This window comes from Sphaerospermopsis aphanizomenoides BCCUSP55 (assembly GCF_001586785.1).
In the GTDB taxonomy this organism is placed as follows: Bacteria; Cyanobacteriota; Cyanobacteriia; order Cyanobacteriales; family Nostocaceae; genus Sphaerospermopsis_A; species Sphaerospermopsis_A aphanizomenoides_A.
Genome location: NZ_LUFH02000033.1, coordinates 1 through 52,184, shown reverse-complemented (window position 1 = coordinate 52,184; position 52,184 = coordinate 1). Strand labels below are relative to the sequence as shown.

General features: G+C 38.8%; 44 protein-coding genes, 1 pseudogene and 1 CRISPR repeat array. Of the genes and pseudogenes, 25 read left to right on the top strand and 20 right to left on the bottom strand.

Annotated elements, in window-relative coordinates; translation table 11 throughout:
• Positions 1-125 precede the first annotated feature (125 nt).
• A pseudogene (locus tag A0J48_RS10600) lies at positions 126-344 on the top strand (Uma2 family endonuclease); the annotation flags it as partial.
• Positions 345-529: 185 nt separating this feature from the next.
• A CRISPR array of direct repeats spans positions 530-2,001; the repeat unit is 37 nt; unit sequence GTTTCAATCCCTAATAGGGATTATTTAGAATTGCAAT.
• 301 nt (positions 2,002-2,302) lie between these two features.
• Here the strand turns inward: A0J48_RS10600 and A0J48_RS10595 are convergent.
• The 3 genes from A0J48_RS10595 to clpP all read right to left on the bottom strand — a co-directional run bounded on the left by A0J48_RS10595 (position 2,303) and on the right by clpP (position 5,325).
• Positions 2,303-3,154 carry an alpha/beta fold hydrolase gene (locus tag A0J48_RS10595; RefSeq protein ID WP_200322895.1) on the bottom strand — a complete coding sequence of 284 codons (852 nt, stop codon included), beginning with the start codon at positions 3,152-3,154 and terminating at the stop codon, positions 2,303-2,305.
• 121 nt (positions 3,155-3,275) lie between these two features.
• A complete protein-coding gene (gene clpX / locus A0J48_RS10590; RefSeq protein ID WP_200322893.1) occupies positions 3,276-4,616 on the bottom strand; it encodes an ATP-dependent protease ATP-binding subunit ClpX in 1,341 nt (446 codons plus the stop codon).
• Positions 4,617-4,626: 10 nt separating this feature from the next.
• Entirely contained in the window at positions 4,627-5,325 is a 699-nt protein-coding gene (clpP, locus tag A0J48_RS10585) for an ATP-dependent Clp endopeptidase proteolytic subunit ClpP (RefSeq protein ID WP_200322891.1), read from the bottom strand.
• Between the two features lie 96 nt (positions 5,326-5,421).
• On the opposite strand from clpP, the gene A0J48_RS10580 reads away from it, so the two are divergent.
• On the top strand, positions 5,422-5,577 hold the full coding sequence (locus A0J48_RS10580; RefSeq protein WP_200322889.1) for a hypothetical protein: 156 nt from the start codon (positions 5,422-5,424) through the stop codon (positions 5,575-5,577).
• An 88-nt stretch (positions 5,578-5,665) separates the two neighbouring features.
• Here the strand turns inward: A0J48_RS10580 and tig are convergent, their stop codons facing one another.
• A complete protein-coding gene (gene tig, locus A0J48_RS10575) occupies positions 5,666-7,033 on the bottom strand; it encodes a trigger factor (protein ID WP_200322887.1) in 1,368 nt (455 codons plus the stop codon).
• A 913-nt stretch (positions 7,034-7,946) separates the two neighbouring features.
• Here tig and A0J48_RS10570 point away from each other — a divergent pair.
• The 4 genes from A0J48_RS10570 to A0J48_RS10555 all read left to right on the top strand — a co-directional run bounded on the left by A0J48_RS10570 (position 7,947) and on the right by A0J48_RS10555 (position 13,315).
• Positions 7,947-8,969, top strand: a complete 1,023-nt coding sequence (locus A0J48_RS10570) for an aspartate-semialdehyde dehydrogenase (RefSeq protein ID WP_200322885.1) — start codon at positions 7,947-7,949, stop codon at positions 8,967-8,969.
• A gap of 70 nt (positions 8,970-9,039) precedes the next feature.
• Entirely contained in the window at positions 9,040-9,924 is an 885-nt protein-coding gene (gene dapA, locus A0J48_RS10565) for a 4-hydroxy-tetrahydrodipicolinate synthase (RefSeq protein ID WP_200322883.1), read from the top strand.
• Between the two features lie 563 nt (positions 9,925-10,487).
• Positions 10,488-12,260, top strand: a complete 1,773-nt coding sequence (locus A0J48_RS10560) for a ribonuclease J (protein ID WP_200322882.1) — start codon at positions 10,488-10,490, stop codon at positions 12,258-12,260.
• A gap of 668 nt (positions 12,261-12,928) precedes the next feature.
• Positions 12,929-13,315, top strand: coding sequence for a Mo-dependent nitrogenase C-terminal domain-containing protein (locus A0J48_RS10555; RefSeq protein WP_200322881.1), 387 nt, complete (start codon positions 12,929-12,931; stop codon positions 13,313-13,315).
• Between the two features lie 112 nt (positions 13,316-13,427).
• Here the strand turns inward: A0J48_RS10555 and A0J48_RS10550 are convergent, their stop codons facing one another.
• Positions 13,428-15,281 (bottom strand): caspase family protein, encoded by a 1,854-nt coding sequence (locus A0J48_RS10550; RefSeq protein WP_200322880.1) that lies wholly within the window; start codon positions 15,279-15,281, stop codon positions 13,428-13,430.
• Between the two features lie 118 nt (positions 15,282-15,399).
• Here A0J48_RS10550 and A0J48_RS10545 point away from each other — a divergent pair, with 118 nt between their 5' ends.
• From A0J48_RS10545 to A0J48_RS10535, 3 genes are all read left to right on the top strand, one after another.
• Complete coding sequence (locus A0J48_RS10545) at positions 15,400-15,960, top strand: hypothetical protein (RefSeq protein WP_200322879.1); 561 nt, start codon at positions 15,400-15,402, stop codon at positions 15,958-15,960.
• A gap of 183 nt (positions 15,961-16,143) precedes the next feature.
• Positions 16,144-16,317, top strand: a complete 174-nt coding sequence (rpmF, locus tag A0J48_RS10540) for a 50S ribosomal protein L32 (protein ID WP_200322897.1) — start codon at positions 16,144-16,146, stop codon at positions 16,315-16,317.
• A 348-nt stretch (positions 16,318-16,665) separates the two neighbouring features.
• Positions 16,666-17,253 carry a sulfite oxidase-like oxidoreductase gene (locus A0J48_RS10535; protein ID WP_200322878.1) on the top strand — a complete coding sequence of 196 codons (588 nt, stop codon included), beginning with the start codon at positions 16,666-16,668 and terminating at the stop codon, positions 17,251-17,253.
• Positions 17,254-17,340: 87 nt separating this feature from the next.
• Here the strand turns inward: A0J48_RS10535 and A0J48_RS10530 are convergent, their stop codons facing one another.
• Positions 17,341-18,762: an aldehyde dehydrogenase family protein gene (locus A0J48_RS10530; RefSeq protein ID WP_325078602.1), complete on the bottom strand. Its 1,422-nt coding sequence runs from the start codon at positions 18,760-18,762 to the stop codon at positions 17,341-17,343.
• 23 nt (positions 18,763-18,785) lie between these two features.
• Positions 18,786-19,901 (bottom strand): sensor histidine kinase, encoded by a 1,116-nt coding sequence (locus A0J48_RS10525; protein WP_200322875.1) that lies wholly within the window; start codon positions 19,899-19,901, stop codon positions 18,786-18,788.
• 498 nt (positions 19,902-20,399) lie between these two features.
• Here A0J48_RS10525 and A0J48_RS10520 point away from each other — a divergent pair, with 498 nt between their 5' ends.
• Together A0J48_RS10520 and A0J48_RS10515 are read left to right on the top strand one after the other, a co-directional pair.
• Positions 20,400-22,301, top strand: a complete 1,902-nt coding sequence (locus A0J48_RS10520; protein WP_200322873.1) for an NACHT domain-containing protein — start codon at positions 20,400-20,402, stop codon at positions 22,299-22,301.
• Between the two features lie 39 nt (positions 22,302-22,340).
• Positions 22,341-22,775, top strand: a complete 435-nt coding sequence (locus A0J48_RS10515) for an NACHT C-terminal helical domain 2-containing protein (RefSeq protein WP_200322871.1) — start codon at positions 22,341-22,343, stop codon at positions 22,773-22,775.
• 291 nt (positions 22,776-23,066) lie between these two features.
• Here the strand turns inward: A0J48_RS10515 and A0J48_RS10510 are convergent, their stop codons facing one another.
• The 5 genes from A0J48_RS10510 to A0J48_RS10490 all read right to left on the bottom strand — a co-directional run bounded on the left by A0J48_RS10510 (position 23,067) and on the right by A0J48_RS10490 (position 27,461).
• Positions 23,067-24,050: an RpnC/YadD family protein gene (locus A0J48_RS10510; protein WP_200322869.1), complete on the bottom strand. Its 984-nt coding sequence runs from the start codon at positions 24,048-24,050 to the stop codon at positions 23,067-23,069.
• A 3-nt stretch (positions 24,051-24,053) separates the two neighbouring features.
• Entirely contained in the window at positions 24,054-25,760 is a 1,707-nt protein-coding gene (gene ureC, locus A0J48_RS10505) for an urease subunit alpha (protein WP_200322867.1), read from the bottom strand.
• A gap of 40 nt (positions 25,761-25,800) precedes the next feature.
• Positions 25,801-26,106, bottom strand: a complete 306-nt coding sequence (locus A0J48_RS10500; protein WP_200322865.1) for an urease subunit beta — start codon at positions 26,104-26,106, stop codon at positions 25,801-25,803.
• Between the two features lie 32 nt (positions 26,107-26,138).
• Complete coding sequence (gene ureA, locus A0J48_RS10495) at positions 26,139-26,441, bottom strand: urease subunit gamma (protein ID WP_137667603.1); 303 nt, start codon at positions 26,439-26,441, stop codon at positions 26,139-26,141.
• A 180-nt stretch (positions 26,442-26,621) separates the two neighbouring features.
• Positions 26,622-27,461: an urease accessory protein UreD gene (locus tag A0J48_RS10490; protein ID WP_200322863.1), complete on the bottom strand. Its 840-nt coding sequence runs from the start codon at positions 27,459-27,461 to the stop codon at positions 26,622-26,624.
• A gap of 217 nt (positions 27,462-27,678) precedes the next feature.
• Here A0J48_RS10490 and A0J48_RS10485 point away from each other — a divergent pair, with 217 nt between their 5' ends.
• The 3 genes from A0J48_RS10485 (at position 27,679) to tumE (ending at position 29,579) form a co-directional block, all read left to right on the top strand.
• Positions 27,679-28,518: a ParA family protein gene (locus A0J48_RS10485; RefSeq protein WP_234300834.1), complete on the top strand. Its 840-nt coding sequence runs from the start codon at positions 27,679-27,681 to the stop codon at positions 28,516-28,518.
• A 451-nt stretch (positions 28,519-28,969) separates the two neighbouring features.
• Positions 28,970-29,200, top strand: a complete 231-nt coding sequence (gene tumA / locus A0J48_RS10480) for an antitoxin TumA (protein ID WP_200322861.1) — start codon at positions 28,970-28,972, stop codon at positions 29,198-29,200.
• The gene (gene tumE / locus A0J48_RS10475; RefSeq protein ID WP_200322859.1) at positions 29,190-29,579 is read left to right on the top strand and encodes a toxin TumE; all 390 of its coding nucleotides are present in this window, start codon (positions 29,190-29,192) and stop codon (positions 29,577-29,579) included. The genes tumA and tumE overlap by 11 nt, the downstream gene beginning before the upstream one ends.
• A gap of 133 nt (positions 29,580-29,712) precedes the next feature.
• On the opposite strand, the gene purF is transcribed toward tumE, so the two are convergent.
• From purF to apcD, 5 genes are all read right to left on the bottom strand, one after another.
• Positions 29,713-31,191, bottom strand: coding sequence for an amidophosphoribosyltransferase (gene purF / locus A0J48_RS10470; protein ID WP_200322857.1), 1,479 nt, complete (start codon positions 31,189-31,191; stop codon positions 29,713-29,715).
• 412 nt (positions 31,192-31,603) lie between these two features.
• Entirely contained in the window at positions 31,604-35,458 is a 3,855-nt protein-coding gene (purL, locus tag A0J48_RS27415; protein ID WP_200322855.1) for a phosphoribosylformylglycinamidine synthase subunit PurL, read from the bottom strand.
• A gap of 342 nt (positions 35,459-35,800) precedes the next feature.
• On the bottom strand, positions 35,801-36,628 hold the full coding sequence (locus A0J48_RS10460; protein WP_200322853.1) for an Rpn family recombination-promoting nuclease/putative transposase: 828 nt from the start codon (positions 36,626-36,628) through the stop codon (positions 35,801-35,803).
• A gap of 53 nt (positions 36,629-36,681) precedes the next feature.
• Entirely contained in the window at positions 36,682-37,335 is a 654-nt protein-coding gene (locus A0J48_RS10455) for a hypothetical protein (protein ID WP_200322851.1), read from the bottom strand.
• A 556-nt stretch (positions 37,336-37,891) separates the two neighbouring features.
• Complete coding sequence (gene apcD / locus A0J48_RS10450; protein ID WP_200322849.1) at positions 37,892-38,377, bottom strand: allophycocyanin subunit alpha-B; 486 nt, start codon at positions 38,375-38,377, stop codon at positions 37,892-37,894.
• Positions 38,378-38,573: 196 nt separating this feature from the next.
• Between apcD and rlmD the strand changes: the two genes are divergently transcribed.
• Together rlmD and A0J48_RS10440 are read left to right on the top strand one after the other, a co-directional pair.
• On the top strand, positions 38,574-39,944 hold the full coding sequence (gene rlmD, locus A0J48_RS10445; protein ID WP_200322847.1) for a 23S rRNA (uracil(1939)-C(5))-methyltransferase RlmD: 1,371 nt from the start codon (positions 38,574-38,576) through the stop codon (positions 39,942-39,944).
• A gap of 453 nt (positions 39,945-40,397) precedes the next feature.
• Positions 40,398-40,847 (top strand): ATP-binding protein, encoded by a 450-nt coding sequence (locus tag A0J48_RS10440; RefSeq protein WP_200322845.1) that lies wholly within the window; start codon positions 40,398-40,400, stop codon positions 40,845-40,847.
• 68 nt (positions 40,848-40,915) lie between these two features.
• Here A0J48_RS10440 and A0J48_RS10435 read toward each other — a convergent pair whose 3' ends face one another.
• A complete protein-coding gene (locus tag A0J48_RS10435) occupies positions 40,916-41,176 on the bottom strand; it encodes a DUF6439 family protein (protein ID WP_200322844.1) in 261 nt (86 codons plus the stop codon).
• A gap of 227 nt (positions 41,177-41,403) precedes the next feature.
• On the opposite strand from A0J48_RS10435, the gene A0J48_RS10430 reads away from it, so the two are divergent.
• Both A0J48_RS10430 and asnS read left to right on the top strand, forming a co-directional pair.
• The gene (locus tag A0J48_RS10430) at positions 41,404-41,748 is read left to right on the top strand and encodes a sll0565 family protein (RefSeq protein ID WP_200322843.1); all 345 of its coding nucleotides are present in this window, start codon (positions 41,404-41,406) and stop codon (positions 41,746-41,748) included.
• Between the two features lie 166 nt (positions 41,749-41,914).
• Entirely contained in the window at positions 41,915-43,306 is a 1,392-nt protein-coding gene (gene asnS / locus A0J48_RS10425) for an asparagine--tRNA ligase (protein ID WP_200322842.1), read from the top strand.
• 27 nt (positions 43,307-43,333) lie between these two features.
• Here the strand turns inward: asnS and A0J48_RS10420 are convergent, their stop codons facing one another.
• Both A0J48_RS10420 and A0J48_RS10415 read right to left on the bottom strand, forming a co-directional pair.
• Entirely contained in the window at positions 43,334-43,525 is a 192-nt protein-coding gene (locus tag A0J48_RS10420; RefSeq protein ID WP_234300833.1) for a type II toxin-antitoxin system VapC family toxin, read from the bottom strand.
• Positions 43,522-43,749, bottom strand: coding sequence for a DUF2281 domain-containing protein (locus A0J48_RS10415; protein ID WP_200322841.1), 228 nt, complete (start codon positions 43,747-43,749; stop codon positions 43,522-43,524). The genes A0J48_RS10420 and A0J48_RS10415 overlap by 4 nt, the downstream gene beginning before the upstream one ends.
• Positions 43,750-44,148: 399 nt before the next feature.
• Here A0J48_RS10415 and A0J48_RS10410 point away from each other — a divergent pair, with 399 nt between their 5' ends.
• The 7 genes from A0J48_RS10410 (at position 44,149) to A0J48_RS10380 (ending at position 51,974) form a co-directional block, all read left to right on the top strand.
• A complete protein-coding gene (locus A0J48_RS10410; protein WP_200322840.1) occupies positions 44,149-44,622 on the top strand; it encodes a chemotaxis protein CheW in 474 nt (157 codons plus the stop codon).
• A 116-nt stretch (positions 44,623-44,738) separates the two neighbouring features.
• Complete coding sequence (locus A0J48_RS10405) at positions 44,739-45,971, top strand: CheR family methyltransferase (protein ID WP_200322838.1); 1,233 nt, start codon at positions 44,739-44,741, stop codon at positions 45,969-45,971.
• A gap of 317 nt (positions 45,972-46,288) precedes the next feature.
• On the top strand, positions 46,289-47,989 hold the full coding sequence (locus tag A0J48_RS10400; protein WP_200322836.1) for a methyl-accepting chemotaxis protein: 1,701 nt from the start codon (positions 46,289-46,291) through the stop codon (positions 47,987-47,989).
• Positions 47,986-48,705: a chemotaxis protein CheW gene (locus A0J48_RS10395; RefSeq protein ID WP_200322834.1), complete on the top strand. Its 720-nt coding sequence runs from the start codon at positions 47,986-47,988 to the stop codon at positions 48,703-48,705. The genes A0J48_RS10400 and A0J48_RS10395 overlap by 4 nt, the downstream gene beginning before the upstream one ends.
• Positions 48,702-51,044 (top strand): hybrid sensor histidine kinase/response regulator, encoded by a 2,343-nt coding sequence (locus A0J48_RS10390; RefSeq protein WP_200322832.1) that lies wholly within the window; start codon positions 48,702-48,704, stop codon positions 51,042-51,044. Before A0J48_RS10395 ends, A0J48_RS10390 begins: the two co-directional genes overlap by 4 nt.
• Positions 51,045-51,381: 337 nt before the next feature.
• Positions 51,382-51,621, top strand: coding sequence for a DUF433 domain-containing protein (locus tag A0J48_RS10385; RefSeq protein WP_200322830.1), 240 nt, complete (start codon positions 51,382-51,384; stop codon positions 51,619-51,621).
• Positions 51,618-51,974, top strand: a complete 357-nt coding sequence (locus A0J48_RS10380; protein WP_200322827.1) for a DUF5615 family PIN-like protein — start codon at positions 51,618-51,620, stop codon at positions 51,972-51,974. The genes A0J48_RS10385 and A0J48_RS10380 overlap by 4 nt, the downstream gene beginning before the upstream one ends.
• Positions 51,975-52,184: the final 210 nt, after the last annotated feature.

The following is a 52,184-nucleotide window of genomic DNA, read 5'->3' as shown; positions in this document are numbered from 1 at the left end:
AGTAGTCGTGAAAAATAAATTTTATAGTTAGGAGAGGTAATAGGGAAGAGGGAATAGGGAATAGGTAAGGAATACAGACATTTTTGTTTTCAATCAATATGTACAATTAATTTTGCTTGGGTACTTATGTAGAAACTACAAATCATTGGTTAGAAGAAATTGGTTTAGGTTTAACTTTATGGGAGGGAGAGTTTGAAGGAATAAATGATACTTGGTTACGTTGGTGTGATCAAGATGGTAATGTTTTGATGACTGGTGATGAAAGAGCGAAAAAAGCTGAACAACGCGCTCAATTATTAGCAGAAAGATTGAGGGCTTTGGGTGTAGATCCTGATAGTATTTAAAAGTTATTTTTTACTGATATTATCTCGTTCCCAGTCTCCAGACTGGAAATGCTATCAGGAGTCTTTGACTCCAGTTTAAAACAAAAGGCAGAACTTTTTAACATTCATTTCCATACAGAGTATGGGAACGAGAAATTAACGATAGTTTAAAACATTAACACTATTTTATTAGCTGTATTAGCAATGTTTCAATCCCTAATAGGGATTAATTGAAATTGCAATAAGCACTAATTTAAGAAGTTTTTTGAGTTCAGCACGTTTCAATCCCTAATAGGGATTAATTGAAATTGCAATGCGCTAGAAGTCGATGCCAAAAAAATGGCAGTGAAAGTTTCAATCCCTAATAGGGATTAATTGAAATTGCAATATTCTGCTGATTCTTGGGCTATTTTTTCATGCAGCGTTTTAATCCCTAATAGGGATTATTTGGAATTGCAATTTAATTGGTAAAGAGCCTTCAGCGAAGCTAACACTCGTTTCAATCCCTAATAGGGATTATTTAGAATTGCAATCTATTCAGGGATTTTATACTGATTTGTTGGAAATATTTGGTTTCAATCCCTAATAGGGATTATTTAGAATTGCAATTGGGGATGTTCTGAAAATTATTGGTGTTCCTGGTGCGACGGCGTTTCAATCCCTAATAGGGATTATTTAGAATTGCAATTTGTAATTGCCCAGATGCCAGTAATGAAGCCAAGAAAGTTTCAATCCCTAATAGGGATTATTTAGAATTGCAATAGGTTTAATGTAGTATGCTCAAATTCAGGGTATCCGTTTCAATCCCTAATAGGGATTATTTAGAATTGCAATAGAAGCTTTCCAAGAAGAATCCGCCAAAAGATTCCACGTTTCAATCCCTAATAGGGATTATTTAGAATTGCAATTTTGATAATTCACCAAGTGCTATCTTATCTGAAGTAGCCAATGTTTCAATCCCTAATAGGGATTATTTAGAATTGCAATATGCTACACGCTGCTAAATTAGCAGGTCACTTTACAAATGAGTTTCAATCCCTAATAGGGATTATTTAGAATTGCAATCTCCTATAAACAACGCATTTGAAAGACAACTCAAAAAAATAGCTGTTTCAATCCCTAATAGGGATTATTTAGAATTGCAATATTATCAAAATCCCAATGCCACATCAACCACATATCTTTGTTTCAATCCCTAATAGGGATTATTTAGAATTGCAATATTTGAATTTATTGTTTCTTCTTCTTGAGCTAAGTTTCAATCCCTAATAGGGATTATTTAGAATTGCAATTTACAATCTTTCCGCCTTGTTGTTAATAGGGAATAAAAAATGTTTCAATCCCTAATAGGGATTATTTAGAATTGCAATCAATGAATTAGCCCCCGCTTGGTGTGCCTCCGGAATCGTTTCAATCCCTAATAGGGATTATTTAGAATTGCAATAAGGGGCGCTACAGCATTAAATTCGGTGATATCAAGGCAATTGTTTCAATCCCTAATAGGGATTATTTAGAATTGCAATTTCTACTGTTTGCATAAATAATTCTCCAAAGTGTTTTCATCGTTTCAATCCCTAATAGGGATTATTTAGAATTGCAATTTTATCGGAAATTATTTAGGCGCAATACCTACAATTTTTGGTTTCAATCCCTAATAGGGATTATTTAGAATTGCAATAGCGGTAGGCTGAAACCCTTTATATATGTAGTTTTCAAGGTACAGTTGCGCGGATGAGATCATGATAGTCCATTTCAGGAATCGTGTCAAGAAGAAAAACGGCTGAAACCCTTACTGGGTAAAGTGCGCGGGTGGTTCAAGAGCAGAAAATCAACCAAAGCCTGATGTAGATTTGATTTCAGCCATTTTTTAATCAACCAAAATTTTTACACCCACCCATCCGCGCATCAACCAATGGAGTGCTTCAGAATCTCTGTGTCTTTAGACCGGGCAGTGTCAAAAAATACCGCTATATCAATTGTCAATCATTTAAAAACTCTCGTATCCTTGCCAAATAAGTTTCTGGGTCTTCCAACATGGGAAAATGGGCAGTATTAGGAATCACTGCAAATTCAACTTTTTCATTTAGTGCTGCTGCTTGTCGTCCCATTTCTGCGGGAATAATAATGTCATATTCCCCCGCCACCAGCAATGTTGGTACTGTTAATTTCGTGAATTCCTGGGGCATTAATTCCGCTTGTTCTTTACTTACAGAAGCGAAAATAGTGCCTAAAGCTGCATCATAATCAGCATCAATAAAATCTTGTAAAAAAGCTTGTCTCTCCGATTTAGGAATAGGACTATGGAGAAATCTCGCCATAAACATCTTGTCAGCTAAGGGTATTTTCCCTAACCATTTAGGACGGAATTTAACTACTAGTCCACCAAATTTATAAAAAGCAGCAAAGGCTTTCTCGTCATATTCAAAAATGCCACTACAGGTTAAAATTCCCTTACACACTCGTTCAGAATAACGATTAAAAAATAAAGTAGCAATAGAAGCGCCCATTGAATGAGCATTAATATAAACTCGCCGAAGTTGCAACCCATCTAACAAAGCCGCCAAATCTTCAGCATATTCATCTAATTCATAACTTAACTCTTTAATATCCTCAGCATTTTTCTGGCTGGGTTGAGCATGAGAACGCCCAAATCCTCGCATATCATAGAGTAAACAATCAAATTCTGGTAATAAAGCCTCAGCTGTACTTCGCCAATATCTAGAAGAACCAGCCCAACCATGAATAAAAACCATCACAGGCTTAACTGCACTTGATGGTTGTTTCATCCACTCGTAATAATGCTCAACGCCACAAACATTGATATAAGCCATAGTTTTAAGGGAACAGGGAACAGGGAACAGGGAACAGGAAACAGGTAAATTCTTAATTCTGAACTCCTGAACTCCTGTTAGCGTACGCTCCTCGCGGAGCGAGGCACTCCTGAACTCCTTCCTATGCTGATTCTGGTTTGGGTAGTGAAGATGGATGTACTAGTAGTTCCGCAGTAGAACGTTTTTCCACCATTTCCCTTGTTACTGTGCAGCGAGTGACATCTTTACGAGAAGGCAACTCATACATCACATCTAACATTAATTCTTCCACAATACCCCGTAGCGCCCGCGCCCCAGTTTTGCGTCGATAAGCTTCTTGAGCGATCGCTTTTAAAGCATCTGGTTTAAAATCTAACTGGACGTTATCCATCTTCAGCAGTTTTTGGTACTGCTTCACCAAAGCACTACGTGGTTGGGTAAGAATCGCCATTAGCGCCTCTTCATCCAGAGGATCTACTACAGCTACCATTGGCAACCGCCCGATAAATTCGGGAATCATGCCAAATTTCACCAAATCATCCGGTTCTAGATGACGCAGTGTATCTGCTGCCCGTTTTTCTTTCGATTGACCTTCTCCCGATTGGACAAAACCAATTGACTTTTTACCCACTCTCTGATCTACAACTTTTTCCAACCCAACAAAAGCCCCACCACAAATAAACAAGATGTTACTCGTATCAATTTGGATACAGTCTTGATAGGGGTGCTTGCGTCCGCCTTGGGGGGGAACATTGGCAGTTGTTCCTTCCAACATTTTCAGCAAAGCTTGTTGTACACCTTCACCGGAAACATCTCTGGTAATTGAGGTATTTTCACTCTTGCGGGCAATTTTATCAATTTCATCAATGTAGATGATTCCCCGCTGTGCTTCCTCCACATCCAAATCTGCCACTTGTAAAAGTCGCAGCAAGATATTTTCCACATCTTCTCCCACATACCCTGCTTCTGTTAAAGTTGTGGCATCAGCAACAGCAAAGGGTACATCAAGAATTTTGGCTAGGGTTTGTGCTAACAGGGTTTTACCGCAACCAGTCGGGCCCATCAATAAAATATTGGACTTTTGAAGCTCTACCGCATCGTCTGCCCCACCTTTACCATTACCTTTAGACTGGACAATAGCCAACCGCTTGTAGTGATTATAAACAGCGACTGACAACACTTTTTTGGCTTCATCTTGACCAATAACGTGTTCGTCTAAATATTTTTTAATTTCTCTAGGTTTGGGTATTTGATTAAATGAGAGATTGGCAGAACGAGTACGGCGTTTTTGAGGTGGTTCTGACCGTGGCGCTGGTTGGGAAGCAGCACCATTCGTATCCAGCAACTCCTCATCTAAGATTTCATTACACAAGTCAACGCATTCATCGCAGATGTAGACTCCCGGACCCGCGATTAATTTACGCACCTGCTCCTGAGACTTGCCGCAAAACGAACATTTTAAATGGGAGTCGTACTTAGTCATACCAAGCCTCTTATTTCAGAATGGTGACGTTTTCCCCTGCTGTGGGGAGATTTTGTCGAGAAATAACCTGATCGATTAAACCGTAGTTTTTTGCCTCTTCCGCCGACATGAAAAAGTCACGTTCTGTATCTGCTTCGATTCTTTCTAGAGGCTGACCAGTATGTTTGGCCATCAGCTGATTCAACTTACCTTTAATGTAAAGAATCTCTCGTGCTTGAATTTCAATGTCAATTGCCTGTCCTTGAGCGCCACCAAGGGGTTGGTGAATCATAATTCGGGAATCAGGTAGAGACATACGTTTTCCTGGAGTTCCAGATGTTAAGAGAAATGCTCCCATACTGGCAGCTAATCCAAAACAGATGGTAACAACATCAGGGCGTATTTGTTGAATTGTATCATAGATTGCCATTCCTGCGTAGACAGAGCCACCAGGGGAATTGATGTACAATTGAATATCTTTTTCTGAGTCTTCCGCATCCAGGAATAGCAATTGAGCCACAATTGAGTTGGCTACAGTATCATCTATTGGTGTTCCCAAAAAAATAATCCGTTCTCGGAGCAGGCGGGAGTAGATGTCAAAAGCCCTTTCTCCCATACCCGATTGTTCTACCACCATCGGTACGATGTTGTTGGGGCTGCCGTAGCTACAGCTAATGCCGATGGGACTTAAGCTACTGATGGGGTAATTTCCCGACTGCGATACAAGCATACAAGAATATTTAACAATAAGTTGGACAGAGTTTGTCGCCTTTATGGCTGATATTGCGAGAATTTGAATTTGTATTTGAGCTATGTGTTAACCATTATGCCTTATTTGAATTCTTATCGCAGAAGAGAGGAGTTCAGGAGTTCAGGAGTATGGCTTACGCCACGCTTCGCTATCAGGAGTATGGCTTACGCCACGCTTCGCTATCAGGAGTATGGCTTACGCCACGCTTCGCTATCAGGAGTTCAGGAGTAAGAGGAAAGAACGAAAATTTCCCCTGCCTCCCCTGCCTCCCCTGCTCCCCTGCTTTCCTCACTGTCACCTGTCACCTGTCACCTGTCACCTATTCCTCCGATGAATCAGTTTCTTCTTTTGTGCTTAAAGAACCTGCGGGGACTAGTTCTACGGTGGAGTTATTTAACAGCCAATCTAGGATTTTGTCGTTGGCTAGTTCCTTTTCCACTACTGATTGCAGTCTAATGGGATCTATTTCCTCATCAGTGTATTGTTCTAAAATTTCTTTGACTCTAGCTGCAACTTCTTCTGGTGTAACTTGGATGGATTCGCGTTTGCCGATTTCTTCGATGGCTAGGGAACGTTTCAGGCGTTCAATCGCTTCTGGCTGCGATCGCTCTCTTAATTGGGGAATAATATCTTGGGTAAACAGTTTTCTCACGTCTAACCCTTGCTCTGACAGTTTCATTGCTGTTTGTGTGAGCATGGCATCGACTTCTTGGTCAATTAAGGTTGCCGGCAAGTCAATTTCTACTTGCTTGAGCAGTTCTGCTAACAAAGCTTCTTGCTTGTTGGCTTTGGTTTGGTCTTCGGCTTCTTTTTGATATCTTTCTTCTAAAGATGCCCGCAGTTCTGCTAAAGTCTCAAATTCACTCACTTCTTGAGCAAATTCATCGTTCAATTCGGGTAGTTCTTTTTCTTTGATTTCTTTGAGTGTGACTGTGAACAGTGCAGGTTTACCAGCTAACTCTTGGTTAGCATAGGGGTCTGGAAATTGAGCCGAAATTTCTCTGGTTTCTCCAGGGTTCATGCCCACCATACCGGAGACAAAACCAGGGATAAACTTATCTTCTTGTAACTCAACTTGAAAATCAGTTGCTTCTCCACCGGGAATAGGTGTAGGTTCTGTAGATTCGTCTTCACCTTCCGCTTTGGTGATCACACCTTTAAAATCAACTACAGCTACATCACCAATTTGGGCTGCACGTCCTTCTACGGGAATCAGAGTTGCCATCTGTTGACGTTCTCTGTCTATGACGGTATCAACCCTTGTGGAATCGTACTTGATTTCTTCTGCTTGAACTTGAAAACCTGTGTACTGCTTAAGAACGACTTCTGGTTCAACATCAACAGCAGCTGAAAAAGTCAGGGCTTTTCCTGGCTCATAATTATTGATCAATTCATCGAAGGAGGAGCGTAATCGCGGTTGACCAATAGCGTTAATGGCTTCTTGTTTAACTGCTTGCTCAACTACTTCGGGAATTAGTTCTTCTAGTGCAGATGCTTTGATCCGACTGACACCAAGGCGCTGTAATAATATTGGCCGGGGTACTTTGCCTTTGCGAAACCCAGGAATACTTACAGTACCACTTAAATTTTTAACGACCTGTTCGTATTTTTGTTTGGTAATTTCTGGTGTAATCTCTATTTCTAGTCCAATTTGGCTTTTTTCAAGTTTTTCCTGGGTAACTTTCATGCTTTGTCTCTGTTGTTTCTTGTTTTCATTTTGAGAGTACACACAAGCAGGGTAGCGATCGCCTTCTGCACTTGATGTCTCACGGTGCGGATTCAGTTATGTCTTTTTAGCATAATCAAATCCAAGGGAGGGGTCTAGTGCGCCCTTGGGCAGATATCCAGTTTACTGCCAATAGCACAGGACTTAACACTTTGATTGTAATATCTTTACTGACCAGCCCCTCCGGTGCGGGGTGTGGGGTGTGGGGAAGAAAAAGCCTCTACTTTTAAGTATGGAAACAGAAAAAAGATGTATTTTGAGGCGCGTAGTGCGAAAAATACAGCGTCCTTGCTTGAAACCCCTGATTGTAATTATGGGACTCCCTACACCCCACACCCTACACCCTTTTCACTTTGCTCTGGAAATGGTACTCATATTGCTCACTATGTGATATCCTGTCAACATAAGTAGCTCTTGGATTCAAGCTATAATATATAGGATATAGGTGTGTAAACCATAATGGAACAATATTGCTTATCTCTCCTGTCAATATAGCTTAGTTTGTGCTGATGATTTTGATCTATTATTTTGGATCATAGTATATTGTTGTTACCAGGGACTTAGCCTTGTAGGTATGATCAGAAGAAAATATCCAGATTTAATACTCTAGCATTTTTCTGTAAATCCACAGTTTGTTGTATGTTAATGTATGATGCAAAAAATAAACATTAAATCTTAATTATTGTAAACTGAAATAAATTTATTATTTGAAGTAGAAAAACAATACTAGCTGCTTGCTTGATATATCTATAACAAAATCAGCCAAATGTTATTGAGTATTGAAATGCAATTGATTTTATAGATATTCGCATTATTAAATACTCTAAATTGTATAAAAAAAGTTGCTAATTACCTCTTAAAGGAGGACGTGAATTTGTCTAAATCCTATCGTGTAGCTATTTTGGGTGCGACTGGTGCTGTTGGCACAGAGTTGATGGAATTACTGGAAAACCGGAATTTTCCCATTGCTGAGTTAAAATTGCTGGCATCAGAACGAAGTGCGGGCAAAAAACTCAAATTTAAAGGAGATGAGATCCCCATTGAGGCAGTTAGCGATCGCTCTTTTGATCATGTTGACATAGTGTTGGCTAGTGCTGGTGGTGGGACATCCAAAACCTGGGCTGGAGTAGCTGTGGAAAAAGGCGCAGTCGTAATTGATAACTCCAGTGCCTTTAGGATGAACCAAGAAGTTCCCTTGGTAGTACCAGAAGTGAATCCCCAAGCGGCGGCTAATCATAGAGGCATTATTGCTAATCCTAACTGCACAACAATTTTAATGACATTGGCAGTATGGCCATTGCACAAAAGTAAACCAGTAAAAAGGATTGTGGCAGCTACCTATCAATCAGCTAGTGGTGCTGGTGCCAAAGCAATGGAGGAAGTAAAAATCCAAACCAGTGCTATATTACAAGGACAACAACCAGTAGCTGAGGTCTTACCCTACCCGTTGGCGTTTAATTTATTTCCCCACAATTCCCCTATGACTGATTTGGGATACTGTGAGGAAGAACTAAAAATGGTTAACGAAACCCGCAAAATATTTGGTAGTCAAGAAATCAGAATTACTGCCACTTGTGTACGGGTTCCCGTACTTCGCGCCCATTCAGAAGCAATTAACCTAGAATTCGAGACACCTTTTAGTCCAGATGAGGCTAGAGAAATATTAAGTCAAGCCCCTGGTGTAAAATTGGTAGAAGATTGGCAAGCAAATTATTTCCCGATGCCAATAGAAGCCAGTGGTCAAGATGAGGTTTTAGTAGGGAGAATTCGGCAAGATATTTCTCACCCTTGTGGCTTAGAATTATGGCTTTGTGGCGATCAAATCCGTAAAGGTGCAGCCTTAAATGCAGTGCAAATTGCAGAATTATTAATAGAAAAAAATTGGTTGAGTCATTAGTCATTGGTCATGAGTTTGTGACAACTGACAACTGACAACTGACAACTGACAAATCAGGAGTGAAAAGAGGGTGGTAGATTTTGGCACAATTGTAACTGCTATGATTACGCCGTTTAATACAGACGGCAGCGTTAACTATGATGTAGCAGGAAAATTAGCAGCACATTTAGTAAACAATGGTACAGACACCATAGTTGTGTGTGGGACAACAGGTGAATCTCCGACATTGACTTGGGATGAAGAATACCAGTTGTTTGTAGAAGTTTTGCAAGCTGTAGGCAGTAAAGCAAAGGTAATTGCTGGATGTGGTTCTAATTCCACAAAAGAAGCGATCGCGGCCACCGAAAAAGCAGCTAAAATAGGCGTACACGGGTGTTTACAAGTTGTCCCTTATTACAACAAACCGCCTCAAGCTGGTTTATATCAGCACTTTGGGGCGATCGCCAAAGCTTGCCCTGATCTACCGATTTTGTTATACAATATCCCTGGTCGTACTGGTCAAAACTTAAATCCAGAAACAGTTGTGCAGTTAGCGCAAATCGACAACATTGTAGGGATAAAAGAAGCCAGTGGGAATTTAGACCAAGCTAGTGAAATCCGCCGCTTGACACCAGAAGAATTTCAGATTTACGCTGGAGATGATTCTTTAACCTTGCCTCTGTTAGCCGTTGGGGCTAAGGGTGTGGTAAGTGTGGCTTCTCATCTGGTAGGCAATCAACTAAAACAGATGATAGAGTCCTTTAATATGGGGAAAATTCATCTAGCCACGGAGATTCACCTACAACTATTCCCGTTGTTTAAAGCTTTATTTTTAACAACAAATCCTATCCCCATTAAGCAAGCATTAAAACTTCAAGGTTGGGAAGTAGGTTCAGTCCGTCCACCTCTTTTTGAAGCTGACGCAGAAATCTGTCAAAAGTTAGAGGCGGTGATGAACAAACTCAGCTTAATCTAAGCGCCAAAATTTGGGAAGTTGGCTGGATGCTTAGAAATACGAAGTACATGAATTGTTAATTACATTTTGTACTTCATTTACTGGCAATATGCTGTAGTTTACAACTTAAATAGGGCTGCTATATATAGTAGGTAACAAGTAACAGAGTTAAAAGTCTTGAAATGTAGGAGTTTTATGATAGCTATACGTTTTGATACGACTGATAAATCCCTATAAATAATTGGTAATACTTGTGATACCAATTCTCCAAAATTCAGGACAGATGCAAACTCATCAACCCTTGTTAAATCTGTATTTATGAATTTTGAATTTTGAATTTTGAATTTTGAATTTTGAATTTTGAATTTTGAATTGGTATAACTAGGTTGCAATTTAAACATCTGTGCTAGAACTGAGCGATATAAGAATCATTCAGTGTAAATTCCTTTTTATTTATTCAAGCTTGGATATTGTGATTCAACTTTGACTGTTTCTACCTGGCTTAAATAAACATTTGAAGTTTTCTTTCATACAAGAACGCTAACTATCAATTTATCAACAACACACACAATCTCAAGGAGAAAATGGCTAAAAACGAACTTGACTCCGCCCTCAAAATTATTCCTTTGGGTGGCTTGCACGAAATTGGTAAAAATACCTGTGTTTTCGAGTACGAAGATGAAATAGTTCTATTAGATGCAGGTTTGGCCTTTCCCACAGAGGCAATGCACGGCGTGAATATTGTTTTACCTGACACAACATATCTCAGGGAAAATCGCCACAAAATTAAAGGGATGATTGTCACACATGGTCATGAAGACCATATTGGTGGGATCGCTTTTCACCTTAAACAATTTGACATCCCGGTAATTTATGGGCCAAGACTAGCAATGGCAATGCTAGAGGGGAAATTAGAAGAAGCAGGAGTGCGCGATCGCACTGAATTAAGAAGCGTTCTTCCCCGTGATGTAGTCCGCATTGGCAAAGCCTTTTTTGTCGAATACATCCGCAACACCCACTCCATCGCTGATAGTTTTACTGTGGCCATTCACACGCCATTAGGTGTAGTTATCCACACAGGGGATTTTAAAATTGACCACACCCCAGTTGATGGCGAGATGTTTGACCTGCAACGTCTAGCAGAACATGGAGAAAAAGGCGTACTGTGCTTGTTGAGTGATTCCACCAACTCAGAAGTACCAGGATTTACACCATCTGAACGTTCTGTTTATCCCAACCTTGATCGGGTATTCTCTCAAGCCACAGGGCGCTTATTCGTCACTACCTTTGCTTCCAGCGTGCATCGAATCAATATGATTTTGCAACTGGCCAAAAAACACAACCGAGTAGTGACAGTTGTGGGGCGTTCGATGTTAAATTTGATCGCCCATGCCCGGAACTTAGGTTATATCAAATGCGAAGATAATCTTTTCCAACCTTTGCATACTGTCCGTGGTATGCCAGATGAAAATGTGCTGATTCTGACAACTGGCTCTCAGGGTGAAACAATGGCAGCCATGACCAGAATTGCCAACAAGGAACACCCCCACATTAAAATTCGGGAGGGAGATACAGTTGTCTTCTCTGCTAACCCCATTCCTGGTAATACCATTGCGGTGGTTAACACCATTGACAAATTGATGATGCAAGGGGCAAAAGTGGTCTATGGACGAGATAAAGGTGTTCACGTTTCTGGACACGGTTGTCAAGAAGAACAAAAGCTGATGATTGCTTTAACTCGTCCTAAGTTCTTTGTGCCTTTCCATGGTGAACATCGGATGTTAGTTAAGCACGCGGAAACTGCTCAAAGTATGGGTATTCCCGCTGAAAATATGATTATTATTCAGAATGGGGATGTGATAGAACTAACGGAAAACTCCATCCGTGTGGCTGCTAAAGTTCCATCGGGGATTGAACTGGTGGATACTACGAGTTCGGGGATGGTGAGTGCTAAAGTGTTGCAGGAACGTCAACGCATAGCTTCTGAAGGACTTGTGACTATTGCTGCTGCTATTGATTGGAATGGTAAGCTGTTGGCAAAACCAGAAATTCATATGCAGGGTGTAGTGACAAGTATTGAGCGATCGCTTTTACTCAAGTGGGTACAGCAACGCATTGAGGAAATTCTTAGTGTCCGTTGGTCAGAGTTTGTGACGGGTAGCGGACAAAATGATATAGACTGGGGCGGTTTGCAAGAAATGTTAGAGCGAGAGTTGCAGCGTTCTCTACGTCGGGAGTTGCAGTGTCAACCATCTTTGACTTTGTTGATGCAAGTCCCTGATGAACCACCTGCTTCGGTAAAAGCTGCTGCTGATGGTAGAAGACGACGGACTCGTTCTACTGCTGTGGCTTCTTAAAATTTAGCTTACGCAAAAAAGCAGAGGCGCAAAGGTTTTTAGCGTCTTTGCTTTTTTATTGGAAAGCATAATTAGGGGATGCTGATAGCGGAGCGTGGCGTAAGCCATATAAATGCAAAACACTGATAAATTAAGGGATTCAGACTGATAAAAAAGAAAGCAGGTGCAAGGTTTTTAAAACTAGGAGTGGAAATATCGAGCATTTTGAGGGTGAAATCTCAAAAATTTTTGGCTAACAGATAGCCCTTTCCTCTTGCCTCTTGCCTGCCCCCACGAGAAAACTTTTATGCCTAACGGCACGCTATGCGAACAGCAAACCCTAATTACTGCCTTAACCAATAGATAAACAGCATTTATATTGATTTATTATACAGATAATCCTAAGATATATTAAGTTTTGTTAAGGTTACAGCCAAACCCGTCTAAAGGTAGAGGTCTTCATTAAAATTTAAAGTGTGTCAAGTTATCAAAAAGATTCGATTACCAGAGTATCCATTTTTAGGAATTTGGGTTTAACTTGACGTAGTAATACACAGATGATGACTTTAAGAGGCTACTCATACTTTTTAAAGAATTTCCGTCAAAATACGATTTTCCCGGGCAAAGAAATTGTCATATTGTATATTCATCAGTAAGGTGAATACCCTCATAACAAGAGAGGAGTAACCATGAAGGTATTTGAAAGTACCACAAAAAAGATTTTTTTCGCAAGCTGGGTATCACTCCATCAACCAGAAACTAAAAAGGCTGATGTCACTGAGTTACAAGCTTCTCATTTTCAATCAATTGAATCTAAATGGAATTTTCTGGGTCCTTTGCGAAAGTGGTTAGATAACTTAAAAGTAGGCGATCGCCAATTTGCTCATAGGGTGTGTCGATTAATTCCGGCTCAATGTCCTTTTGAGAGAGATGTCAAATTGTTTGGTAGAACACTTTTTCACATTCCGCCAATGTGTAAGCTAAACCCTTTGTATGAAGAAGTAGTAGGTCTAAGATTTCGCGCTCTGTGTTATCTAGCAGATGAGTGCGGCGAAGATATTTCCAGATATTGTTAGTGATGAGTAACGAGTGCTGAGTAACGAGTGATGAGTTAAAAGTACAGAGTCCAGAGTTAAGGGAAAATTTAATTAACTCTGGATTTTTGATTAAGGACAAGCAAGTTGAACATTAATCTTTTACCTTGCTTTGCCATTTTTGAATTGCATCTTGAGCATCTTGGTAAGCGGGTGTGATTTGTGGAACTAATGCAGCGGTGGCAATGGCGGCGCTGAATTCTCCTTGTGCAGCGCGATTTTTAGCTAACTCTAAAATTTGTTCACTCCATTTATTAATAGATGTTTGAGCAATTTCAAAGCCTGGTTGTCCTGGTGGAACTTTTTTCGCAACTTCAATCGCCCGGTTGTAAGTAGAGGCTTGTCCTGGTTGAATCAAGGCATTTGCCGCATCTAACAAAGTTTTATTACTTAGATATAGTTTGGCTTCTAATTGCCATTTTTCAATTGCTGTTTGGGCTTGGGGATAAAGTAATTCGTCTTTGGTAATTAACTCAGCGGTTGCTATAGCATCACTGTATTGTTTTTGTTGAGCGTGGCCTGTAGCTAAATCTAAAATCATCTGATTCCAAACCTGAATATTCTCCTGTGTTTGTTGATAAAGTGGCTCACTGGAGTTAATTTTTTTAGCAGTAGCGATCGCTAATTTCAAATCACTAGGTTCAGTTTCCTTCAGAGACATTTTTTTTAACTCCAAAAGTGCTTGACTACGCTTTTGGGTGTCAGAAGTGGCAGTTATGGCAGCACCAACAGGTTTGATTGTTTCCACAGCAGCAGGAATAGCAGGTAAACTGTTGGAAAAATCCGAGTTAGTAGTATTGTTGATTGGTGGTGATAACTTTTTAAAACGAAAACTAGCCTGATTACGGAGCAGAAAGGTAACAATTAAAGCTACTATCACCATGCTGCCTCCTCCCCATAAAATAAATTGCTTCCAAATGGGTGTGTGTTCCTGAGTTGCAGGTGTGGCGTAGTCTTTAGCTGAGGCGGGAATAAACCTGCGGCCTTGTAATTCTGGGGAAGTAGCGAGGATTTGATTGCTATCTACAGGTAACTTGGCAACTGATGTTTCTGAAGTTTGGTTGAGAGTAGTTTCTGGGGTTTGATTTTTTGCCCACCAAGCTTTATCCGTAGTGGAATTGCGAGAGTCTTTATCTCCCAAGGATGGGGCAGTTAGAGGTACAGCAAAGTTTTCTTCTGGAAAAATTAGTTGTTGTGTTTCCTCATCGTCATCTAATATCAAGATTGGCAAAATATCTGGTGGACTGTTGGGAATGACAGTTACAGGATTTTGGATAGGTCGCCAATGGTGTTGACAAAGTTCTGGAGTCAGGGAACTGACATAGCTTTCTAAATCTTTTAAACTGCTACCTTTGCCAGAACGTAAAGCTTCTAATAAGGCTGCTGTAAAGAATCCGTAACCTAATTCGCTGCTTTCGTGGGAAAATTCCTCTGGTTGACAAGAAAGCATGACAGGCATTTGTAGTTCTTTGGCCATGTCGAGAATTTCTTGACCAACGGGAGCATCTGCTTGTGTGCCAAAAGCACGGTTAATATCAAATATCAATAATGTCTTGAGTTCGGCAACTTGAAGACTTTGCATAACTTGGCGGACTGCGATGCCAGTCTCTACAACCAAATCGGGATCACCGTCTACTGGCATGAGGTAGTCTTTGTCGTTATGGTTGACTCCATAACCACTGAAGAAAAACCAGAGATGGTCTTCAGGTTGCCAAGATGTTGCTGCTAGTTCCTCCAACACAGACAGAATGTTGTCTTTAGTTGGGTAAGAGGTTTTTTCTGCTATTGGTGGCGAGGTATTTGTCATGAGTAGGCAGTTTTGGGGCAAAAAACCTACTTCTGTCACCAAAAATTCCTTTATTGCCTCGGCATCAGTTTGAGCGCAACTTAAAGGTTGAAATAATTCATATTGATTGATGCCAATAGCGATCGCCCAGTAATTTACCATCCCACTCTTTGTCGGTTTTTGTTGGTTTATCTAAAGTAGTGGTTATAACGTTAAGATATCGGAAAATACTTGCATTAGATTAAAATGATGAGTCATATTTTAGGAGGGTTATAAGTTTATGAACAAAATTTACAGTTCATCACCATCATCAATGATCCCCTTTTTATTTATTGGCCGATTTGGCAGGAAAATCCGGATAATTCAGGCTGGAGTTTGGCTTTTATTGGCGTTTCCTCTCTGGGTGGCTACGGAAGCGATATCACCTCAAATTGTGCAAGCTTACACCTCTAGAGTTGATTTAGCTATTGACGCACTACCACAAGAAAATTATGAAACTGTTCTCAGAAGAGCAGAAGCAGTGGCGAGGACTGCGGCGCAACGCAGTTTTGACCAAGATATTTTAGTCACAGAAGTTTCTATAATTGTCACCGTACAAAATCACGGTAGGATCGCCCCAGTTTTAGAGTTAAAAGTAAGTCGTGTGCAATGGAAACAACGTCCTGATGCCCAACGTTGGGCAACTTATTTTAAAACAGCACGATCACTCTTATTATTTGAACCACCAACCATACTCCCTGATCCTGCTCCCATTACAGCAACACCTCCAGCAGCAGCCACACCTCCCAGCAATAATCCTGCTGCACTACCGCCAAATCAACCACCAGGGGAAAAGCGATAAAAGTAGGGTGTAGGGTGTAGGGGAGAATAATCTATTACCTCTTGCCTCTTGCCTCTTGCCTCTTGCCTCTTGCCTTCTGTCACCTGTGTTGAAAAATTTTCAGTTCGTCAGTCAAATTCTATTCCTGATGTCAATTGATGGCTTAGAATAAAAAGGTTGTCAAGAATCACGATATCCGCTATCATGGCTGTTCCTAAGAAGAAAACGTCCAAATCAAAACGAGATAAACGCCGCGCTACTTGGAGACACAAGGCTGCTGTTGAAGCTCAAAAGGCTCTTTCTCTGGGCAAATCAATTTTGTCTGGACGTTCTAGATTTGTATATCCAACTGCTGAAGAAGAAGAAGAAGAGTCATAATCGCTCGTCTAGGAAAAGCACAAACCGCGCAGCAATGGGAGTGCTTTTTCTTTGCTTTTTTCATGGCATAAACTACCAACCGCTAGATGCTGCGTGTTATAGCGGATGTTTTCAGCAGGTAATACCATTTTAGATTTTAGATTTTAGATTTTGGATTTTGGATTTTAGATTGTCCAGAATTTTTTTAATTGGTATTAGGTTTGATGATGTTATAGCCATAGACAGGATGATTAGGACATCAATTGATAATCAAACTCCTGACTCCTGACTCCTGACTCCTGACTCCTGACTCCTGACTCCTGACTCCTGACTCCTGACTCCTGACTCCTGACTCCTGACTCCTGATATATGAAATTTTTTCAGAAACCAAATCCAGCAGAAAGTGAACGGGTTCCTCCTGGCCAACATTTAGCGAAAGGTTTCCCGGTTTTAACTTATGGTGCAGATCCCGAAGTCAGTATTGAAGAATGGGAGTTTCGCGTTTGGGGTTTAGCAAAACCTGTTGTGTTTAAATGGTCAGATTTTTTAGCCCTACCTCAACATGAATTTACAGCGGATTTCCATTGTGTTACCCGTTGGTCAAAACTGGATGTTAAATGGACTGGAATTAGGGTGACAGATTTTATGAGTTTGCTGGAAGTAGATTCAAAAGCGGCTCATATTATGGAACATTGTTATGGTGGGTATACAACAAATATTTCCCTCACTGACTTTGTAAGAGAAGAAAATTTCTTTGCTATTAAATTATTTGGTGAACCATTACAAATAGAACATGGTGGTCCGATGCGGCTAGTTGTTCCCCACCTTTATGCTTGGAAAAGTGCTAAGTGGATTAATGGTTTAGAGTTTTTAGAACAGGAAGAATTAGGTTTTTGGGAACGAAATGGTTATCATCGACGCGGTGAACCTTGGGCGGAGGAAAGGTATAGTAATTGATAATTGATAATTGACAATTGATAATTGATAATTGAATGCTCATATTTATTCCCGACTCCTTCAAGAAGTCGGAAAAGTATTGTAGTGCTAACAACCAATAAGTTTTTTTAACAGCGGTAGTTTACCTTTGTAGGGTGCGAAACGCCAGTTGATATCGAAACGGAAAGTATTTTTCAAGACGCTTTTGTAATGGGAAAAGGTGTCAAAACTGGCTTTACCATGATAGCTACCTATTCCGCTATCACCAACTCCACCAAATGGTAAGGAAGAAACTGCAATTTGCATGACTGTATCATTAATACACACCCCCCCTGATGAGGTTGCTTGTAATATTCGCTGTTGTAAGTTTTTATTGTCGGAGAATAAATATAAAGCTAAAGGTTTGGGTTTGGAGTTAATCAAACTAATAGCTTCCTCAATGTCTGTATATTCAATTATTGGCAGAATTGGTCCGAAAATTTCCTCTTCCATGATTGGATCTGCTAAGGAAACATTATCAATTAATGTGGGAGCAATATAAAGTTCTTCTGGTTTGCTTTCTCCACCAGCAATAACTTCACCACTGTGGAGGAATTTTGCTAATCTATCAAAGTGTTTTTTGCTAATAATTCTGGCAAAATCAGGACTGGTGGCTGGGTTATTTCCATAAAATTCTTGCAGACATTTTTTTAAACCATTGACTAATTCTGGTTTAATTTTTTTATTCACTAATAAATAATCAGGTGCAATACAAGTTTGTCCAGCGTTGATAAATTTGCCCCAAGTAATGCGTTTGATGGTATGTTCAAGATTAATTTCTGTGTCAACTATACAAGGGCTTTTTCCACCTAATTCTAATGTTACTGGTGTGAGATGTTTGGCGGCTGCTTCCATGACGATTTTACCGATGGCTGTACCACCTGTAAAAAAGATGTGATCAAATTTTTCTGCAAGTAGTTTTTGGCTGGTTTCCACACCACCTTCTATAACTGTAATATATTCTGGTGGGTAATATTTACTGATGAGTTCAGATACTAAATTTGAAGTGTGGGGTGCAAGTTCTGAGGGTTTGATAATTGTACAATTTCCTGATGCGATCGCACCGATGAGAGGTGTGATAATTAACTGAAAGGGATAGTTCCAAGGACTAATAATTAAAACTACTCCCAGAGGTTCAGGGTGAATTTTGGCTGAGTAAGGAAATAAATCCCAAGGAATTGCTGCTTTTTTTGGTTTAGTCCAATTTTTTAGATTTTTGATAGCATAATTTATTTCTTTAATAACACCGATTTCTGATGCATAAGTTTCAAATTCTGGTTTGTGTAAATCTGCGGCTAATGCTTTGATGATAGCTGGTTTATTGTCAATGACTAGTTGTTTGAGTTTTTGCAGTTGTGTGAGGCGAAAATCTATATTTTTAGTTTGGCCAGTTTTGAATAAATCACGTTGTTGGTTGATAATTTCACTTGGATTAGTTGTGGTAAATGTAATCATATTTTTATCCTTAGAAGCTGGATTTTTTGATTTTATATAATAACATAATTAATTTTGAATTAGAAATTTGATTTTGTTAATAACGGTAAATTAACTATAAAAATACTACCTTTACCTAACTCAGAATTAATGCTAATTTTACCTTGATGTGCTTCAACGATGCGACGTGATAGATAAAGTCCTAAGCCGCTACCAGAGTGATTATGATTTCCTTGTCGAAATCTTTCAAATAAAGTGGATTGTTCTTCAGGAGAAATCCCCCGACCTGTATCTGCTACTTCAATGGTGATGATATCATTAAGGTTAGGTTCATCATGGATACGAATAGTAATTGAACCGGAGTTTGTAAATTTAATAGCGTTACCAATCAGGTTGGTGAATAGACGATGTAATTCTAGGCGATCGCCTTGGATGGTTGTGGTTTTTAGATTAGCAGAGAAATCTAAATTAATAGGTAGTGATTTTGCTTGCGCTAATGGTGTTAATTCTCCAGCTATTTCTGTGAGTAACTGGCTGAGATTCACTGGTTGAAATACCAGATTTTTCCGCCCTGCGTCAAAGCGATAAACTTCTAGTAAGGTATTAACCATTGATAGCAGGTTGGTGTTACTACGCGCCATGACAGCGATAGCTTCCATCATTTGTGGTGATAAATTTCCCAAAGCACCTTCCTGAAATAGCATTAACATTCTTTCTGCTGCTACTAGGGGAGTGCGTAAGTCGTGGGTGAGACGAGAGACAAAATCTTGACGCTGAAGGGCAATTTCATCACGTTCATCTATACTTTGTTTGAGTCGGAGAAGCGATCGCACTCTGGCCAACAATTCATCCATACTTACAGGTTTGCGAATAAAGTCATCTGCACCTAAGTCTAGTCCTTTGGCAACGTTGGGTGTATCATGGGCAGTAATCAATAAAATGGGTATGTATTGCTGTAAATTCAATTCGTTACGAATGCGTCTGGTGACTTCATAGCCATCCATTTCTGGCATCATTAAATCCAGTAATACCAAGTCATAGGCAGAAGTTTGCAGTTTTGTTAATGCTGAAGCACCATCTTCGACACTGCTAATTTTGTATCCTTCCCCTTCCAAGATTGTCTTAACGAGAAAAATATTATCGGGGGAGTCGTCTACAACTAGGATATTACCGACACGGGGAGTTTTTGAGGTCATAAACTTTGAGAGGTAGAGAAAAAAAGTCAACTTTTCTTAGGTTAGCTGAATTTGTAACCATCCATGAGTGATATGCATCAGCGGTAAAGGTTTTGGGAGAGTATAGAGTTCCTTCAGTATCGTACACATAGATTTTTGATACTACTCATTTGTTTTTGATTTGTTTATTTTTTGTGTCTGTTTTCAGTAAAACCCAGTCCAGATAAAGCACAAGGATCTGCATTTTCAGCCAGTGGTTGAGGTGTTTGTAGTTTTTATCCTTCACTAGCCATGTCAATAATTTTTCCAGCAGTAGCGTGAGGATAACTTCAAGAGATTTGTGGATGAGAATTTCTAGCATGGGTTTGCGATCGCCTCCGTAAGAATTTTGGATTTACGCCTTACCAAAATCTCTCTAATCCCGTATTTACAAGGCTTGTTGGATGTGTGAGTTATGTAATTGCTATGTGTGACTTTTGCTAATGGCGCTACAATGGTGTCAAAATTGCTCAGTAAAATATGGTTAAGCGATCGCTTCAGGCTTCTCAACAAGGGATTGAAAAGGCAAAATTAGCTTTAATTGACAAGTTTCAGACACAGCAAAAGCTGGCTGATGCACTAGGGGTAACTCGTCAACCAATCAGCAAGTTTTTCAATGGGAAGTCAGTTGATAATGAGTTGTTCGTGCGGATATGCGAAAAATTGGGATTAAAGTGGCAAGATATTGCTGGAAATATACAAGCTGAACCAAATCCAAAAAACTCAGAACTAGATTTTGAAATAGATGCTTTAGTTGAAGAAATTCGCGCACTTGTTAGACCCCATATCAAAGAAAAATGTGGAACAATGCGTGTTTTAGATATGGAACAACCGATAGAGTTAAGCGGTGAAAGGGGTATTTATACAAATGTCAACATTTTGGAGAAACTAAACCGAAACCGACGCATAGAAATTTCTGAACTTTTGCAAAACTGTAATCATGAAGAATTTGAGCGTTTTGGACTTAGCGGAATAAAAGAGGAAAGAGTACCAGGACTAGAAGCAGTACAACGTCATAGTAAACTGATGGTTTTAGGAAAACCGGGAGCAGGTAAAACCACATTTTTAAAATATCTGGCAATGCACTGTATTGAAGAGGAATTTTTAACAAATCGAGTTCCCTTTTTCATCACCCTAAAAGAATTTGCAGAAAAACCCAAACAGCCAGATTTACTAGAATATATTACTCAACAGTTATCAGCGTGTCGTGTCAATGATGCTGAAGGTAAAATAGATAAAATCTTGAGTAAAGATAGAGGATTAATTTTGCTCGATGGTTTAGATGAAGTTAGAGAAGAAGATACAAAGCGTGTTTTAAGTCAAATTCTTGAAATTTCTAATCAATATCACACCAATCAATTTATAATTACCTGTCGCATAGCTGCCAAAGAATATACTTTTGAACGCTTCACAGAAGTGGAAATGGCAGATTTTGACAAACAGCAAATAGAAACATTTACCCAAAATTGGTTTAGGTTAACAGACCCAGTAAAAGCAGACCGTTTTATTCAAAGGTTAGCAGAAAACACACCTATTTATGAATTAGCAACAAATCCATTATTATTAACTTTGCTTTGTTTGGTATTTGGTGAAAATAATGATTTTCCAGCAAATCGTTCTGAACTTTACAAAGAAGGCGTAGATATTTTATTGAAAAAATGGGATGCTAAACGTAATATTGAACGTGATCAAGTTTATAAAAATCTATCGTTACACCGTAAGGAAGATTTATTGAGTCAAATTGCACTCACTACTTTTGAACAAGGGGATTATTTCTTTAAGCAAAAAACAGTTGAGGGATATATTGCTGATTTTATCTATAATTTACGTGATGCGCGAACTGAACCACAGGAATTAGAACTTGATAGTGAAGCTGTTTTAAAGTCTATTGAATCACAACATGGATTATTAGTGGAACGCGCAAGGGGAATCTATTCTTTTTCGCATTTGACGTTTCATGAGTATTTTACAGCTAGAGAAATTGTAGGTACAAATGGTTTAGTATCTCTAAAAAAATTAGTTAAGCATATTAATGATAAACGATGGCGGGACGTTTTTTTATTAACGGTTGGTATGATGCGTCAAGCTGACTCATTGTTTCTATTAATGAAGGATAAAATAGACAACATTGTGGCTAATGATGTTTCTATCCAAGATTTTTTGGAATGGGTTCATGAAAAATCATCAGAGGTTAAACTACCTTATAAACCAGGATCTATTAGAGCTTTTTATTTTGCATTGAATTATAATTTTGACAACTTATCTAATCATCTTGCCTTATCGGTTTTTCCTATTCCAAAACTAACTCATAAACTTGATAGTAGATTCGCATTTTCTCATGAACTAAGAACTGATGTAAGCTTATGTAACACACTCCTCTAAGCTGCAGAGCCAACTCGGATTTGGGATGAGATTTGTAAAATGTGGATTCCAAATTTTGATGATGATGGTGAGTTGTATGGTGAACTTGAAAGTGTTATGCAGAGTGAACTTGATCACACACTAGACGAACCCCTTTTATCCTTAAAATATGAACTACCTGAAATATTTCTAGAATCAGATATAAAATATAATAAATACATAAAGTACAATAAAAATGTTAATAGTGATGTATTCTTTGATAGAAGTTCTTGGGCTGTAATTTTACAGGAAATAATGATTAAACATCGTAATATTGGTTATGATTGGGAATTTAATCATTCTCAACAAGAACTATTGCAGCACTATTATAATGCCAATATTTTGCTAATGGATTGTCTAAATAGCGATTGTTATGTTAGCCGCGAAGTTAGACAATACATTGAAGATACTTTACTTTTACCGATGAGTGAAATCGAAAAGATAAAGAAACAATGATATTATGCGTAATTAGAAGCAAATTATGAAAATTAGTTAACGTGAGTTCGGGATAAGCTGAAACCCTTATTATTTCGTAGGCTGAAAAGCCTATTCTCTCGTTGAGTAACTTCAAAAATACCCTTAACCCAAACTGAGGTTAGTTAGGACGTTTTCTCTATTTAACTTTCAACAGGAATCTTATGTGAGAAATGTGTAAATTCCTTTATAGAAAGAATCTCTTGTTTATGAAGTGTTATTAATGCAGATGAATTATTGATTTTTTACTGCATTAATAACAATATTTAAAGTTTATGGTAATAATTGCTCAAATTCAGCCAGTGAAGGAATAGAAATCGCTCTTTTTAAGAGTGTTTTCAAAACAGATGAATCATTGATATTATTCACCGCATCAATTATAGATGTTGGTATTTCACCAAATCTTGTTTCTAAAACTTCAATGAGATTATCTCGTCCCATTTGTAAAATACCTAATTCAAGTCCTAACTGACGACCTTCTTGCAGTCCTTCTTCTATTCCTTCCTGTTTTGCCAATCTTTCAATACTGGTGACATAGCGCATTTTTTTGGCCTCTTCGTAACTTCTGATTTCGGTTTTAAAACTTCTAGCTAAGTCTTCCGGTAAAACCATTATCCAGTCAATAAACCGGAATAATTGTTTAATATCTTGCCGACTCAAACCACTTTCTAAGAGCATTTTTACTAAACTTAATTTCCACTGTAATCTATTATCAGCGTCCCGTTTAGTAGCTTTACTCTTTAAATGTGCCATCACTACGATAGCAAAAGGGTTTTTACTTGTTTCTAGAGTTGACCAGGATGGTTCATAGTCTAATATTTTAGCAATGGGAAAATCTAAACTGACTCTACAGCCTCCTAATTGATAATTATAACTGGAAGGTCGCCAATTTGGGTCTTCATCAGCTAAAACTGCTAAACTCATTACTCGCTTTTGATGACGATCAAATAAGCGGTAATTATAGATATACATTCTTTCGGGAAATTTACTATCATATTGTCCTTGTACTTCTACATGAACTAATACCCAAGCTTCTTCCCCATTTAATAACCAAACTTTAGCAACTTTATCAACTAATCTTTTACCAACTTCTGCATCTGGTTCTAGTTGAAGTAGTTCTTTATCTAAAAATTGGTAGGGGCGATTCCAGTCTATTTCTGCATAAGCTAATGGGAAGAAAAACTCGACAAATTTATCAAAATAGAGTTCAATAATTTCTTTCCAAGGACTATCATAATCGGTAGATTGTTCAGTCATAATCTAAAACAGAAAGTATCTTTGTGCCATTGGTAAAACCGTCGCTGGTTCACAGGTTAATAATTCCCCATCTGCGCGAACTTCGTAGGTTTCAGGGTCAACTTCAATGTGAGGTAAAGCATCATTTAACTTCAAATCCCGTTTAGTAATTTGCCGAGTTCCCGAAACAGCAACAATTGATTTTTTCAACCCTAACATTTGGGGAATTTCTTTTTCTAAACCCGCTTGCGAAATAAAAGTGAATGATGTTGCATGACGCGCACCTGCAAAACTGCCAAACATGGGACGGGTATGGACAGGTTGAGGTGTGGGAATACTAGCATTAGCATCACCCATCTGTGACCAAGCAATCATTCCTCCTTTAATAACTATTTCTGGTTTGACACCAAAAAACGCAGGGTTCCATAAACACAAATCAGCGATTTTTCCTTCTTCCACAGAACCAACATATTCAGCTATACCATGAGTAATCGCCGGGTTAATTGTGTATTTCGCTACATATCTTTTAGCCCGCAGATTATCTGCTAAGGTTTCACCAGCAATACTTCCACGCTGCACCTTCATTTTATGGGCAGTTTGCCAGGTTCTAATTATTACTTCTCCTACCCTACCCATCGCTTGGGAGTCCGAAGAAATCATACTAAACGCACCTAAATCATGCAAAATATCTTCAGCAGCGATAGTTTCTCGACGAATGCGCGATTCAGCAAAAGCCACGTCTTCGGGAATGCTGGGATCTAAATGATGACACACCATCAACATATCTAAATGTTCATCTAAGGTGTTGAGGGTGTAGGGACGAGTGGGGTTAGTTGACGATGGTAAAACGTTGGGTTGTCCACAGACTTTAATGATATCTGGTGCGTGTCCTCCCCCAGCGCCTTCGGTGTGGTAGGTGTGAATAGCGCGATGTTTAAAAGCCGCGATGGTATCTTCCACAAAGCCGGCTTCGTTCAAAGTATCTGTGTGAATCGCTACTTGCACGTCATATTCATCAGCCACTGTTAAACAAGTATCAATTGTGGCGGGAGTTGTTCCCCAGTCTTCATGGAGTTTTAACCCAATTGCACCAGCTTCAATTTGTTCTCTGAGTGCTTGGGGTTGACTGGTGTTACCTTTACCCAAAAATCCCAAGTTGACGGGGAAAGCATCAGCCGCTTGCAGCATTCGGTACATATTCCAGGGACCAGGGGTGCAAGTGGTGGCGTTTGTACCTGTAGCTGGCCCTGTACCACCACCAATCATAGTAGTGATACCGGAAGCAATGGCTACTTCAATTTGTTGGGGACAGATAAAATGAATATGGGTATCTATTCCCCCCGCAGTCAAAATCATTCCTTCCCCAGCTAATGCTTCGGTTCCAGGGCCAATAATGATATCTATATTGTCTTGAATATAGGGATTTCCGGCTTTACCAATTTTGTGAATTTTGCCGTTTTTGATGCCGATATCTGCTTTTACAATTCCCCACCAATCGAGAATCAAAGCATTAGTAATTACTAAGTCTACTGCACCATCGGCGTTAGAAATTGGAGATTGTCCCATCCCATCTCTTATTACTTTTCCGCCACCGAATTTTACTTCGTCTCCGTAGGTGGTGAAGTCTTGTTCTACTTCTATAAATAGTTCGGTGTCTGCTAGTCTAATTCTATCGCCTACTGTTGGCCCGTAGGTTTGGGCGTAGGCTTGGCGGTTCATTTTGTAGGGCATTTTTTATCCTTTTTTTAACGCAGAGGTTCGCGGAGGTTTTTTAGAGTTTTCCGTTTATTTTGTTGTTGAATCCGTAGATTTGGCGTGTGCCAACTAGGGAAATAAGGGTGATTTCTTTTTCGTCCCCTGGTTCAAATCTCACGGCTGTTCCGGCGGGAATATCTAATCTCATTCCTCTTGCTTTTTCTCTGTCGAATTTTAGGAAATTATTGACTTCGTAAAAGTGAAAGTGTGAACCAATTTGTATGGGTCTATCTCCGGTATTGGCTACTATTAATTTTGTAGTTGAACGACCTGGGTTTAATTCGATTTCTCCTTCTGGAGTGATGATTTCGCCTGGTATCATAGACTTATTTCCTTTGCGTCTTGGCGTGATAATTATCTAATCGGATTATGTACTGTTACTAATTTTGTCCCGTCAGGAAATGTGGCTTCTACCTGCACTTCATGAATCATTTCCGGTACACCTTCCATCACATCATCTCGCGTTAATAATGTTGTGCCATAACTCATTAATTCTGCTACAGTTTGTCCATCCCTTGCACCTTCTAAAATTGCAGCAGAAATAAAAGCAACTGCTTCGGGATAATTTAATTTCAATCCTCTATTTTTTCTTCTTTCAGCTACTAAAGCAGCGGTAAATATTAATAATTTGTCCTTTTCTTGCGGTGTGAGTTGCATTCTTCTTTCCTCTGTGGTTAGTTTACAAAGACTTACGCAGAAAAACGAAAAAGTAAGGGTTTTTGCAAAGGAGTAAAGTGGTAAAAAAATCAAGTTTGAGGAGAGGAAAACCCTTACACCCCTACACCCTTACACCCTTACACCCAGCCCTAACAGATAACTTCTGTACGTAAGTCCTGTTTACATCTGCCAGACTCTGGGTATACAATTACCACGATTTAAACAAGATACTCGTAACATTTGCCAAATATTTGTAAACCACTTTCTGACTTCAGATGTAGAATTACCACGATATCTACACAAAAGTCCATATTCTAAACGAGTTACTCCCGCAAACATGGATTGAGTAATTAAGGAACGTGCTTGTTCTATAATTTCTTGAGATATGGGAACACCAATAAATACTAAAGTACCAATTACAGGGTTTCCTCCTAAACCATGAGGGCTATGAAATATTTGTTCGTTACCTGGTATGATTTGTCTATCAATCCATAACGGTTGATTATTTCGCCAAATTTCCGTGTGCGATCGCATTTCCCCTTGTACAAATTTCTCTCCTCTAGCTGTTCTTCCCAATCTCGTAATTTCCCAGCCTAAAAAACTTGCTTTTTCATCTAATTCTATCCGCACATCTTGGCGATAAACTGCTCCATTAAATATAATTGTCTCTTGAGGTAAATATTCTAAGTAAGCACCAGCATTAATTTGAATATTAATGTTTTGTCTGGCTTGTAAGCCATTGCTGCGATAGATTTTATTTGCAGCAGCAGTGGTGATTAAAACTTGAGAATGGGGTTGCAGATGAATTTGTGAAGTTAGTTTATCTCCCCCCACAACTCCCCCAGCAGTATGTAAAATTATACTATGACAAATCTCTTTGCCTTCTGGGTAAAAGGGACGTTGAATCTTTAAAGGTGCTTGATTATGGTTGTAGATTAATTGGGTAGAATCTTGGCGTTTAGCATAGACTAAATTCAGTGTTCCATGCCAAGTTTTTTCTATTTTAGAGTTGACGATCATTGCTAAGTTAGAAAAAATAAAATTTCCGATTGCATAATTTTAACATTACCTCACAAATACTCATTTTTTATAAAAAAAATACAGCATATTGCAGATTAATAAGGTACAAATTTTTATCACAAAGCCTTGCAGAAAAAGGGTTTTACTGCTGACTGCTGACCGCTGACTGCTGAAAGCTGCTGTATAATTATCACAATAACAGCATCTACCCAAAAATATGACAGCCAAAATAATTAGTATTTGTAATCTCAAAGGTGGGGTTGGTAAAACTACCCTCGTTATGGCTTTAGCAGAATATTTGGCGGGGGATACTATGTATAATAAACGAGTTTTAGTGATTGATTTAGATGCTCAAAGTAACTTAACTAATGCGATGATGTCAGAGGAAGTTTGGCAATGGCAATATAATAACCGTGGTTTAACATTACCTTTTTTGTTTCAAAAGGCTGAATTCTTCTTTGACAAAATACATATTGAAGATTATATAGTTAAAGAGGCTGTTTCTAATGTCAGAAAAAATAACTCTTTTTATTGTTTACATTTAATTCCGAGTAGTCCCAAATTATTTACAATAGAAGATAATTTAACGGCTGGTTCAATAGTTACGTTATTTCAAGTCATTCAACCATTATTAACAAATTACGACTATATATTAATAGATTGTCCTCCCAATATCAACAATTTTATTAAAAGTGCATTTTACGCCAGTGATTATTGCTTAATTCCTTGTGTCCCCAGCCGGATGGCAATTTATGGATTAGAATTATTATTAGAGCAAATTGATATTTTTAATCAAACTTATCAACACAATTTACAACCAATTGGTACAGTCATTTCTCGTTATAGTAATACTGTTTACCAAGTAGAAAATTTAGATTTAATGATGATTAATCCCTTTATTCCTCCCATTTTTTACACTAAAATTCCAGAAAGAGCGAAAATTGCTGAAAGTTTAAATTTTCACAATAATTTGACTTATAAACAAAAATATGGTGATGGTCATGATGCACTTATAAAATTGACCAAGGAATTTATTCAACGAGTTGATTCTGAATAACTTAAAATTCCAGAGCCTGATGTTTTAATAGTAATATATTTATGAGAATTACTCACCTGCATTATTTAATTTTCAGTGAAAACCTGAGAATGGATGAAACAGAAAATATCTTCCTTTTCTTATTTGCGTCTTTGCGTCTAAGAAAGCGGTATCTCCTGACGGAGATGGCGTGAGATAAAAAATTAATTGTCAGAATCAGGATGTCCAGGATTGAAGGATGTACAGGATGTGATTGGAAGTTTGATTTTTGGAATGTGAGGATTTTTTGGATGTTATATAATAAATAGTGATGTAGATAATTCGCAAAAGATTTAATTTTAATTTTTCAATGCTTTTAAATGTAATCCTGTAAATCCTCTAATCCTGGTTATCCTGCTTCAGACAATGTATTTTATTTTAAAATTATGTTATAATTAACAATAATTCAAATTATTAAATATTAAAAAAAGCCATGCGTAAACAAACTATTGAATATACATCACCATTAGATGCTTTAGTTGCAGTTACTAAAAGGCTAAGTATTTATGAAAATCAACATGACATGGATTCTGAAGAGTTTTTTTACCAATACAATCAAGGTAGATTATCAGATGATATCTTATTTATAGAATGGGCAAATGATTACCGTCACTATCTTGCTTTACGTCAGGAAATAGAGCGACAATTTAATAATGCTGCCTAACATTCTCTCAGATTATCTCAATCAAGTTGAAAAAGCTATTCTTCTGTACAGCAATGTTTATGTTGAACGCTATGAAGAAGAAATTTTAACTCCCAACCGCGCTAACCTAAGAATTAGATTACGTTTTAATCAAACACATTTACTAGAAATAAATGAAGCTATCGTAATCGCAAACAATCAATTACAATTTCTTGATTACCGTTACCATTTTCAAGACGCAAATAATCATTTAGTTTTTCGTTATGATAGCACGCCTCACTTTCCCAATCTAGCTAACTTTCCATATCATAAACATTTACCAGAGGATGTGATTGCTGCTGAAAAACCGGAAATATCTGAAGTTTTAGAGGAGGTAAATAAATTATTAGTTGTAGGATAAATGAGAAATATCTTCCTTTTCTTCTTTGCTTCTTAGCGACTTTGTGTGAGATAAAAATCCTAGTTATCCTGATTCTGACAAAATAAAAAATTTAGGCGGGCAAGATGCCCACCCCACAAAATGATAAAATGACCTAAACTGTGGCTTTTTCTAACATCAATTTAGAACGCTTCACCTGTTCAGGAATAGCTACAGGATAATCACCTGTAAAACAAGCAGAACAGAAACTATTTGTATCTTCTCTTGTTGTTTCTAACATTCCTTCCCAACTCAGATATGCGAGAGTATCAACTTCTAATTGTTTAGCTATTTCCTCAACTGATTTTGTTGCAGCAATGAGTTGATCTTGGGTATCCGTATCAATACCATAAAAGCAAGGATGGGTGACAGGAGGGGAAGAAATTCTCATGTGTACTTCCGCCGCACCAGCATCACGCAAGGCTTTGACGAGTTTGCGGCTAGTAGTTCCCCGGACGATGGAATCATCAATTATTACCACCCGCTTCCCAAATAAAACATCTTTTAAAGGGTTTAATTTCATTTTAATCCCTGTTTCGCGCATACTTTGGGTAGGTTGAATAAATGTTCTACCGACGTAGCGATTTTTAATCAACCCTTCACCATAAGCTATACCCGATGTTTGGGAAAAACCAATGGCCGCAGGTATGCCAGAATCAGGTACACCAAAAACTATATCTGCTTCTATAGGTGATTCTTCTGCTAATCTTCTTCCTAACCGCATCCGATAGCTATACAAAGTTTCATTGTGCATCAAACTATCAGGACGGGCAAAGTAGATCATTTCAAAGATACACAATTTGCGCTGAGGTTGTTGATTCCAAGGAAAAGAAGTTAAACCCTCTTCTGTAATCCAAACTAACTCACCTGGTTCTACATCCCGCAAATATTCCGCGCCGATAATATCTAAACCGCAGGTTTCTGAGGAAAGAACGTAACGAACTGGATCACTATCCAATGTACCAATGACCAAGGGACGAATACCGTTCGGGTCCCGCACTCCCATGATGCCATCCGGTGTTCCAATTACCAGACTAAATGCACCTTGACAACGGTGAAAAGCCCGAATAGAACCTTCTAACCAATCTGCACCGGCATTCACTTCTTCAGCGATCGCATAGGCAATCATTTCTGAATCTGTGCTTGTCACGAGGTTAAAATTACTTTTGAGCAGTTCTGCTTGCAATTGAACTGTATTGACTAAATTACCATTATGTGCTAATGCTAATTTGCCTAAGCTGGTTTCCACTACAGCGGGTTGGGCGTTAACTTTGCGACTAGAACCAGTAGTAGAATAACGGGTGTGACCAACGGCAAGATTACCGGGTAACTCTTCTAAGATGCTTTCATTGAAGACTTGAGACACCAAACCCATATCTTTGTGCTGGTGTACGTACTGCCCCTCAAAAGTAGCAATACCGGCTGATTCTTGACCCCGATGTTGCAGGGCGTATAGTCCGAAGTATGTTAATTTCGCAACATCTTGTTCTGGTGCGTAAATACCGAAAACACCGCAAGCTTCTTCTGGCTTATCGTGGTGGTTTTCATGGTTATTGATAGATTGATCCAGAGTGACGGGATGGTAAGGAATCATGCTGGTTTTGCTCCTGGTGGGGTATCTGTCTAAGAAGAATGTTAGGAGTTCAGAATCTTCCTGTTTTCTAAAGATAGGAATAAACACAATAGTATATTAATATACTTGCTTTCTGAACTACTTTGTTTGTCACTGGAATTATGCCAATGGATAGTTGCAAAATTCTTAACAAATCTTTAACCATCCATTAAAAGATTAACGTAATTTCTGGAATTTAGGCCAAAAAGCACAAAATTACTGTCAGCAGGTAAGAGGTATAAGAATTTTGGATTTTGGATTTTGGATTTTGGATTGAAGAATCTCAACCGGAAAATACTCGCTGTACTGTTTCCACAGTTGTCGGGTTTTGTGGGGAAAGGGAAAAGAAATTTTCCTCTCATTTCCTTTCTCTTCCCGATCACCGATTATTTATTTAACCATTAGCATAGACAGCGAGACGATTAGATATTGCTTGATCATAGCGATCGCTCATGTCTGGAATGCTAACCTTGATTAAATCATGGTTGTCATTGGTGGAAATCTGTAAACCTATTTCTGCATTACTCACCACACCTAATTTTTGCCAACTTTCTGGCAAATGTTCCTGTAAATAGGATTCCCAAACTTCCTGATTTTCCTCACTCACAGAAACTACAATTCTCGCACCACCTTCACCAAATAGCACTTGATCAAATCTGGAATCATCAGTTGCAGAAATATCTAAATTAATCTTGGCACCAAGATTCCCAGACAGACAAGACTCCGCTAAAGCTACTGTTAAACCACCTTCAGCAGTATCATGGGCAGAACGCACCCAACCAGCGCGAATACCCTCACGACAAGCTTTTTGTACACGACGTTCCAAATCAAAATCTACTCTGGGCGGTTTACCAGCAATTGTATTGTGAATGGTTGCCAGATATTCCGAAGCACCCAATTCAATTTTAGATGTTTCTGCCCCCCTTTCTAAGGGGGGTTGGGGGGATCGAGATTGCACTGGTACACCAAGCAAGTAAATTGCATCACCTGGATTTTGCCAACCTTGTCCACAGATTTTATCTAAATCTTCAATCAAACCAACCATTCCCACTACTGGAGTCGGATAAATAGGTTGAGGATTTCCCTGAGAATCAAGAGTTTCATTATACAAAGAAACATTTCCACCAGTTACAGGTGTAGAAAACTCCTGACAACCCTCACTCAAACCTCGACAAGCAGACGCTAATTGCCAATAACCAATTGGTTTTTCCGGACTACCAAAATTGAGATTATCCGTCACAGCCAAGGGTTCAGCACCCACACAACTAAGATTCCGCGCTGCTTCCGCTACCACAGCCTTACCACCCTCATAAGGATCAAGATAGACATAGCGGGAATTACAATCTACCGTTGCAGCAACACCGGATTTTAGATTTTGGATTTTGGATGTGAGATGAGGTGTTTCTTCCAAAGGACGCAAGCGCACAACAGCCGCATCCGCACCACCAGGTAACAACACCGTGTTATTCTGTACTTGATGGTCATATTGGCGATAAACCCAGCTTTTAGAAGCAATAGTTGGTGTATTCAACAAAGTTAATAAAATATCATTCCAACTTTGCCAAATTCTGCCAATTTCAATCCCTGTCGCATCACAGGTGGGTAAACTATCAACCGTCCAAGCCCAAGCTTCAAGTGCATATTCTGGCGATTTTGTCAATATTTCTCGTTCATACAACGGCGTATTTTCTGCCAAAGCATCAGCAGGAATTTCGGCAGCTATTTTCCCCTGAAACAATATCCTGACAATAGGTTCTGCAATTACCGTACCCGCCACCACCGCTTGCAGTCCCCAACGGTGAAAAATATCAATTAACTCCTGTTCTCGTCCTTTTTGGGCAACAAACAGCATTCTTTCTTGAGATTCCGACAGCAGATATTCATAAGGTATCATTCCTAACTCACGAGACGGAACTTTATCTAAGTCAAATTCAATACCCACACCTCCTTTAGCTGCCATCTCCGAAGTAGAACAAGTGATACCCGCAGCACCCATATCTTGTGCCGCCACTACAGCCCCGGTTTTAAATGCCTCTAAACAAGCTTCAATCAAGGATTTTTCTAAAAATGGATCTCCTACTTGCACCGCAGGACGGTTATCCATTGACTCATCAGTTAATTCTGCACTGGCAAAACTTGCTCCTCCCATGCCATCCCGACCAGTGGTAGAACCGACATATAACACAGGATTACCAAAACCAGAAGCACCGGATTTTACTATTTCTGGTGTTTCCATTAATCCCAGTGCCATGACGTTAACTAAGGGATTACCGGAATAAGCCGGGTCAAAATAAACTTCACCGCCTACCGTGGGAACACCGACACAGTTATGAGTAACTATCCCAGATGAAGTTACAAACAGATGGGTGTTATCTACTTCCACATCATAAACATTACATTCTTCAACAGCGTGATATTCAATGCTTTGGATTTTAACAACAGCTATATCTTCATCACATTGAGTAAAACGGGGGAATGAGTATTTGCTTCCATTGTAGCGATTCAGGGCAACTGCCAATTCTGCATTTCGCTGTTGACTAAAGACAGTTGCTAATTTCTTTAATCCCGCTAAATTACTAACTTCTAATTGCCATAATGGTTTGCGGATGTGTTTACGTCCTTCTATTTCACCTTCTCCTGCTGGTTTGTAATAAATATAGGGCATAACTCCTTGACTTTGCAGCAGAAAAACCGTTTGTTCAAACAATTTATGGCTAGTAGTCCCAAAACTGATTTTGGCATGATTACCATTGGTTTTCGTGGTCATCGAACCATCACCACGCATTAAACCTTTGAGGGCTTCACGCTGTAAGTTTTCTGACCATTGGAAAATAAAAGCCGGAAAAGCTTTATTACTGGCCTCAGTTCCACACTGCCAAACATTTTTGAAGAAATGCCCTAATAACCAAGAAGTTGCATAAACAGCAATAGTAGAAGCGCGTTTTTCTACACAGGGGCGTAGTCCTAATTGTTTGAGTCCAGCAATTACATCTTCAACATACTCTGTTTCATGGTGGGCAAAGGTGAAAATAATTTTGTATGTCTTGCCATTTTGGGAAACGCAACCTTCAGACAAGAAATAACCAATTAAGCGAGCAAATAATTCATTTGGCTGAATAGCTGCCTGCATATAGTTAGCCTTGCCACGTCTAAATAGACTGACATCGCTACGGGAAACATTCAGCAGCAGTTCTAGGGCTAAAAAGTGGGAAAGTGGAAATCTACCAGTGCTTAAATATTGATGACGGTTATTAGCAGAAGGTTCGAGTAACCGCAAAGCAGTGCGTACAACTTCCGTTGCTTGCCAATTTTCCGGTAGTTTGACATAAACATCTTGACCACTAGCATCTTCTGGATTTAGATGGGCGATGAGGTCTAGAGGTGTATCTTTGTTTTCTCCTGGTGCTAATTCGGGTAAAGCAGTGATAATCGGAATTTGATCACCCACTTTTAAAGATAGCGCCGGGGCAATATCCCATTGACCTGCTGCACGAATTAACATGGGATGATCTGGAGTGACAATGAGTTTACGCCCCAAAGCAGTGCGGATAGTAATGAGGTTTTGACTACAACGCTTAAAAATCCGCCGTACACGCTGCCAGCATACTGTATGCTGATCTGGGTCTAAAGAGAGGGTTGTAACCGCATCACCATCTTCTATCTCTAAAGTGCTGACACCAGAGGGTAAGCGAGATTCGACAAAATTACCAATGGTGTCAAAATGCACACCATGTTTATCTTTCCAGATAAATGTTTCGTCACTAACTAAACAATTACCATAATGGCTGATGCCCGCAACAACGCCTGTAAATAACCGTTGGGTTTTTGGATCATCCAAATCACCAAAGCGGAGAGAATTTAATAAAGCAATGGGACGCGCCCCCATTGTAAAGATATCTCTTAATATACCACCTACACCTGTTGCAGCACCTTGGAAGGGTTCAACTGCTGAAGGGTGATTATGGGATTCTATTTTAAAAGCTAATCTGAGTCCATCACCAATATCGACAACGCCGGCATTTTCTCCCGGTCCAACAAGGATACGGGGTCCTGTGGTGGGAAACTGTTTGAGTAAGGGACGGGAATTTTTATAACAACAATGTTCTGACCACATCACCCCAAACATTCCTAGTTCAGCTTTGTTGGGATGACGACCTAAACGGCGGACAATTTCTGTATATTCTTCTGGTTTTATGCCTTCTTCGGCGATTTCTTGCGGAGAAAAGGGATTTTGTTCGGTGGTGGTCATGGTAGTTATACACCAAAGGGACAGAGAAATATTCTATCTGGTTACTACTCCTGTGAGTATCTCTTGATTTACTTTTTTCTGTGATATTTTCAGGATACGATCAGCTTTCAATGCTTGATTCAAGTAAAAATACTTAAGTTTTTTGCTAAAAGAAAATTAGTCTAAAAATTTACATTAATTTCATGAAGCTAGTTATGGATACTAATTAAGATTTAACAGTTGAGAATCTTTATTACTACTTTAATATTAGAGAAGAATCACAAGAAGAAGTAAATCCATAGTCACCATTTAAAAATGTGAAAAAAGTGATCAGTCAAACTAATCACTTTCCATTTATTCTAACTACTCTGAAGGATTTTCATCAACATATTTTTCCGCAACCTTTCTCACCGCTTCAATATCCACAGCTAAATTTGCGGCTATTTGTTCCACAGTCAAACCTAACTGCAATAACAGCGGTACTGTTTCCAACTTACCCTCTAACCTACCCTCTAACTTACCCTCTACCTTCGCTTCTTCCGCAACTTCTCGGAAATACCGTGTTTGCTTCAATTCATCTAGAGTAAACATTGCTTCAATCTCCTGACGACTTAAATTAGTTAATTTATAAACCAGAATCGTCTCTAACAATTCTAAAACTTTTTGTCTTTTGCTGGCATCAGTTAATTGTTGTCGTGATTTTTGGATTAACTGCTTGGTGTGATCAATAGCAGTTTCCTCTTTTTCCATAACTAGCTGTACCATTCCCAGTCCTATGGAATTATCGGTTGTTACTTCTAATTCATCCAAATAAATGACTGTAACTTGCTGACTCATTAGCAAACCCCGATACTGCATTGGTACACCAGGATCTAAACTACGTTTCGCAAAAATCGCTACTGCGTGAAAGTCATTCTTTGGTTGATACTGATTCAGATAAACAAAGATTTCGGTAAATAATTTCCAGTAAAAATCCGCTTTCGGTTGAAATTGAACTTCTACAAAGTAAATAGGCTGTTCAGGTATCTCTAAATTAGGTATAAATAAACCATCAAAGCGAAATGCTAGTTCTTTAATTTCTACAGATGTGAAGTGATACCTGTCCGCTTCTGTGGCTGGCTTGCCAATCAGTTCAAATAGGATACTCGGCAATGTTTGAAAAAGTTGATAAAATATAGTGTCGGTTTTCACAGGGTTAGTATTTTTTATATTTACCTGAAAAAATCTTACGGTTAATTTTGGCGTTACCCTCCTATTTCCAGATTTCTTAAAATCACATCTTCTCTCGGTGCAAAACCATCACCATATTCAACGGGATAGTGAGTAATCACATAGAAAGCCTTACCTTTTTGTTCTCCCAAATAAATCTCACCCACAATATCTTTACCTTTACTAAAATTAATTTTTTCCTTTGCCCAAGGATAAGGGACATTTGCAGTCCGACTAACTACACGCCATTTATTAGATGCAATTAACCCTCTTTTGCCATTAATAAAGTTTCTGACCTGCCCCAAAGTTTTCAAGTTATTTAAAAAAGCGATATGAACATAAGCATTTTCGTTTTTAATCCCGCCAAAGTTCACAATAAATCTAACTGATTGTCCTTCACCGGAAGCTGTCGATTCAGCCCTAAAATCAGGATCGGGGAAGTAAGTAGTTAATAAATTTTTTGATTGGTAAAGTTGCAGAGTAATCTGTGTTTTTTCCCCTTCAATAGAAATTGTCGTTGTTTTTTTAGATGGCCTATTTTTTTGAGATTTATGATTAGCTACTACAGTTGTATATTCAGTTATGAGGCTATTTTCGCGTAACGCTTGGTTTTCTGGTGGACTTGTATAAGCAGTATTGAGACTTAAAAGAACTGTGCTAGATAGGAATTTTAAAAAATTAATAGACATTTGGTATCAACTATTTTAGTTTTGACAAAAAGGTTGACTTTTTGATATCCATCACTGTTCCTGATGCCATCAAGACGATGTGTATTTTGAGTAATAAACTACGGGAATGAAGGCATTGTTTTGTCAGACATTAAGTGATTTTAATCACTATTATTCATGATATCAATCACAATTTTACATGATAAAGATCCTCCTCTAATTGTGAGTATATTGGCATAATCACAAGTAACTGAACTCTAGCCGAGTCATTAATAGGGAACACACTAGTAGCCGGCAGCTTTATACCTGTCGGTTTTTTGTCATTGGGTAAGCATTCAGCTATCAGCCATCAGCAGTTAGCTAAAACCGATGTTTAGACTGATTTTCAGGGGATTAGAGGTGAAATTTGTGATTCTGACTCCTGCGATAAAATATCCCCACTCCTTGTTAATAACTTGACAACTATTTTGCCATAGCCACTATCAAGTGTGGGGAAGTTATAATCAATCAAATGAGGAATGTGATTTGGTATCGAGTGCTAATGTCCGATACTGCTAAAACCATAACAAGCTAGTGTTTAGGACATTGCTTGAATGATGTAATCAAAGTAAGGTGCAGCAGCAGCAGCATCTTCACCACTCAATAAATCCAAAGCAGCTTGTTTGAGGGAATTGATAGCTTCTACCATTCCAGGGACAGGAACGCCCAGAGAATTGTACATTTCCCGCACACCAATCAAACCGATTTTTTCGATTGGTTCTTTGTCACCAGCAAGTACGCCGTAGGTGATCAGGCGCAAGTACCAGCCAAAGTCACGGACACATAAAGCACGTTGCTTTTCTCCGTAAGCATTGCCTCCAGGGGCGATAAAGTCAGGGCGCTTTTGCCAAAGTTTTTTGGTTGCTTCCTGAACTATCTTCTTTTCGTTTTCGGAGAGGGTAGCAGCGATTCTGGTACGCTGTTCGCCTGTTTGCAAAAATTCTTTGATACTCTTGAGTTCGCCACTGCTGGGGTAACGCAGTTCGTCGTCGGCTTGGAGAATAACTTGGCTAATTACAGTCATGATTATGTAATCACGCGAAATAATATTATTTGCTAGTTTAACCAGTTCTCGGTACAGAAGTGAAGGGTGTGGGAAGATGGGGATTGAGGATTGGGGATTGGGGATTGGGGAACATTAAGGAAGCAATTGTAATAAATCTTCAATCACTAAATTTTCAATCTAAATCTAAAATCCAAAATCCAAAATCTAAAATCGAATGACTAATACCGTTTGGCGACAAGGTGAAATAATTGAAGTTGAAATTTCTGATTTAAGCGACACTGGGGATGGAGTGGGACGCTTTGAGGAACGTGTAGTTTTTGTTCCAGATACAGTTCCTGGCGATCGCATTCTTGTCAGGCTACTCCACGTTAAGCCCAAGTATGCTCATGGTACACTCAAACAAATCCTCGCGCCATCTCCACACCGCATTAGACCCAATTGCATTGTTGCTGATAAATGTGGCGGTTGTCAGTGGCAACATATTGATGATGATTACCAACTGACGGCTAAACAAAATCAAGTTATTCAAGCATTAGAACGTATTGGTGGTTTTCGCAACCCAGCGGTAGACCCGGTGTTAGTGGCTGATTCATCTTTAGCTTATCGCAACAAAGTTACTTACCCTGTTGGTGTTTCTCCTACAGGCCAAGTTCAAGCTGGTTATTACCAAAAAGGTAGCCACCAATTGATTAATTTAAATCAATGTCCAGTTCAAGACTCACGCTTCAATCCTTTATTGGCTGAGGTGAAGTTAGATATCCACAAGCGTGGCTGGTCAATTTATGATGAAGCTCGTCATCAAGGGACAATTCGCCATCTGGGTTTACGGATTGGTCGCCGCACAGGGGAAATGTTGCTGACTTTGGTGGTGAAAGACAAAAATTTACCAGGAATTGAAACCCAAGCACAGGAATGGTTACAGCGTTATCCCAACTTAGTGGGGGTATGTCTAAATCGAAATAGCGATCGCACAAATGCTATATTTGGTAATGAAACAGTTTGTATTGCGGGAATTCCTTACCTGCGAGAAAAATTCGCGGACATAGAATTTCAAGTACGCCCAGAAACCTTTTTTCAGGTGTACACCGAAACGGCTGAAGCACTCTTACAAGTAATTCAGTCAGAACTAAATTTGCAAGGTCATGAAGTTTTAGTTGATGCCTATTGTGGTATTGGCACTTTAACATTACCCCTAGCAAAACAAGCACGCCAAGTAATTGGCTTAGAAGTGCAATCAACAGCGGTAGAACAGGCTATTTTAAATGCTCAACACAATGGAATTAATAATGTGACATTCCAAGTAGGAGCAGTGGAAAAAACTCTTCCGAATTTGGGAATTATACCAGATGTCGTATTACTTGATCCGCCACGTAAAGGATGTGAAGCTAATGTTATCAAATCTTTACTTCACCTGCAACCTTCGCGGATTGTTTACGTCAGTTGTAAAGTAGCAACCCTGTCCCGCGACCTGAAAATAATTTGTGAACATGGCCTATATAAACTTACAAGAGTACAGCCTGCCGACTTTTTCCCCCAAACTGCTCACGTGGAAACAGCAGCATTCCTGGTGCGATCGCCAAGTTGACCAAAGGTATCGCCGTTGTCAAAGAGTAGTTCATTCTTTACAGAAACTAAAATGGAAAAAATTTTTAGTCGAGTGGTTAATAATAATGCTAAAATCTAATTAGGTTAGAAATAAAAATTCTTTTTCTTTAAAAAAATTGAAGTTGCATAGGCTCTTAAAAAAGGTGGTTCAAGTTGTGGAAATTACAAATCGGCAACAAAATATATAACCTCTATCTATATATTTCCCAGGAATGGCAATTTAAACAGTTGCCCAATGCAGCCGCAGCATCATTCCCACCGATTTTTAAATAAGCAATCATCACTCATCTTTAGAGTCAATGCTCCGCAGCATTTTCAAAATTTAGTTTTTACAGACGCAAGTTTGAAAGCAGTATGACCACCTAAGTTTTTATCAGGGTGACAGTGACACCAAACTGATGTCTAGCTAACTAAAAGCTACGGGGTTTCTCTTGTGATTACCATTTCTCTTCGTCCAGTTGGGCGCTATTGGGGTACTATTAGTTTTGCCTCAACTCTTTATCTTTGTCCAATATTAGACTTACTATTAACGGATATTCCTGCCAAATTACAAGCAGAACTGCGATTAGGACTTCAAGAAGCCCTAGTCAACGCAGCTAAACATGGCAATAATCTTGATCCCAGTAAATTAGTAGTAGTGCGATTTTCCTTGATAGATAATCAGTATTGGTGGATTATCTCAGACCAAGGAAACGGTTTCACTCCATCTTGTGACTGCAACTGTGATCCCACAGAATATTTACCACCAGATGAATCAGAAAGCGGACGCGGTATGTCTCTTCTCCATCAAATCTTTGATCAGGTAGAGTGGAACCGTAAAGGAACAGAACTCAGACTTTGTAAACAGCTAGAAACTCGTCGTCTTTTATCCTTACGGCGGTAATAGACAAAGGGCAAGAGGCAGAAATTAAGTTTCTTTCCCCTACACCCCACACCCTACACCCCACACCCTTAGCCTTTCCCGTGAGTAGGACAGGGAGGGGCAGAAATTGATTTATCTAGCCAACCTACAGCCTGTTCTAACCTAGCTTGTGCCTCTTGGGGTTGATTTTTGAGGAGAAACACCATAGCAGCCGCTAATTGTTCACTAGCGCGGGCATTGCGGTTAGATTTGAGACGATGCCAATCATTGGGAGAGATACTTAGCCTTTCCATCAGGGCTTGCGCCAGTTCTAGGGTAGAAACATCATTGAGTTGACTGGTTAGAGGCATAAGACTAAATAGCCGAGGTAAAAGTAAAAGTTATGATTTAATTATCAATGGACAATTGATAATTGACAATTGATAATTGACATTGGTTAATTTGGTTTAAAACCTCTCTGTTCCCAAAAAAAGAGCAAGAAAAACCTTTCCTTATTTTCAATCCTCAGCCCTTTACATAGAAGTAATTGCCCATTGTTCATTGTGTATTGTTTAACATAGCCAATCACTAATGACTAATGACTAACCCAGAAGCAAACCAGCAACCAGAGTTTGAACAGGAACTGGAGGAACTAGAAACAGACCTCCGACTCTTGAAAGAACGATACGCCCAAGTGCAACGGGATCAACAGGAAAAGGCACAATGGCAACAAGAATTAAAAAATCTCAAACAAAATAAAAATCAGACACCAGAACTAAAGGAAGAGTTAAAACGCATTCAAAAACAGTTAGAACTGCTAGAACTCAACTTAGAAAGCCAGTTGTTTTCTTGGAACAGCCTGAAAAGACCATTTTGGCAAGTTGTCCGTTTTGGTGGTTTAGGCGTAATTATCGGTTGGTTGTTGAGGTCTTGGGTTGGGTAATAGAATTTTGGATTTTGGATTTTGGATTTTGGATTTTCCTTCAATCAAAGCCAATATCATATATTAAATCTAAAATTTTCTCATCTAGCTATTTACAGACACTATTATCTATTTTTAGTTAAAATTAGTGTTGTTATATATAGTCAAAAAAAGCAACTTGTATAAAATGTTAAATCGTCGCATTGCCGAAATATTAAGAAGTGGTCAACCTGATGAGTCTTTAGTAGTGCAAGGTTGGGTCAGAACAAAACGTGAATTAAAAGGATTTGCGTTTTTAGAAGTTAATGATGGTTCATCCTTAGCTAACTTGCAAATAGTCATCAACCAAGATTTACCAGACTACGAAGAAATATTAAAACAAATCAACACTGGTGCTTCAGTAGAAGTGACAGGTGTACTGGTAGCTTCCCAAGGCAAAGGACAGCGAATAGAATTAAAAGCTGATGGTGTGAAAGTATACGGAGACGCTGATCCCGAAACATATCCTCTGCAAAAGAAACGTCATTCCTTTGAGTTTCTCCGCACCATTGCACATCTGCGTTCCCGAACTAACTCCTTTGGTGCAGTGTTCCGGGTGAGAAATGCTTGTGCAACTGCAATTCATCAATTTTTTCAAGAACGAGGTTTTTTATGGGTACATACTCCCATTATTACTGCTAGTGACTGTGAAGGTGCAGGTGAATTATTTACCGTTACCAATTTGGATTTAAAGAAAGTTCCCCGCACAGAAAATCAAGAAATTGATTATAGCCAAGACTTCTTTAGTAAACCTGCATATTTAACAGTTAGCGGACAATTAGAAGCGGAAATTATGGCGATGGCGTTTACCAACGTCTACACCTTTGGACCGACTTTCCGGGCAGAAAATTCTAACACTTCTCGTCACTTAGCCGAATTTTGGATGGTTGAACCAGAAATGGCTTTTTGTGACTTAGAAGGGGATATGGATTTAGCAGAGGAGTTTCTGAAATATATTTTTAGATACGTTTTAGAAACTTGTCCAGAAGACATGGAATTTTTCAATGAACGGATTGATAAAACTGTTTTAGAAACTGCAAATAATATTATTAACAATCAATTTGAACGGTTAACTTATACCGATGCAGTTAAACTTTTAGAAAAAGCTGATGTGAAATTCGATTATCCTGTTCAATGGGGAGCAGATTTACAATCAGAACATGAACGCTATTTAGCAGAACAATTGTTTAAAAAGCCTGTAATTGTCACAGATTATCCTGCTGGAATCAAAGCCTTCTATATGCGGTTGAGTGATGATGAAAAAACCGTCCGTGCAATGGATATTCTCGCACCGAAAATAGGGGAGATTATTGGTGGTTCGCAACGGGAAGAAAGGCTAGATGTGTTAGAAAAACGGGTTTTAGCCCAAGGTATGAAACTAGAAGATTTGTGGTGGTATTTAGATTTGCGTCGTTATGGAACTGTTCCCCATGCTGGTTTTGGTTTGGGATTTGAAAGATTGGTGCAGTTTATGACAGGTATGGGGAATATTCGGGATGTGATTCCCTTCCCCCGCACACCAGAAAATGCGGAGTTTTAGTCATAGTTGAAGGTAGTAGGGGTTTAGCTAAACTCCTACACTGATTATCAATTGAAAACTACATCTACAGCACTGCGCTTCACACTTACTTACAGAAATAACAGAAACTAATAAACCATTTTGGGATTCTTCACTTTCAATAGCTTTTTGTGCTGCTTGTGATAATTGACTTGGATCGTGAAGCAACCACAACCAAATATGGGTATCTAGTAAAATCATTCTGCTAATGCTTCCCAAAGTTCAGGCATAGGTTCATCAAAATCACTAGCAATGGTAATAGGTTTTCCTCTCAGTGGGTAATTCTTTGTAGTTTTTGTTTCTTGTGAAATAAGATCAATGTTTCCTGATTTAAATTCTAAGAACTCGATAAATTTAATTACTTCATTGAGCTGTTCAAGAGGTAATTTTTTGATTTTAGCGATCGCTACTTCTAAAGATATCATTGATTAGTTTCTCCTGTAACTTTAAATTACTTCTATTTTAGCAAGCGATACCTACGGTGAACTACCGCTAACGGGAGCATCCCTATTTTGAAAAAATAACCACAGCAACACTAAAAAATCTCTTAAACTCTCTTCCCTTTGTGTCCTTTGCGTCCTTTGCGGTTCAATCATATAAAGCCTTTGAGCGTTTATTTCGTAAGATAAACATAAATTTGCACATTTGGGATGCTCTCCCGCTAACGAACTTCCCACAAACTACAGATGGGCGATCGCTCTCCGTCATCCCAAAAAATCGCACCTGACAAGCATTCCTATATCATTCATTAACAATTAGATGCTTGACTTCTGGAATTTGAATATTTGAATTACTATTATTTGCAACCCAGATGAGGTGACTAGATGTTAATGCTACTCTTCCATATCAATAATCAACGTTACGCTATACCTAGTCAGCAGGTTGTAGAAGTAATACCGCTTGTCAACCTAACAACACTCCCCCATACACCTGAATATTTTGCTGGTGTTTTTAACTACCGAGGAAGAATTATTCCCGTAATTGATCTGTGTCAATTAATAAGTAATAAAAGTTGTGCTGATCATTTAAGTACACGCATTATTTTAGTTAATCACTGGGGTAGAGATGCGACACAGGAGACTGTACCGCAAATTATGGGTTTGAAGGCACAAAGAGTTGTAGAAACTTTACAAAAATCCGATATTGATTTAGTTGATGTGGATATTCAGATAGATAAACCACCTTACTTGGGTAAAATGATTATAGATGAGCAAGGCATGATTCAGTGTGTTCACATAGAATATTTATTGTCAGAGGTGCAACAAGCTTATCTTGTAGCTGAAGTTCATAGGGAATAAAAATAATACAGCATATTGCGGGTAAATGAAGTACAAATTTTAAGTATAAAACTATATACCAAAAGACTTTCTACCCTATTCCCTGTTCCCTGCTGTAATTAATGCATCGCTGAAAAATGATATATTCTGATGGCGAAGCTTTACTGAGAAAAAAAATTGGGTTAGACCCTAACTCAATAGGTTCTGATGCGATCGCTAGAGCTATAGAACAGCGAATGTTAGAATCTAGAATTACAGATATTAATAGTTACTTAGCAAAAATACAGGCATATCCACAGGAATTGGATGCCTTAATTAACAGTGTAATCATCCCAGAAACCTGGTTTTTTCGGGAAAGAGAATCTTTTAAATATTTGCAGCAATATATAGCATCTGAATGGTTGCCAAATCAAAAAAATACTGTGTTGCGGGTTTTGAGTGTACCTTGTTCCACAGGTGAAGAACCTTATTCTTTAGCGATCGCTTTATTAGAAGCAGGTTTGAATCCGAATGATTTTCATATTGATGCCATTGATATTAGTAAAAAAGCCTTGCTAAATGCTCAACGAGCAATTTACAATCAATATTCATTTCGTGGTAATCCCCTATCATTTCAGGAAAGGTATTTTCAACATCAAGAAACAGGATATCATCTGCATGAAAAAATAAAATCTCTTGTGAACTTTAACTACGGTAATCTAGCCGAACCAGATTTTTTGCTGGGGATGCAACCATATCACATCGTCTTTTGCCGCAACTTATTAATTTACTTTGACATCACAACCAAAGAACGCACAATTAGAATTTTAGAAAGATTATTAAATCCAGAAGGTCTATTATTTGTTGGACACGCAGAAGCAGGTTTATTGCTGCACTCTCGCTTTGTTCCTATTCGTCATTCTTCAGCATTTGCCTATCGTAAATTAGCTGTTGTTCATGCTCCTATCAAATCTAAAGAACACAAAAAGACTTACCCAAATTATCGTCTAATTCACTCAAAACAACACATCATAGACCATAAATTAAAGCCAACACCTTTAAATCTAACGCCTAAAGATAATACAGCGAAATTACTAGAAACCGCCAAAGCTTTGGCAGATCAAGGGCATTTACCAGAAGCCATTGAATTATGTAACGACTATATTAAACAAAATAAGGTTTGTGTAGAAGCTTATGTACTGCTTGGTCAATTACAACAAGCAATGGGAAAAAATGAAGATTCTTTACAGTCTTTCCAGAAAGCAATTTATCTGCAACCTACCCACCAAGAAGCCTTAACTCACTTAGCTTTATTGAAGGAAAATCAAGGAGACGTAGTTAGTGCTAACATCCTCTGGCAACGTATCCAACGACTTCAGAACAGAGTTTAATTAATATCAATTTTCTAGCTTGAATCTGGAAGACTCGTGTTAGGCTATTTGATTAAGTTTAAACAATGAATGTGGGGTTTCCGTTTATACGGTATAAAACAAGTAATAACCCAAGTTGCTATTTACAAAAGGTAAGGGTGTAGGGGTGTAGGGGTGTAGGGGTATAAGGGAAAAACTGAAGACTTTGTTCCTCAGTTTTTTATTTCATTTATCTGCAATCTGCTGTATTGATAGCTAAAGTTATATTTTTTCAAATTCACCACTATTCTATTTTACCAAAATTAATTTCTGAAAACTTGCAAAAACATCCTAAAAATATGCAACAAGGATTAAAAATTAATCAATTTGTCCTCGGTGGTTGTGGAATCATAGTTGTATTAACCTTTGTTACCAGCTTGGTTGCCCAATCAACTAATGAAAGAATTAGAGAAACTAACAATCTGGTAAATCATACCTATGAAATTAAAGCAAATTTAAAAGGACTGGAAAAATTCTTAATTGATGCTGAAACTGGTCAACGTGGATTTGTAATTACGAAAAAAAATGAATATTTAGAACCTTTTCAACAATCTAAAATAAATATAGATACTGCATTCAATGAACTTAAAAAACAAACTTCCAATTCATTTGATAATGAAGAAATCAAAAAAATTGAACATATCCAAAAACTATCTCAACAAAAAATGCAAGAACTAGAAGAAACAATCAATTTCAAAAAGAATGGAAAAGAAAAAGAATTATTAGAGCTTATTCTTTCCAATAAAGGTAAAACAATTATGGATGAACTCAGGATAAATATTAATTATTTATTACAAAATGCAGACAAAAAAATAGAAGACCAGAAAAATCAACTTTTAGCAATTCAAGATTTTTCTAATTTAGTTACTTGGGGAAATTTTTTCTGTATTGTGATTACAGTCATAATAGTTTCACTAGCTACTATTTTAATTCCTGGACGTGCGTTAACTCGTTCTTTGCAAAACGCTTTTACTTTAGCAGATAGAGTTTCTGCTGGTGATTTAACAGTCAAGGTAGAAAGTAACTCCACAGATATCATTGGCAAGTTAATGGCAACCCTCACAAATATGGCACAGAATTTAAGTAAACTGATACAACAAGTACAACAATCAGGAATCCAAGTAACCTCATCAGCAACACAAATAGCAGCATCAGGGAAACAACTAGAAACAAGTATCACGGAACAAGTAGCATCAACCAACCAGGTAACAGTAGCAGCCAAAGAAATATCAGCAACATCAAGAGAATTAGTCAAAACAGTAGAAGAAGTAGCGGCATTATCCCAAGCAACAACAGTAGCAGCAAGTGATAGTCAAAAAGACTTATTGCAGATGGAAACAACCATGCGTCAATTAGTAGAAGCAACGAATTCCATCGCTGCGAGATTGGGAGTAATAAGTGAAAAAGCCAATAATATCAATAATATAGTTATCACCATTACTAAAGTGGCAGACCAGACAAATTTATTGTCATTAAATGCCGCCATAGAAGCAGAGAAAGCCGGGGAATATGGATTAGGATTTGCAGTAGTAGCTAGAGAAATAAGAAGATTGGCAGACCAAACAGCAGTGGCAACCATAGACATTGAACAAATGGTTAAACAAATGCAATCATCCGTTTCCACAGGAGTCATGGAAATGGATAAATTTGCCGCAGAAGTAGGAAAAAGTGTAGAAGATGTAGCTAGTATTAGTAGTCAAATTGGACAAATTATTGAACAGGTGCAAGAGTTGACACCGAGGTATGAAGCAGTCAGTCAAGGTATGGAGGCACAGTCGCAAGGAGCAATCCAAATTAGTGATGCCATGTCCCAATTAAGTAGTAATTCTGTGCAAACTGCCGCTTCTTTGCGAGAGATTAATCAGGCTATTACTAAACTTAATCAAGTCGCTAACAGTCTGCGTCAAGAAATGAGTCGCTTTAAGGTGAATGATGCAGTAGATAAATACATCCCTAACAGTAATAGATTCATGGGAGAAAATGAATCATGGATGGCATGAACGAGCTATCAAATGTAGAAAGATGCTGGAATATAATTGGGATTACAGGCGATCGCACTTGTTCAGAATTATCCAATTTTATTCACTGTCGTAATTGTCCCGTTTACTCTTCTGCTGGACGCAACTTACTAGAACGTTCTATTCCCAAAAACTATCAGCATGAATGGACTCAGTTTTTCGCTGAGGCAAAAGTAGAGGCAGGAAACAAGCTAGTACATTTCCAAACAGAATCTGAAATCTTACCCACCACAGAAAGTCTAACAGTAGCAATTTTTCGGTTGCAGAAAGAATGGTTGGCATTGCCAGCGCAAGTCTTAAAAGAAACCATATCACCCACATTGATTCACACCATACCCCATCGCAGCAACGAAATATTAAAAGGATTGGTGAATATCCGAGGAGAACTACAATTATGTATTTCTTTGAGTCACTTATTGCATCTAGAAGCGGCTGAAACTGTTCCTGAATCTTTGAGTCCTATAGTTTATTCCCGCATGGTAGTAATTGAAAAAAGTGGCAATACCTGGGTTTTTCCTGTCGATGAATTCTATGGCTTACACCGATTTCATAACGATGAATTAAGATATCCCCCCCATAGTGCCACCTCAGTCCATCACACCTACACCAAAGGGTTTTTTCACTGGCAATCACGCAGCCTCAGCTATATTGATGACCAATTACTATTCATGTCCTTACAGAGAAAGGTGCTGCCATGACACAAGAGTCAGACTTTAGTCATCTTTCCTTGCTGGACTTATTCAGCATGGAGGTAAAAGCTCAGGGTGCAGTCTTGAATGACTGTTTGTTAGCACTGGAAACCAAGCCCCATCCGACAGAAGAATTAGCAGCTTTAATGCGGGCAGCACACTCCATCAAAGGAGCAGCGCGGATCGTGCAAATTGATCCAGCTGTCACCCTAGCTCATAAAATGGAAGACTGCTTTGTAGCTGCTCAGTCAGGAACAATTACCCTCACCCCGGCTGATGTCGATGTCTTACTACAAGCAGTAGATATGCTCTTACAGATGGCAGAAGCTTGTGTTGGCAACCCAGAACCTCAGTTTGATGATGGAATTGTCCAAGGTTTGGTAAGTGCGATCGCTGCTATTATCTCAACCCCAGTTGAGGCAGGGGAGCAGGGAGCAGGGGGAGCAGGGGAGGCAGGGGAAGCAGAGAAGAAAGAAGAATTAATTCCCTTGGCATCTTATCCAGTTCCTACCTCCCCACCTCTCCCTCCAGTCCCCAGTCCCCAGTCCCCAGACATAGTGCAGAACCGCGTAGTGCGAGTCAATGCCGACAATCTTAATCGTTTAATGGGTTTAGCAGGGGAATCCTTAGTTGAAGCCAAATGGTTAGAGAAATTTGCCGACTCGTTGCTGAAACTCAAAGCTAACCAAGTTCAGTTATCCAGCCTATTGGAAGGATTACAAGTTTTATGGGGAAACGGGGAGAATGGAAATCGAGATCATGGAAATAGGCAAATAGAAGAGCAGATGAGTATTGCTCGACAAACCGCCAGTGAATGTCGGCAGTTATTGAGCGATCGCCATAATGAACTGGAACTATTTTGCCAGCGTTTCTCCAACCTTTCTGATCGTCTTTATCGCCAAGTCATTGCTACCCATGCCAGTCCCTTTGCTGATAGGGGACAAAGTTTTCCCCGCATGGTGCGAGATTTGGCCAGGGAATTAGGTAAACGAGTCAATTTAGAAATTATCGGCAAGTCTACCCTGGTAGACCGAGACATCCTCGAACGTCTAGAAGCCCCATTATTCCATATTCTACGCAACGCCATAGATCATGGCATTGAGACACCCCAAGAACGTCTTGCTGTCGGCAAACCAGAAGAGGGACACATTCGTATAGAAGTGATTCATAGGGCAGGAATGTTATTAATTACCGTCTCTGATGATGGTAGGGGTATAGATATGGAAGTCTTGCGTCAAGAGGTGATCAAGAAAAACCATATCAGTCCAGAAATGGCTGCCCAACTCACCGAAAATGAGTTAATGGAATTCCTGTTTTTACCAGGATTTTCTACTGCTCAAACAGTTACGGAAATCTCCGGTAGGGGTGTGGGTTTAGATGTAGTGCATAGCACAGTACGAGAAGTTGGAGGTTCTCTCCGGGCAGTTTCCCAACCAGGAAAGGGAATGACGTTGTACTTGCAACTACCCCTCACTTTGTCGGTATTGCGGACTCTGTTGGTAGAAATAGCTCACGAACCCTATGCTTTTGGATTGGCGCGTATTGACAGGGTAGTGATGCTGCCGAAATCAGAAATTATCGTCTCCGAAAATCAGCCATTTTTCATGCTTAATAATCAGCCAGTAGGCTTGATATCGGCTCATCAAGTTTTAGAATTACCATCTCAAAATGTGAAGAGAGAATTTCTACCCATTGTCGTCATTAGCGATGGAGGAGCGCGTATTACTGGCAGCACTCGTCTTAATCATTATGGATTAGTTGTAGACCGCTTTCTAGGTGAGTGCAGTTTGGTAGTTCGACCTTTAGATCCTCGACTGGGCAAAGTTCCTAATATCAGCGCCGCAGCTTTGATGGATGATGGTTCGCCAGTCTTGATAGTTGATGTGGAAGATTTAGTCCGTTCTATTACTAAAGTTCTGGCTAGTGGACAACTTAGTCAAGTCAATCAGTCTGCTGATCAAACAGCTATCAAAACCTATAAAAGAATTTTAGTGGTTGATGATTCTATCACTGTGCGGGAAATGGAGCGCAAATTGTTAGAAAATAATGGTTATAAAGTAGATGTTGCAGTTAATGGCATGGATGGGTGGAATGCAGTCCGCAGTGGAGATTACGATTTAGTGGTGACAGATATTGATATGCCCCGCATGAATGGTTTTGAACTCACCACCCAAATTAGAAGTAATGGCAAATTGAAGCATTTACCTGTGATTATTGTTTCTTATAAAGACCGGGAAGAGGATCGGATTCAAGGATTAGAAGCAGGAGCAAATTACTATTTAACTAAAAGCAGTTTTCATGACAGTACATTATTAAAGGCTGTAATTGATGTCATTGGTGAGGCGTAATAATTTTGGATGTTGGATTTTATTATAGCAATTCCCATTCAAGTGAGGTACAAGTAATAATAATTAAACGCAGATGGACGCAGATGGACGCAGATAATTTTGTGCTTCCTTAGACTAGGAAATGCTATATGCTAAGAGACTTTCAAACCTCCTTCTTCCTGTTCTCTACTGCTAGTGTGAATATTGAGCGCCTTAAACAAAAAATTCGTTTACAATTTCTCATGAATCATTTATTATTGCTATAATTATATAAAAGCATCGCTTCCCTTACAGTAGTAATAAAACTTTACATATCACTGCTATAATCAAAGATATCGAGTTATTTCTTGAAAGAAACATGACACTAAACAAATTATTAGAAACTCAAGGTATTATTCACTCCGATCCGGAAATTATGAGTGGAGTTCCGGTTTTTGTAGGAACTCGTGTTCCCTTACAAACATTGTTTGACTATCTCGAAAGTGAGGGGGGGTTAGCTGAGTTTATTAATGATTTTCCCTATCTGGAGACTCAAACTATGAAAGTCTTAGAAAATGCAGCTAAATTGATAATTGCCCAGGAACGTTGTGCTGAATGATTATCTTACTAGACGAAAATCTTTTAAGTAAAAAACTGAAACAACCTTTTTTAAATAAAGGTTATATGATTTATAATGTTAATTATATGGGATGGCGCGGTTTCAAGGATAAACAAATTCTTGATTTAGCTGAAATACATCCTTTTGATGCTTTTATTACAGCTGATAAAAATCTACACTATCAGCAAAATTTAACAGGTAAAATGTTGAGAATTATTATTTTAGATTCTCGTAGCACTCAACCTAATCATTTACTTCCTCTGATGGAAAAAATAAGTGAAATACTCTCATCTTTATCAGTGGGAGCATTTCTATTAATCAATGATTCAGGTGAAATTGAGTATATTGGTTAATTATGTAACGTATTGGGTGTTTTGTTCATTATTTTGTCGTTTATTATAAGCGACGCTCTTTATTTTCTATATCACTATCCAAAAAAATCCCCGATTTATTGAAAAAGTCGGAGATTTGAGTTAATTCCAGTTAATCTTGAATTAATTAGGGTTTGCTGAAAAAGTCGAAAAAAACGTTGAGGAGAATTGAGTGGGTAGTCAGGCAGAAAT

Excerpts from the sequence above, each read along its gene's own strand:
- A0J48_RS10485 (WP_234300834.1), top strand. The coding sequence starts at position 27,679 with ATGACAGCCAAAATAATTAGTATTTGTAATCTCAAAGGTGGGGTTGGT.
- A0J48_RS10435 (WP_200322844.1), bottom strand. The coding sequence starts at position 41,176 with ATGCCTCTAACCAGTCAACTCAATGATGTTTCTACCCTAGAACTGGCG.
- A0J48_RS10555 (WP_200322881.1), top strand. The coding sequence starts at position 12,929 with ATGAAGGTATTTGAAAGTACCACAAAAAAGATTTTTTTCGCAAGCTGG.
- A0J48_RS10535 (WP_200322878.1), top strand. The coding sequence starts at position 16,666 with ATGAAATTTTTTCAGAAACCAAATCCAGCAGAAAGTGAACGGGTTCCT.
- A0J48_RS10395 (WP_200322834.1), top strand. The coding sequence starts at position 47,986 with ATGAACGAGCTATCAAATGTAGAAAGATGCTGGAATATAATTGGGATT.
- tig (WP_200322887.1), bottom strand. The coding sequence starts at position 7,033 with ATGAAAGTTACCCAGGAAAAACTTGAAAAAAGCCAAATTGGACTAGAA.
- A0J48_RS10545 (WP_200322879.1), top strand. The coding sequence starts at position 15,400 with ATGAACAAAATTTACAGTTCATCACCATCATCAATGATCCCCTTTTTA.
- A0J48_RS10520 (WP_200322873.1), top strand. The coding sequence starts at position 20,400 with ATGGTTAAGCGATCGCTTCAGGCTTCTCAACAAGGGATTGAAAAGGCA.
- purF (WP_200322857.1), bottom strand. The coding sequence starts at position 31,191 with ATGATTCCTTACCATCCCGTCACTCTGGATCAATCTATCAATAACCAT.
- A0J48_RS10510 (WP_200322869.1), bottom strand. The coding sequence starts at position 24,050 with ATGACTGAACAATCTACCGATTATGATAGTCCTTGGAAAGAAATTATT.
- A0J48_RS10500 (WP_200322865.1), bottom strand. The coding sequence starts at position 26,106 with ATGATACCAGGCGAAATCATCACTCCAGAAGGAGAAATCGAATTAAAC.
- A0J48_RS10525 (WP_200322875.1), bottom strand. The coding sequence starts at position 19,901 with ATGACCTCAAAAACTCCCCGTGTCGGTAATATCCTAGTTGTAGACGAC.
- purL (WP_200322855.1), bottom strand. The coding sequence starts at position 35,458 with ATGACCACCACCGAACAAAATCCCTTTTCTCCGCAAGAAATCGCCGAA.
- A0J48_RS10580 (WP_200322889.1), top strand. The coding sequence starts at position 5,422 with ATGCCTTATTTGAATTCTTATCGCAGAAGAGAGGAGTTCAGGAGTTCA.
- ureC (WP_200322867.1), bottom strand. The coding sequence starts at position 25,760 with ATGCCCTACAAAATGAACCGCCAAGCCTACGCCCAAACCTACGGGCCA.
- A0J48_RS10455 (WP_200322851.1), bottom strand. The coding sequence starts at position 37,335 with ATGTCTATTAATTTTTTAAAATTCCTATCTAGCACAGTTCTTTTAAGT.
- clpP (WP_200322891.1), bottom strand. The coding sequence starts at position 5,325 with ATGCTTGTATCGCAGTCGGGAAATTACCCCATCAGTAGCTTAAGTCCC.
- apcD (WP_200322849.1), bottom strand. The coding sequence starts at position 38,377 with ATGACTGTAATTAGCCAAGTTATTCTCCAAGCCGACGACGAACTGCGT.
- A0J48_RS10430 (WP_200322843.1), top strand. The coding sequence starts at position 41,404 with ATGACTAACCCAGAAGCAAACCAGCAACCAGAGTTTGAACAGGAACTG.
- A0J48_RS10385 (WP_200322830.1), top strand. The coding sequence starts at position 51,382 with ATGACACTAAACAAATTATTAGAAACTCAAGGTATTATTCACTCCGAT.
- A0J48_RS10515 (WP_200322871.1), top strand. The coding sequence starts at position 22,341 with ATGTGGATTCCAAATTTTGATGATGATGGTGAGTTGTATGGTGAACTT.
- tumE (WP_200322859.1), top strand. The coding sequence starts at position 29,190 with ATGCTGCCTAACATTCTCTCAGATTATCTCAATCAAGTTGAAAAAGCT.
- A0J48_RS10415 (WP_200322841.1), bottom strand. The coding sequence starts at position 43,749 with ATGATATCTTTAGAAGTAGCGATCGCTAAAATCAAAAAATTACCTCTT.
- A0J48_RS10400 (WP_200322836.1), top strand. The coding sequence starts at position 46,289 with ATGCAACAAGGATTAAAAATTAATCAATTTGTCCTCGGTGGTTGTGGA.
- asnS (WP_200322842.1), top strand. The coding sequence starts at position 41,915 with ATGTTAAATCGTCGCATTGCCGAAATATTAAGAAGTGGTCAACCTGAT.
- ureA (WP_137667603.1), bottom strand. The coding sequence starts at position 26,441 with ATGCAACTCACACCGCAAGAAAAGGACAAATTATTAATATTTACCGCT.
- clpX (WP_200322893.1), bottom strand. The coding sequence starts at position 4,616 with ATGACTAAGTACGACTCCCATTTAAAATGTTCGTTTTGCGGCAAGTCT.
- A0J48_RS10410 (WP_200322840.1), top strand. The coding sequence starts at position 44,149 with ATGTTAATGCTACTCTTCCATATCAATAATCAACGTTACGCTATACCT.
- tumA (WP_200322861.1), top strand. The coding sequence starts at position 28,970 with ATGCGTAAACAAACTATTGAATATACATCACCATTAGATGCTTTAGTT.
- A0J48_RS10595 (WP_200322895.1), bottom strand. The coding sequence starts at position 3,154 with ATGGCTTATATCAATGTTTGTGGCGTTGAGCATTATTACGAGTGGATG.
- A0J48_RS10490 (WP_200322863.1), bottom strand. The coding sequence starts at position 27,461 with ATGATCGTCAACTCTAAAATAGAAAAAACTTGGCATGGAACACTGAAT.
- A0J48_RS10405 (WP_200322838.1), top strand. The coding sequence starts at position 44,739 with ATGATATATTCTGATGGCGAAGCTTTACTGAGAAAAAAAATTGGGTTA.
- rlmD (WP_200322847.1), top strand. The coding sequence starts at position 38,574 with ATGACTAATACCGTTTGGCGACAAGGTGAAATAATTGAAGTTGAAATT.
- A0J48_RS10420 (WP_234300833.1), bottom strand. The coding sequence starts at position 43,525 with ATGATTTTACTAGATACCCATATTTGGTTGTGGTTGCTTCACGATCCA.
- A0J48_RS10390 (WP_200322832.1), top strand. The coding sequence starts at position 48,702 with ATGACACAAGAGTCAGACTTTAGTCATCTTTCCTTGCTGGACTTATTC.
- A0J48_RS10550 (WP_200322880.1), bottom strand. The coding sequence starts at position 15,281 with ATGGTAAATTACTGGGCGATCGCTATTGGCATCAATCAATATGAATTA.
- A0J48_RS10560 (WP_200322882.1), top strand. The coding sequence starts at position 10,488 with ATGGCTAAAAACGAACTTGACTCCGCCCTCAAAATTATTCCTTTGGGT.
- rpmF (WP_200322897.1), top strand. The coding sequence starts at position 16,144 with ATGGCTGTTCCTAAGAAGAAAACGTCCAAATCAAAACGAGATAAACGC.
- A0J48_RS10380 (WP_200322827.1), top strand. The coding sequence starts at position 51,618 with ATGATTATCTTACTAGACGAAAATCTTTTAAGTAAAAAACTGAAACAA.